Source organism: Xenorhabdus bovienii (assembly GCF_024721015.1).
Lineage (GTDB): Bacteria > Pseudomonadota > Gammaproteobacteria > Enterobacterales > Enterobacteriaceae > Xenorhabdus > Xenorhabdus bovienii.
Window position 1 is genome coordinate 1 of sequence record NZ_JANAIF010000037.1, and the last position, 40,725, is coordinate 40,725.

General features: G+C 41.6%; 35 protein-coding genes, 1 tRNA gene and 1 other RNA gene. 16 read left to right on the forward strand and 21 right to left on the reverse strand.

Features of this window, described 5'->3' with window-relative positions; all coding sequences use genetic code 11:
• Positions 1 to 571 precede the first annotated feature (571 nt).
• Positions 572 to 2,284: a SulP family inorganic anion transporter gene (locus tag NXS07_RS11315; RefSeq protein ID WP_038195227.1), complete on the reverse strand. Its 1,713-nt coding sequence runs from the start codon at positions 2,282 to 2,284 to the stop codon at positions 572 to 574.
• Between the two features lie 224 nt (positions 2,285 to 2,508).
• Between NXS07_RS11315 and NXS07_RS11320 the strand changes: the two genes are divergently transcribed.
• Positions 2,509 to 3,045, forward strand: coding sequence for a septation protein A (locus NXS07_RS11320; RefSeq protein WP_038218170.1), 537 nt, complete (start codon positions 2,509 to 2,511; stop codon positions 3,043 to 3,045).
• Positions 3,046 to 3,115: 70 nt separating this feature from the next.
• On the forward strand, positions 3,116 to 3,553 hold the full coding sequence (gene yciA, locus NXS07_RS11325) for an acyl-CoA thioester hydrolase YciA (protein ID WP_038195230.1): 438 nt from the start codon (positions 3,116 to 3,118) through the stop codon (positions 3,551 to 3,553).
• 218 nt (positions 3,554 to 3,771) lie between these two features.
• On the opposite strand, the gene tonB is transcribed toward yciA, so the two are convergent.
• Both tonB and NXS07_RS11335 read right to left on the reverse strand, forming a co-directional pair.
• A complete protein-coding gene (gene tonB / locus NXS07_RS11330; RefSeq protein ID WP_238099555.1) occupies positions 3,772 to 4,458 on the reverse strand; it encodes a TonB system transport protein TonB in 687 nt (228 codons plus the stop codon).
• 119 nt (positions 4,459 to 4,577) lie between these two features.
• Positions 4,578 to 4,757, reverse strand: a complete 180-nt coding sequence (locus NXS07_RS11335; RefSeq protein WP_071826315.1) for a YciY family protein — start codon at positions 4,755 to 4,757, stop codon at positions 4,578 to 4,580.
• Positions 4,758 to 5,076: 319 nt separating this feature from the next.
• On the opposite strand from NXS07_RS11335, the gene cls reads away from it, so the two are divergent.
• Entirely contained in the window at positions 5,077 to 6,537 is a 1,461-nt protein-coding gene (cls, locus tag NXS07_RS11340) for a cardiolipin synthase (RefSeq protein WP_038195233.1), read from the forward strand.
• Positions 6,538 to 6,689: 152 nt separating this feature from the next.
• On the forward strand, positions 6,690 to 7,043 hold the full coding sequence (locus NXS07_RS11345; protein ID WP_038195234.1) for an HI1450 family dsDNA-mimic protein: 354 nt from the start codon (positions 6,690 to 6,692) through the stop codon (positions 7,041 to 7,043).
• Positions 7,044 to 7,137: 94 nt separating this feature from the next.
• Here NXS07_RS11345 and oppF read toward each other — a convergent pair whose 3' ends face one another.
• From oppF to NXS07_RS11380, 7 genes are all read right to left on the reverse strand, one after another.
• Positions 7,138 to 8,139 carry a murein tripeptide/oligopeptide ABC transporter ATP binding protein OppF gene (gene oppF, locus NXS07_RS11350; protein ID WP_038195236.1) on the reverse strand — a complete coding sequence of 334 codons (1,002 nt, stop codon included), beginning with the start codon at positions 8,137 to 8,139 and terminating at the stop codon, positions 7,138 to 7,140.
• Positions 8,136 to 9,143, reverse strand: a complete 1,008-nt coding sequence (locus NXS07_RS11355) for an ABC transporter ATP-binding protein (RefSeq protein ID WP_038188880.1) — start codon at positions 9,141 to 9,143, stop codon at positions 8,136 to 8,138. Before NXS07_RS11355 ends, oppF begins: the two co-directional genes overlap by 4 nt.
• Positions 9,144 to 9,152: 9 nt before the next feature.
• The gene (oppC, locus tag NXS07_RS11360; RefSeq protein WP_258086767.1) at positions 9,153 to 10,061 is read right to left on the reverse strand and encodes an oligopeptide ABC transporter permease OppC; all 909 of its coding nucleotides are present in this window, start codon (positions 10,059 to 10,061) and stop codon (positions 9,153 to 9,155) included.
• A 14-nt stretch (positions 10,062 to 10,075) separates the two neighbouring features.
• On the reverse strand, positions 10,076 to 10,996 hold the full coding sequence (gene oppB / locus NXS07_RS11365; RefSeq protein ID WP_038188887.1) for an oligopeptide ABC transporter permease OppB: 921 nt from the start codon (positions 10,994 to 10,996) through the stop codon (positions 10,076 to 10,078).
• Positions 10,997 to 11,078: 82 nt separating this feature from the next.
• Positions 11,079 to 12,716 (reverse strand): oligopeptide ABC transporter substrate-binding protein OppA, encoded by a 1,638-nt coding sequence (gene oppA / locus NXS07_RS11370; RefSeq protein WP_038224726.1) that lies wholly within the window; start codon positions 12,714 to 12,716, stop codon positions 11,079 to 11,081.
• A gap of 124 nt (positions 12,717 to 12,840) precedes the next feature.
• Positions 12,841 to 14,484 carry an ABC transporter substrate-binding protein gene (locus NXS07_RS11375; protein ID WP_258086768.1) on the reverse strand — a complete coding sequence of 548 codons (1,644 nt, stop codon included), beginning with the start codon at positions 14,482 to 14,484 and terminating at the stop codon, positions 12,841 to 12,843.
• Positions 14,485 to 15,094: 610 nt separating this feature from the next.
• Entirely contained in the window at positions 15,095 to 15,739 is a 645-nt protein-coding gene (locus tag NXS07_RS11380) for a YchE family NAAT transporter (RefSeq protein WP_038195242.1), read from the reverse strand.
• A 496-nt stretch (positions 15,740 to 16,235) separates the two neighbouring features.
• Here NXS07_RS11380 and adhE point away from each other — a divergent pair, with 496 nt between their 5' ends.
• Entirely contained in the window at positions 16,236 to 18,899 is a 2,664-nt protein-coding gene (adhE, locus tag NXS07_RS11385) for a bifunctional acetaldehyde-CoA/alcohol dehydrogenase (protein WP_258086769.1), read from the forward strand.
• Between the two features lie 106 nt (positions 18,900 to 19,005).
• Here adhE and NXS07_RS11390 read toward each other — a convergent pair whose 3' ends face one another.
• Positions 19,006 to 19,605 carry a thymidine kinase gene (locus NXS07_RS11390; RefSeq protein WP_038208613.1) on the reverse strand — a complete coding sequence of 200 codons (600 nt, stop codon included), beginning with the start codon at positions 19,603 to 19,605 and terminating at the stop codon, positions 19,006 to 19,008.
• A 647-nt stretch (positions 19,606 to 20,252) separates the two neighbouring features.
• Here NXS07_RS11390 and NXS07_RS11395 point away from each other — a divergent pair.
• Positions 20,253 to 20,654 carry an H-NS family histone-like protein gene (locus NXS07_RS11395; RefSeq protein WP_038188905.1) on the forward strand — a complete coding sequence of 134 codons (402 nt, stop codon included), beginning with the start codon at positions 20,253 to 20,255 and terminating at the stop codon, positions 20,652 to 20,654.
• 233 nt (positions 20,655 to 20,887) lie between these two features.
• Here NXS07_RS11395 and NXS07_RS11400 read toward each other — a convergent pair whose 3' ends face one another.
• The 4 genes from NXS07_RS11400 to rssB all read right to left on the reverse strand — a co-directional run bounded on the left by NXS07_RS11400 (position 20,888) and on the right by rssB (position 25,464).
• The gene (locus tag NXS07_RS11400) at positions 20,888 to 21,904 is read right to left on the reverse strand and encodes an NAD-dependent epimerase (RefSeq protein ID WP_258086770.1); all 1,017 of its coding nucleotides are present in this window, start codon (positions 21,902 to 21,904) and stop codon (positions 20,888 to 20,890) included.
• Positions 21,905 to 21,912: 8 nt separating this feature from the next.
• Positions 21,913 to 23,256, reverse strand: a complete 1,344-nt coding sequence (locus NXS07_RS11405; RefSeq protein ID WP_258086771.1) for a UDP-glucose dehydrogenase family protein — start codon at positions 23,254 to 23,256, stop codon at positions 21,913 to 21,915.
• 24 nt (positions 23,257 to 23,280) lie between these two features.
• Positions 23,281 to 24,198, reverse strand: coding sequence for a UTP--glucose-1-phosphate uridylyltransferase GalU (galU, locus tag NXS07_RS11410; RefSeq protein WP_038208622.1), 918 nt, complete (start codon positions 24,196 to 24,198; stop codon positions 23,281 to 23,283).
• Positions 24,199 to 24,438: 240 nt separating this feature from the next.
• Positions 24,439 to 25,464: a two-component system response regulator RssB gene (gene rssB / locus NXS07_RS11415; RefSeq protein WP_038224738.1), complete on the reverse strand. Its 1,026-nt coding sequence runs from the start codon at positions 25,462 to 25,464 to the stop codon at positions 24,439 to 24,441.
• Between the two features lie 152 nt (positions 25,465 to 25,616).
• Here rssB and NXS07_RS11420 point away from each other — a divergent pair, with 152 nt between their 5' ends.
• From NXS07_RS11420 to NXS07_RS11435, 4 genes are all read left to right on the forward strand, one after another.
• Positions 25,617 to 26,078, forward strand: coding sequence for a YchJ family protein (locus tag NXS07_RS11420; RefSeq protein WP_038224740.1), 462 nt, complete (start codon positions 25,617 to 25,619; stop codon positions 26,076 to 26,078).
• Positions 26,079 to 26,145: 67 nt separating this feature from the next.
• Complete coding sequence (gene purU, locus NXS07_RS11425) at positions 26,146 to 26,994, forward strand: formyltetrahydrofolate deformylase (protein WP_038188923.1); 849 nt, start codon at positions 26,146 to 26,148, stop codon at positions 26,992 to 26,994.
• A gap of 191 nt (positions 26,995 to 27,185) precedes the next feature.
• Positions 27,186 to 27,270 (forward strand) — tRNA-Tyr (locus tag NXS07_RS11430).
• Between the two features lie 45 nt (positions 27,271 to 27,315).
• Positions 27,316 to 27,468: non-coding RNA, RtT sRNA (locus NXS07_RS11435), on the forward strand.
• Positions 27,469 to 27,639: 171 nt separating this feature from the next.
• On the opposite strand, the gene NXS07_RS11440 is transcribed toward NXS07_RS11435, so the two are convergent.
• A complete protein-coding gene (locus NXS07_RS11440; protein ID WP_038188925.1) occupies positions 27,640 to 28,503 on the reverse strand; it encodes a helix-turn-helix domain-containing protein in 864 nt (287 codons plus the stop codon).
• Positions 28,504 to 29,153: 650 nt separating this feature from the next.
• Here NXS07_RS11440 and xthA point away from each other — a divergent pair.
• A complete protein-coding gene (gene xthA / locus NXS07_RS11445; protein WP_258086772.1) occupies positions 29,154 to 29,960 on the forward strand; it encodes an exodeoxyribonuclease III in 807 nt (268 codons plus the stop codon).
• Between the two features lie 60 nt (positions 29,961 to 30,020).
• On the opposite strand, the gene NXS07_RS11450 is transcribed toward xthA, so the two are convergent.
• Genes NXS07_RS11450 through NXS07_RS11460 form a run of 3 tightly spaced genes read right to left on the reverse strand, consistent with a single transcriptional unit; the run spans position 30,021 to position 33,568 of the window.
• Positions 30,021 to 31,955, reverse strand: coding sequence for a DNA topoisomerase III (locus NXS07_RS11450; RefSeq protein ID WP_258086773.1), 1,935 nt, complete (start codon positions 31,953 to 31,955; stop codon positions 30,021 to 30,023).
• A 5-nt stretch (positions 31,956 to 31,960) separates the two neighbouring features.
• Positions 31,961 to 33,004, reverse strand: coding sequence for a selenide, water dikinase SelD (gene selD, locus NXS07_RS11455; RefSeq protein ID WP_258086774.1), 1,044 nt, complete (start codon positions 33,002 to 33,004; stop codon positions 31,961 to 31,963).
• 12 nt (positions 33,005 to 33,016) lie between these two features.
• Positions 33,017 to 33,568, reverse strand: coding sequence for an NAD(P)H nitroreductase (locus NXS07_RS11460; RefSeq protein WP_038208631.1), 552 nt, complete (start codon positions 33,566 to 33,568; stop codon positions 33,017 to 33,019).
• Between the two features lie 167 nt (positions 33,569 to 33,735).
• Between NXS07_RS11460 and sppA the strand changes: the two genes are divergently transcribed.
• From sppA to pncA, 3 genes are all read left to right on the forward strand, one after another.
• Positions 33,736 to 35,646, forward strand: a complete 1,911-nt coding sequence (gene sppA / locus NXS07_RS11465; protein WP_046336747.1) for a signal peptide peptidase SppA — start codon at positions 33,736 to 33,738, stop codon at positions 35,644 to 35,646.
• Between the two features lie 110 nt (positions 35,647 to 35,756).
• Positions 35,757 to 36,776, forward strand: a complete 1,020-nt coding sequence (gene ansA / locus NXS07_RS11470) for an asparaginase (RefSeq protein WP_038218193.1) — start codon at positions 35,757 to 35,759, stop codon at positions 36,774 to 36,776.
• 23 nt (positions 36,777 to 36,799) lie between these two features.
• Entirely contained in the window at positions 36,800 to 37,435 is a 636-nt protein-coding gene (pncA, locus tag NXS07_RS11475; RefSeq protein ID WP_038218195.1) for a bifunctional nicotinamidase/pyrazinamidase, read from the forward strand.
• Between the two features lie 78 nt (positions 37,436 to 37,513).
• Here pncA and NXS07_RS11480 read toward each other — a convergent pair whose 3' ends face one another.
• Positions 37,514 to 37,795: a YeaC family protein gene (locus tag NXS07_RS11480; RefSeq protein WP_038188948.1), complete on the reverse strand. Its 282-nt coding sequence runs from the start codon at positions 37,793 to 37,795 to the stop codon at positions 37,514 to 37,516.
• 86 nt (positions 37,796 to 37,881) lie between these two features.
• Complete coding sequence (gene msrB / locus NXS07_RS11485) at positions 37,882 to 38,295, reverse strand: peptide-methionine (R)-S-oxide reductase MsrB (protein WP_038218197.1); 414 nt, start codon at positions 38,293 to 38,295, stop codon at positions 37,882 to 37,884.
• A gap of 341 nt (positions 38,296 to 38,636) precedes the next feature.
• Here msrB and gapA point away from each other — a divergent pair, with 341 nt between their 5' ends.
• Together gapA and NXS07_RS11495 are read left to right on the forward strand one after the other, a co-directional pair.
• Complete coding sequence (gapA, locus tag NXS07_RS11490) at positions 38,637 to 39,632, forward strand: glyceraldehyde-3-phosphate dehydrogenase (protein WP_038192158.1); 996 nt, start codon at positions 38,637 to 38,639, stop codon at positions 39,630 to 39,632.
• A gap of 139 nt (positions 39,633 to 39,771) precedes the next feature.
• Positions 39,772 to 40,644 (forward strand): D-hexose-6-phosphate mutarotase, encoded by an 873-nt coding sequence (locus NXS07_RS11495; protein WP_258086775.1) that lies wholly within the window; start codon positions 39,772 to 39,774, stop codon positions 40,642 to 40,644.
• Positions 40,645 to 40,725 lie beyond the last annotated feature (81 nt).

The window sequence follows — 40,725 nt, forward strand, 5'->3', positions numbered from 1 at the left end:
AAATATAAATATAAATATAAATATAAATATAAATATAAATATAAATATTTTAGGAATTTTGAGATGAATTTAAAAACGAAAAATAAGACAATTTATTAGTAAATATATATGTCCAATCTCGAGTGTGATTACCCCTATTAGTAGTATTTTGATAGGAATTTCTTCATTATTTTTATTGCCTACTTTTATTTCTTAAATAATATTAGCTAATTTAATTTTATGTAAAAATATATTACCAATTGGTTGACAAAATAAATAATAACCTCATTCACCCTGATTATTAATAATAAGAAAATTAATGCAAATAACACTATAATGTAAAATAACGATAAATAAACAAAAAAAAGATAACCATATAATAAAACACTAAAAACAATTCATTTTATGATATTGTTTTATATATTCAAATAAGTTAAATAGAAAATAACTATATTAAACAGTAATCCTGTGCGAACGGAAGGTGTCAGTTTTCGTGTGAATAGCGCCATAAAAGCTCTGTGTTTGAAATGGGAACACAGAGCTTAGCTGATAATGGTGACCTTTTGCGACAACCTCTAAAGGGCGAGGTATCCTACGCACATTCTTCTTTTTTTTCTTCTACTTGCTGCTTACTTTGAATCAAACGAATGGCAAAATAGAGATCAGGTACGACAATCAAATCTTCATCACTACGACTAAGCCTGTTCTGCTTGATCCAGTAATTTAATTCTGTTCTGCGCCCCGCCAGTACTAAAGTCACATCCTTTTCTTTCAATTCCGTAATCAGCTCATCCAATACAGCGAAAACGCTTACATCATCATGAGTAAAACTAACCGCTGCATCTACCACCAGCCATGTAGGATATTTCGATGCTCTCTCTACATGCTGTAATACCCGTTTTTTGAAATACCCAACATTGAAGTAAGTTAAAGGCGAATTAAAGCGGTACATCATGATGCCATCCACTGACGCTATATCATTGCCTTGATTGATAGAGTGGATCATCCCTTGCTCATTCACCCCCAACAGTTGATCGGAGGGACGAAAAATGATGCGCAGAAATTGCAATAGACCAAGCAATACCGCAAAGCCAATACCATCAATCACACCAACCAGTAAAACGGCTACCAATGTGAAAATGGATAGCGTAAAAGCCCGGCGGTTACGTTTTCGATATGACCAGATATTTTTTAACCCCAACAATGACCATGTGGAGAAGATCAAAACAATACCCAGTGATGACAGAGGGATATACCCCAGAAATTCTGTCATAAACAGCAGTACCAATAATATAGTAATGGCAGCAATGACCGACACCATCTGTGTTTTACCACCAATAGCATCATTAACCGCAGTACGGCTACTGGCAGCACTAACAGCAAATCCCAGTGATAATGATGAGGCAATATTGGCAATGCCCAATGCCCGCAGTTCCAAATCCGCATCAACCTGGTAACCATTTTTACTGGCAAAGCTACGAGCCGTCATCATAAAGCTGACAAAGCTGATGACCGCAAGGTTAATGGAGGGAACAACCAAGTCACGCATAACACCAAGTTGAAATTCAGGCATTGGGACGATGGGCAAACCGCTCTCCATATTGCCAACGATCTGGATACCATATTGATTCAGCTCAAATTGCCAGCTCACATAGGTTGAAACGATCATCGCTATCAGTGGTGCTGGCCAACCTGGATGCAGAAAACGCACACCTAACAATATCAGTAAAGTCATCACTGACATGCCTACTGTTGGCCAGTGAGATTCTAATAATTTATGAGGAAGCGCAATTAACCGCTCAATTAATTCCGGAGGTAAACCCGAAAGTCCGAATACTTTAGCAAGCTGATCAGCCATGATGGTAATCGCCACGCCATTGATAAAGCCTTTTAAAATAGGGCGTGACAGAAAATCGGCAAATGCACCCAGTCGAAAATGGCTCGCTAAAATACACCAGAATCCGGTCATCAGTGTCATGATAATGGCAAGCTGCCAACGAACATGCTCATTTCCCAAGGCCAGTGGTGCAACTGCTGCGGCAATCACGGCGCATGTTGCGGCATCAGGCCCGACAATCAACTGACGGGACGTGCCAAATAAAGCGTAGGCAAACATCGGTAAGATACAGGCATACAGACCAATGATGGCGCTTATTCCCATTAACTCCGCATAAGCAATTGCAACGGGTAACGCAACCGCAGCAACTGAGAGGCCTGACCGTATATCATGACTAAAATACTCTTTGCGGTAATAACAAAAATTCTCCAACCCCGGCATCCAGCGATGTAATCTTTTCCACAACATGGTATTTAGTCCTTTCGTGAATGGAGCGCATTATAATGCGGTGTTAAATAAAAACTCACAACCCTGCTCGCGGCCTCTCAGTTCCTCTATTCGTTATGGTAAAATCAGATAAATAGGCTAAATATGTTTTTTCACCCGATAAATAAACCATTTCAGTCAGATCTGATACACTCTGGCACAAATTCAAGAACATGCCACCATCGGCACTACAGTGGATTCAATTTATGAAACAACTTTTAGACTTTTTGCCATTAGTCGTTTTTTTCATCGTCTACAAAATGTATGACATTTTTTATGCATCAGGAGCATTAATCGCAGCAACAGGATTGGCCGTTGTCATCACCTACCTGATTTACCGCAAAGTTGAGAAATCATCTTTGATCACTTTTATTGTGGTTGCTATCTTCGGCACACTGACACTGGTTTTTCACAGTGATTTATTCATTAAATGGAAAGTGACGGTAATTTATACTATTTTTGCCTTAGCACTGCTTATCAGCCAATGGTTTATGAAAAAAACATTGATTCAGAGGATGCTGGGTAAGGAACTGGAATTGCCGGACTTTATCTGGAAAAAATTGAACATAGCTTGGGCGATTTTCTTTATTGCCTGTGCACTGGCAAATATTTATGTCGCTTTCTGGCTACCTCAGGATGTTTGGGTAAATTTTAAAGTGTTCGGGTTAACGGCATTGACGCTGGTTTTTACTGTGTTGAGTGTGGTATATATCTACCGTCATCTACCTCGCGAACAAAAATAATGCTCCATATGGATACCTGCCGAAGCATTGGCAGGTATTGTTGTATTCACCAAATAAAGCAAGTTTTCTAATGACACAACAACAATGCTTACCAAACGGAGAATTGGTCCTCCGTACACTGGCCATGCCCGCTGATACCAATGCCAATGGGGATATTTTCGGTGGCTGGCTGATGTCTCAAATGGATATTGGCGGCGCAATTCTGGCAAAAGAGATTGCAGAGGGGCGCGTAGTGACTGTTAGCGTAGATGGCATCAGTTTTCTAAAACCAGTTGCGGTAGGTGATGTCGTCTGCTGTTATGCCCGTTGTCTAAAAACAGGAAATTCATCTATCACAATTCATATTGAAGTTTGGGTGAAAAAAGTGGCATCCGAACCGGTTGGGCAGCGTTATCGTGCAACAGATGCAGTTTTCACGTATGTAGCTGTTAATAAAGATAATACTTCACGACGTTTACCCGAAGGAAAAACTCAGTTCAAACTTGAAAGCAGTGATTCAAAACAATGATTCATTAGGAACGTGACCCCATAAACTAAAGGAGCGTATTTATTACGCTCCTTTTTATTTATAAAATAAATAATCCAGATAATAATACATTCTTACTTATTTCAACCCCCTCAGATAGGTATTAAGAAATAATTAAAATCTACTTGCTATAAAATATGATTTCTACATGTGCAGTCAGGGGACGCTTTGCGTCCCCTTGTTTTTGATGAAGATATTGATTAAGACTGTGAAATACCAGTAAGCTTAAATTCAATGGTTGTCACATACCCCGTTGCAGGCGCTTTTTCATAACGCCATTTTCTCATCGCTTGCTTCACTTCCCGCTCAAAGACGTTTTTAGGATCGGCAGCAATAATTTCAATATTTTTAACCCTACCATCTTCGTCAATATCATATTTTACCTTAACCATTCCCTCTGTACCCAATTGCCACGCTCGGGATGGATAAACAGGCACCGATCTGCTTAATGCTTTTGGCCCATTCTGCACTTTAGGTTTGTCATTAAGGGCAGGATGGGTTGGTTTTAACTGATTATTCCGGTTATTCACCATTTGAGAAGCGTCAGAAACTGGTTTGACAGGTTGTTCCGATGTTTTCTCTACTTTTCTTTCCATCGGCTTAGGCTCCTTTTTAACAACCTTTTTCTCTTCCGGTTTTTTCTCAGGTTTAGGCAGAGCAACCTTAGCGATAGGTTCGGGTTCAGGCTCTGGTTCAGGTGGTTCAGGAATTGATTCAGGCATGGCAGGCTCCGAGACAGGGGCTTCTTCCGCTGCCAGTTGGATCATAGCAACAGATATGGGAGTCGCTTCTAGCTGTTTTTCGGGTTCAATAGCATGAAAGAGCGCCGCAGCAATAGAAACATGTAAACAAACAGAAAGTAATACCGGCCAGTGTATCCAACGCATAAGAGAATTCTTGATTAGCAGCATGATAGTCAGTTTTCGGATAGCTACTAGTTTAAATGCAAATGACTATCATATTCAATCATGATTCAAAAACATCTGTATCATGCCACACATTATAGTTAGAGACACTCCCCGCTCTGCACAAACAGAATCGACCTGCGACGCCTGTCACCATTGGTCTTGCGCAACGAATAGATGTGTAAATTGCGACGTGATTGCCCCTCTAACCAGCGACGACGGCGACGGATGTTTTGGCGAATCATTCGCCATCGCCCTACTTCATTCCTGCTATGTTTCATAAAATGTCTCGATTTAACCCTCTCATTCAGCTGAGTGCAGTATTCTTAATCCCCACTGCCAGTAATGTCAACCAATGGAAGGTTTAACACAACGCTGTATTGAATCTAAGTCATTAGTTAATAGATATATAATTGATTCATGATTTAACTGAATCAAATTACATAATACCTGTGAGACTACATCAGGTATGATATTGGTAATGTTTTGATTATTCTCTGCTAAGTTGACTACATTTAGCTGATGGTTTGTTAGGGTTTCCATGAAATGGCGACAAAAAATAGTATGAAATACTTAAATAAACAGGATTGATTGCCACGTATGACAACCTTTTATTCAGTACTGAACTGGCTGGCTATTTTCTTATACTGGTTGATTATTGCCGGTATCACAATTCGTGTTTTAATGAAACGTCGGCCTGTAACATCAGCAATGACTTGGGTACTTATCATTTATATCCTTCCTTTGGTTGGAATTGTCGCTTATCTGTCATTTGGCGAATTGTATCTAGGCAAACGCAGAGTCGAACAAGCCAAACAAATGCGTTCATCTGTCGCTAAATGGCTCTCTGAATTAAGAAAATCCCCCCATATTTTTGCCCATGAAAATAGCAAAGTAGCTGAACCGCTATTCCAATTATGCGAGCGGCGCCAGAGGATCAAAGGAGTCAGGGGCAATAAAATGCAACTGATGACTTCTTATGATCATTCTCTGAAATCCATCGTTAATGATATTGAAAAAGCCAACCATAATATCGAAATGGTATTTTATATATGGCAGGCAGGCGGGTTAGTTGATCAGGTTACTGATGCCTTGATGCGTGCCGCTAAACGCGGTGTCAAATGTCGTATCATGGTAGATTCCGCCGGAAGCTGGCAATTTTTCCGCAGCCCATATCCTGACATCATGCGCAAGGCGGGTATTGAATTTGTCGAATCACTAAAGGTTAATATCTTCCGTCTGTTCTTACGCCGCATGGATTTACGTCAACATAGAAAAATTATTCTTATCGATAATCATATTTCATACACTGGCAGCATGAATATGGTTGACCCGCGCTTTTTCAAACAAGATGCAGGATTCGGCCAATGGGTCGATATCATGGTAAGAATGGAAGGCCCGGTCACAACGACCCTAGGGATTATCTATGCTTTCGACTGGGAAATGGAAACAGGTCAGCGCCATCTTCCGTCACCGCCTGACAGCACTATTATGCCTTTCGAGCAAGCCAGTGGACATACAGCTCAGGTTATTGCTTCTGGACCAGGGTTTCCTGATGAATTGATCCAGCAGTCCTTAATGACAGCTATCTTTTCAGCCAGAGAACAACTTATTCTTACCACGCCTTACTTTGTACCCAGTGATGATTTAATGCACGCAATTTGTACCGCTGCCATGCGCGGCGTTGATGTCAGCATTATTCTTCCAAGCCAGAACAATTCATTTCTCGTTCGCTGGGCAAGCCGGGCATTTTTTATGGAATTGCTAGAAGCTGGCGTAAAAATTTATCAGTTTGAAGATGGTTTGTTACATACTAAAAGCGTTTTGGTGGATGGACAACTCAGCATGGTAGGCTCTGTTAATCTGGATATGCGTAGCCTGTGGCTAAATTTTGAAATCACGGTTGTGATTGATGATAAGCACTTCGGCAATGATTTAACATTCGTCCAGCAGGGCTATATTGCTCGCTCGACTCTGCTTGATAATGAGGAATGGGCGAAACGCCCGCTCTGGCACCGTATTCTTGAACGTATCTGTTATTTTTTCAGCCCACTTTTGTAACATTTTGCCTAAAAGAATATTTCCATTATCATCAATCAATATTTTCCACAGCCCCATTAGCATCATTGGGGCTGTGATTAGTAGTAAGGGTATTCAATCACTACAGATCATGTTTTAATTTCTCTTTGTTATTAATTTCGGACAATACCATCATGGAAAATAAACCAACACATTCTCTCCAATTAGATTTCAATAATCGAATGACTGAGGATGAAACGCTTGAAAAAGCCTACGATATCTTTCTGGAACAAGCGATCACCAATCTCGATCCGGCAGATAGTCTATTGTTTAATTTACAATTTGAAGAACGAGGCGGCGCTGAATTATTAGAACCCTCAGCGATATGGCTTGAACATGTTGATTTTGATTTACATCCTGATTTTTTTGCAGAAGTTATTATTGGCTTGGCAGAATCTGACGATGCTGAAATTGATGATATCTTTGCACGAGTGTTAATCTGTCGGGAAAAATCTCACCCAATCTGCCAGATCTTATGGAAAAAATAAGTCACCTGAACCGTCCTTGCCTATAAATAAGCCCTCCACAACGAGGGCTTAGAAGATATACTCGTGACAGTGTCACACTAAACATACACTAAAGCTATAGCGGATCAACCTTAAGACAAGACACGGCATGTTTGAAGCTGCCTTCAAGCAATGGACGTGTTTTGGCACATTCTGCATCAGCCATTGGGCAACGGGTTCGAAATACACAACCAGATGGTGGATCAATAGGCGAAGGCAGCTCTCCCTCCAGCAATTCGATGCGTTTATTTCGCTCTTTGTCTGGATCAGGAATGGGAACGGCTGACATTAAGGCGCGGGTATAAGGATGTAACGGATTATGATAAACCTCATCATAAGTACCCAACTCCACTGCATTCCCCAAATACATCACTAATACGCGGTCTGAAATATGTTTCACTATCGACAGATCGTGAGCAATAAATATCAGGGAAAGCCCCATTTCCCGCTGTAATTCCTGCAATAGATTCACAACCTGTGCCTGAATGGAAACATCCAACGCAGAAACCGGCTCATCACAGATAACCAGTTTAGGCTCTAGAATCAGCGCACGGGCAATCCCAATACGCTGGCATTGCCCCCCTGAAAACTCATGGGGATAGCGGTTAATCAGGTTAGGCAACAACCCTACCCGCATCATCATATTTTTGACTTTTTCTTTTATTTCCCCAGATTTCATTTTGGGGTGATAGGTTCTGAGCGGTTCAGCAATAATGTCACCAATCGTCATACGCGGATTAAGGGATGCCAGAGGATCTTGGAAAATCATCTGAATATCGTTACGAATATTCCGCCACTGATTGCCACTCATATCCAGCAGGTTTTGTCCAAGCCACGTTACCGTACCGCCAGAGGCTTTAACCAGCCCGATAACCGCTCTGGCAAGCGTCGATTTACCGCAGCCTGATTCACCCACTACGCCCAGCGTTTCTCCTTCGTACAATCTCAGTGTAACGCCATCGACTGCCTTCAGAGTTTTTGCTGGTTGCCAGAACCATTGTTTCCCGTCTTTAATGTCAAAATAAACTTTTAGGTCATCGACTTCCAACAGGACTCGTTTTTCAGCTGCTGCGTTCATACCAATTCCTCCTGAGGTTTAAAGCAGGCACGCAAGCGCCCAAGATCAAAATGTTCCAACTGTGGCTCTTCGTTGGCACAACGCTCAGTTGCAAATTGACAACGTGGCTGGAATGGACATCCTTTTGGCAGTCTCAGTAAGTTAGGTGGGTTGCCCTGAATAGTCGTCAATGATTCCTCATCGTCATCCAGTCGAGGAACAGCATCAAGCAACCCAATCGAATATGGATGGGTCGGGTGATAAAATATGTCACGCGCAGAACCATATTCCATGGTTCTGCCCGCATACATAACCAGTACTTTGTCACAAATACCTGCAACGACACCCAGGTCATGGGTAATCAGGATGATGGCAGTATTAAACTCTCTTTTCAGCTCGTTGAGTAGTGTCATGATCTGTGCCTGAACAGTGACATCCAGTGCTGTTGTCGGTTCATCCGCAATCAACAGTTTGGGCTGGCATAATAATGCCATTGCAATCATGACACGTTGACGCATACCACCGGAGAATTCATGCGGGTACATTTTCATCCGCTTACGCGCTTCTGGCATTTTGACAGCATCCAACATACGAATGGATTCTTCGACAGCTTCACTTTTACTGATGCGCTTATGCAACATCAAGACTTCAGTTAGCTGTTCACCCACTCGCATATAAGGATTAAGGGAAGTCATTGGATCTTGAAATATCATTGAGATCTCTTCCGCCCGCATTCGGTTTAGATCTTTTTCTTTCAGGTTGAGTATTTCTCTTCCATTAAAAGCAGCAGAACCACTCACAACACCATTACTGGCTAATAATCCCATCAGGGCAAAAGCAGTCTGTGATTTACCGGAGCCGGATTCTCCCACTATGCCCAGAGTTTCTCCTGCTTTTAAATCAAAGTTCAGTTTATTTACGGCTATCACACTGCCATCGGGTGTGCTGAACGCGACATTCAGATCTTTCACCGTTAATAGTGGCTCAGCACTTTTAGCATTTTTTGAAGCTTCTACGCTATTCATAGGCTCTCCTTAACGGTCTTTCGGGTCGAGGGCATCTCGCAGGCCGTCACCAATAAAGTTAAAACAAAACAGGGTCAGTACCAGAAAACCAGCCGGAAACAACAACAACCACGGGGCGACTTCCATTGAATTGGCACCATCGCTTAATAAGGCTCCCCAGCTACTGAGCGGCTCCTGCGTTCCCAATCCAAGGAAGCTCAGGAAGGATTCAAACAGGATCATGCTTGGCACCAGCAATGAGGCATAAACCACCACAACTCCCAATACATTCGGTACGATATGACGCAAAACGATATGACGGGTGGATACACCGCCCACTAATGCGGCTTCAATAAATTCCTTACGCTTGAGGCTTAATGTTTGACCACGGACGATACGCGCCATGTCCAACCATGACACCATGCCTATTGCCACGAAAATCAACAGGATGTTTTGCCCGAAGAAAGTCACCAGCAGGATCACGAAGAACATGAATGGGAAGGAGTTTAATATTTCCAGCAGGCGCATCATGATCATATCGACTTTACCGCCAAGATAGCCTGATGTCGCCCCATACAGCGTGCCGAATATCACAGCAATCAAAGCGGCTGCAATACCGACCATCAATGAAATACGCCCACCGATAGCGACACGAACCAGCAGATCACGCCCTGATGAGTCGGTGCCAAAATAGTGGCTAGATTCGGAATCAGGTGGCATCGTCATCATATTCCAATCCGTATCGTCGTAGACAAATTGAGACAACACTGGCGCAAAAATTACAAATAATGTGATGAGAAGCAGCACACACAAACTCGTAATCGCTGCCTTATTGTGGATAAAACGGCGTCGTGCGTCCTGCCACAAACTGCGGCCTTCAACTTCTAGTTGCTCAGAAAAATTTTCCAGAGCTTCGCTATTTCGTTTATTTAGTAACATTGCGTGCTCCAGTCTCAGTAACGAATTTTCGGATCAATGACGGCATACAGCACGTCAACAATGGCATTGAACAGAATAGTCAATCCTCCTACCAAAATCGTCAGGCTCAATACCAGTGAATAATCACGGTTTAAGGCGCCATTAACGAACAACTGACCCAGTCCCGGTAAGCCAAAGATGGTTTCTATGACCATTGAACCCGTAATGATGCCCACAAATGCAGGCCCCATATAAGAAATGACCGGCAATAAGGCAGGTTTCAGAGCATGACGGAAGATAATCGCTCGCAATGGTAGCCCCTTGGCTCGTGCCGTACGAATAAAGTTTGAATGCAGTATTTCTATCATGGAACCACGGGTAATACGGGAGATGCTAGCAATATAGGCAAGAGACAAAGCCACCATCGGCAGGATCATGTACTTCGGCGCACCACCATTCCAGCCGCCCCCCGGTAGCCACTTCAATATAATGGCAAAAATCAGTACCAATAAGGGAGCGACCACGAAGCTGGGGATCACCACCCCTGTCATGGCAAACCCCATCACCGTGTAATCCCATTTAGTATTCTGATTCAGTGCTGCGATAGTGCCTGCACTGACGCCCAATACAACAGCCATAATAAAAGCAGCAAATCCCAGTTTGGCAGAAACCGGCAATGCTTCTGCCACCAAATCGTTAACACTGTAATCTTTATATTTGAATGATGGGCCAAAATCCCCTTTTGAAAGCTGGATTAAGTAATTGAAGTATTGTTTATAGATAGGATCATTCAGATGATATTTCGCTTCGATATTTGCCATCACTTCTGGCGGTAATTTTCGTTCACCCGTAAATGGACTGCCTGGTGCCAACCGCATCATGAAAAATGAAATAGTAATTAGAATTAAAAGTGTCGGGATCGCCTCTAAACAGCGGCGTAAAATAAATTTAAACATTGCCCGTTCCTATTGTTTGACCAAACCATGGCCTTTAATAATTTTACAGTCGGGTAGCCTGAATCAGGCCACCCGACTGTTCCTAGTGTTTTATAATGTAAAAATCCTTGGTATGGATGTTATCCAATGGGTCTTTACCGGTATAACCCCCCACATAAGGTTTCACTAAACGGGTACTTACATAGTAATAAAGCGGAACAACGGCAGAATCTTTATCTATCAGAGCATTCGCTTGTTTGTAGATTTCTACTCGCTCTGCATCGGTCTTCACTTTTAATGCTTCTTTCATCAAAGCATCAAATGCTTCACTCTTGTAGTGAGCTGTATTGTTGCTGCTATAAGATAATTTAACATTCAGGAAAGTCGTGGGTTCGTTATAATCAGCGCACCAGCCTGCACGAGCGATGTCATAATTGCCTTGGTGGCGGGTATCAAGGAAAGTTTTCCATTCCTGATTCTCTAAAGAAACCTCAACACCGATATTTTTCTTCCAGATGGCGGCGGCCGCAATCGCCATTTTTTTATGCAAATCAGAAGTGTTATACAATAAACTGATTTTCAGAGGATTATCTTTGCTAAATCCCGCCTCTGCCAAGAGTTTTCTGGCTTCTTCATTACGTTGCTGCTGGTTTAATTTGGTGTACCAATCTGGTTTTTCATCTTTAAAATCGGCAATGTAAGGCGGGACCCAACCGTAAGCAGGCGTATCACCCTGATTTTTAACTTTGTTAGTAATCAGATCGCGATCCATACCCAATTTCAATGCAGTACGGACGCGAGGATCATTGAAGGGTGGTTTCTGGTTGTTAATTTCATAAAAGTAAGTGCACAAATAAGGATTAACACGTAACTGATCGGGAATTTCTTTTTTTAGTTTTTGGAATAGCTCGATCGGTAGATTGCTATAAGTCATGTCAATTTCACCGCTGCGATAGCGGTTGACATCAGTCACTTCAGACGAAATAGGCAGGAAGGTAACTTGGTTAATGATAGTATTTTTGTTATCCCAATATGTCGGGCTACGCTCGAAAACAAGGCGTTCATTGATGCTCCAGCTTTTCAGTTTATAAGCGCCATTACCTACGAAATTTTGCGGCTGAGTCCATCTGTCTCCATATTTTTCAACTGTTGCACGGTGCACTGGTGACATTGTCGAATGAATCAGTAGTCTGACCAGATAGGGAACAGGTTCGCTGAGTGTTACCTGAAAGGTATGGTCATCCAACGCCTTAACACCCAGTGACTCCGGCTTCTGTTTTCCCTTGATGACATCATCAACATTAATAATATGAGCATATTGGAGATAACTTGCGTAAGGCGATGCTGTATTTGGATCAGCCAGTCGGCGCCAGCTGTAAACAAAATCCTGCGCAGTAACCGGGTCACCATTCGACCACTTCGCATCTTTACGCAGATGGAATGTCCAAACCTTGAAATCCTGATTTTCCCAATGAGTCGCTACGCCGGGTAAAATTTCGCCATTAGGACCATTAATCACAATCCCTTCAAACAAATCACGAGCTATATTGGATTCTGGCACCCCTTCAATTTTATGAGGATCTAAAGATTGCGGCTCAGAGCCATTATTACGCACCAAAACTTGTTTTTCAGCCAACTGCACTCCCGCAGGAACCTGTGCAGCAAATGCCTGCCAACCCGTCATCATACCTAACGCTACCGTAATGCCAGCAGCTAACCTTTTCTTTGTTGTGTTTACCATATTATTATTACTCCAATTGATATCATCCGATTTTTAAAAGCCATATTCACTTTTTGGAATGGTTGTTTTCCGTATCCAAAAGGAACTATTTTGTTTGCAATAAGGCAATCCTTTGCAATAACGATCAGTCATTCGCTTTTTTAATATAGAGATTCTTAAAATCGATATAATCAAGGGGATCTTTCCCTGTCAGCCCCACCACCGTCGGGCGAATCAGACGCACACTGACACGGTAATAAACCGGTATCAGCCCTGAGTCCTTATCAAGCTGAGCTTCGGCCTGCTGATAAAATGCTTTACGTGCTGCTTCATCTTTCGCGGCCAGAGCCTGACTAAGATAGTTATCAAAGGCAGCGCTTTGATAGAAGCCTGTATTGTTACTGCTATCGGACAACAAAGTATTTAGGAAGGAAGAAGGTTCGTTATAATCACCGCACCATGTTGCCCTTGCCACATCATAATTTCCTTGATGGCGGCTCTCCAGTGAGGTTTTCCATTCTTGATTCTGCAACGTCACTTGTGCACCAATGTTCTTCTGCCACATTGATGCTGCGGCAATGGCTTGTTGTTTGTTTTGATCTGACGTGTTGTACAATAAAGTGAATTTGAGAGGATTACGGGCATCAAAACCCGCTTCTTTCAATAGATCCTTTGCCCGTTGGTTACGTTGTTCCTGCGTCCAGTTTGCCCATTCTGGGTTGGTAGTAAAGCCACCATCACCAATGTAAGTAGGGGTGAAGCCATAAGCCGGAATCTGCCCCTGCCCCATAATCCTTTCAGCGATAATATTTCTATCAAGGCTCAATTTAATCGCTTCACGCACCCGTTTATCTTTAAACAGTGGATTTTTGTTATTAATTTCATAGTAAAACGTGCACAGGAAAGGTGAAACGTGTAGTTGGTCTGGAATATCCCGCTTCATTTTCTGGTACAGATAAGGCGTAATAGCACCATTGGTAATGTCTATTTCACCACTGCGGTAACGGTTAATATCACTGACTTCTGAGACGATAGGCAGGAAAGTGCCTTTTTCAATGATGGTTTCTTTATTATTCCAATATTGCGAGTTACGTGTTAAGACAATGTGTTCGTTGACAACCCAATCTTTCAGTACATAAGCCCCATTGCCAATATAATTTTCTGGTAACGTCCATTTTTTATCGAATGCCTCAACCACATCTTGCCTGACGGGTTTCATTGCTGTGTGGCTCAACATATCGACCAGATAGGGAACCGGATGGCTGAGAGTCACTTGAAGACGGTGATCATCCAGCGCTTTGACGCCCAATTGATCAGGCGATTTTTTCCCTTTTAAGATATCCTCAGCATTCTGGACATAAGTATATTGCAGATAACTGGTATAAGGTGACCCCACTTTAGGATCAGCAAGGCGACGCCAGCTATAGACAAAATCATGGGCTGTGACTGGCTTGCCATCACTCCATTTGGCATTGTCACGTAAATAAAACGTCCAGACCTTATAATCTTGATTTTCCCACTTTTCTGCTACCCCGGGTACAGTCTCACCATCAGGCCCTGTCGTAACCAATCCTTCCAGTATATTGCGAATAATTGCCGTCTCAGGTGCACCCTCGACCTTATGAGGATCAAGTGAAGCGACTTCAACGCCATTATTAACGGTCACTTCCTGCTTTTCAGCCAATGCCACTCCTGCAGGAACAGTTGCAGCCATCCCCTGTGCTACAGGAAACGATAATAAAGCAATAGTCGATATTAACTGACCCAACTTTGATGGTGTTTTCCTCATTTTTCGCTCCAAGTTATCAACAGCAAATTAATTGTTTTTTAATTGAGCAACCCTATCATCTTACTCATTTTGTTAATAAATAGTAATTCGTCTATTAAAAATCTATATTCGCATAATAATTGTTATAATATTTTTATAAATGGTTTATTAAATAGTTAAAGTAACTCGCCATTTTTGTGCAAAATACATTCACGAGACAAATACAACCACTTGATAATCATTGATTTTATTTTTACTTTTATCATCTTGGATTCACACAATTCCACCAAAAAGAAAATAAACATTATTTTAACAAAATGCAATCATCACAGAGTAAAAACCCACATCCATCACAAAACAGTGAATCAATAAAGCTGTTAATGGAATAATGGAAAGAAAATAGTGTGGAAAATTACAGGATAACTTTGCAGTAGTAGCAGATAAGAAAGGAATAAAATATAAATAATTGTTTTTAAAAAATGATACAGGAACGACGTTATTGATTAATCATATTTCTCATTGGTTGTTTATTAGCTCATTTTTAGTTAATTCATTCCCTATTTCAGTAAAAATTTCTCTTTTTTATATTAACTTTCTAAATCAATACAAACGTTACCATTACCTGTGCATATCACAGTAATCCAGGAAACACGGCTTTTGTTCCTGTCACAATAAACTCAATTCCCAGCGACATTAACAATAGTCCCATAATTCGGGTAATAACATTAATACCTGTTTGCCCCAAAAATTTGACCAATAAAGTCGCTGAACGAAATAATAACCAGCAACAAAAAGTGAATAGCAGGCAGGTTAATGCAAGCCCCAAATAATTTTGCCATCCTTGATAACGTGCACTCCATACAATACAAGAGCTGATAGCTCCCGGCCCTGCCATAAGAGGCAATGCCAATGGAACAACCGCAATACTGACCCTAACCGCTGTTTCTGATTTTTCCTGCTTATTTTGTTTATCCTCTCCCAGTTTGCCACTAATCATTGACATCGCAATTGTCACTATCAACACCCCACCTGCGATACGAAATGAATCGATAGAAATGCCAAACATGTGCAGGATAGAGTCACCTATCAGTAATGAGATACACAAAATAATGGCAACAGACAAATTTGCGATAAGGTTTGTTTTATTGCGCCCCGCTGGTGTCTGATAATTCGTCATACTAATGAAGACAGGTAAAATTCCGATGGGGTTCACCAAGGCAAACAACCCCATAAAAAATTTAATATACCCAGAAAACCCCAGCAATGATTCGCTCACACATAACCTCTCTGTATATAAATAAACAAAACTTTTAACAACACTTAAGAAAATACCGTAAAAAAAATATTTTTTCGTTACGTTAAATCAATAAACCCAGCGTTCTGATTCAATCAAAGCAACGTTCTCCATAAGACATACTATAAAGATTTAGTTAATCAATTGTGCCATTAAAGTTAAATAGATATTTAAATTCACACTTATACATCAATTGATAATTATTCTCATAAAGGTATAAAGCCGAATGGAATCAGCTAATGTTTTAGTGATCTAAATCACTAAAAAAAAGCCAGCAAGTGATAAGCTGTGCTCAACATTAAATATCAGGCAAGGTGCATAATTAATATATCAACTCATTAATTTAGATAATTTTTTAAGGTAATTAGCGGTGTTCATGATTGAATTTCGAACGATGAATCTCGCTATATTGTTTAATAAATGAATAATCTCACAGCTAATTTCCTTAAAAAATTTAACGTTTATCAGGAGTAATTTTATGGCTATAACTCAGATTGCCGAACTCAATGAATTAGTTGCTCGTGTAAAAAAAGCCCAGAGAGAATTTGCCCATTTTTCCCAAGAACAAATTGACCGAATTTTCCGTGCAGCTGCTCTCGCGGCAGCAGATGCCCGTATTCCATTGGCAAAATTAGCCGTAGCTGAATCTGGTATGGGTATTGTGGAAGATAAAGTGATCAAAAATCACTTCGCTTCTGAATATATTTATAACGCCTATAAAGATGATAAAACCTGTGGGATTTTATCTGAAGATAATACTTTCGGTACGATAACCATCGCTGAACCTATTGGCTTGATTTGCGGTATTGTTCCAACCACAAATCCAACATCAACCGCGATTTTCAAAGCACTTATCAGCCTGAAAACCCGTAATGGTATTATTTTTTCGCCCCATCCACGCGCCAAAAAAGCAACCAATAGGGCAGCAGAAATCGTTCTTCAAGCGGCTGTTGCAGCCGGTGCACCAAAAAATATCATCGGTTGGATAAATGAACCTTCTGTTGAGCTATCCCATGCTTTAATGCATCACCCTGATATTAATCTTATTTTGGCAACGGGTGGGCCCGGCATGGTAAAAGCAGCCTATAGCTCAGGCAAGCCCGCAATTGGTGTTGGTGCGGGTAATACGCCAGTCGTGATCGATGAATCTGCGGATATCAAACGTGCCGTAGCATCGATCCTGATGTCCAAAACTTTCGATAACGGCGTCATTTGTGCTTCTGAGCAATCTGTGATTGTCGTCGATAGCGTTTATGATCAAGTCCGTAAACGTTTCTCGACCCACGGTGGTTATCTCCTGCAAGGAGAGGAGCTTAAAGCCGTTCAAGATATCATTTTGAAAAATGGCAGTTTGAATGCCGCCATTGTCGGCCAACCTGCAACCAAGATTGCTGAAATGGCAGGTGTCTGCGTTCCGGAAGAAACTAAAATTCTTATCGGTGAAGTCACTCTAGTGGACGAAACAGAACCTTTTGCCCATGAAAAACTTTCGCCACTGCTTGCTATGTACCGTGGTAAAAACTTTGAAGATGCCGTTGAAAAAGCAGAAAAACTGGTTGAAATGGGTGGCATTGGTCACACCTCCTCTCTCTATACTGATCAGGATAATCAATCCGAACGTATCAAATATTTCGGCGACAAGATGAAGACTGCCCGCATTCTGATAAATACACCGGCATCTCAGGGTGGAATCGGCGATCTTTACAATTTCAAACTCTCCCCTTCTCTAACACTGGGTTGTGGCTCTTGGGGAGGAAACTCTATTTCCGAAAACGTGGGGCCAAAACACCTGATCAATACGAAAACTGTCGCCAAAAGAGCCGAGAATATGTTGTGGCATAAACTTCCCAAATCAATCTATTTTCGCCGTGGCTCCCTGCCCGTAGCACTGGAAGAAGTTGCTACAGATGGCGCAAAACGTGCCTTCATCGTGACAGACCGTTTCTTATTTAATAACGGCTACACCGATCAGGTTATCAATGTATTTAAATCTCACGGAATAGAAACCGAAGTTTTCTTCGAGGTTGAAGCCGATCCTACTTTAAGCATCGTCCGCAAGGGCGCCGAACAAATGCATCTGTTTAAACCTGATGTCATCATTGCCCTCGGAGGGGGTTCACCTATGGATGCAGCCAAAATTATGTGGGTTATGTATGAGCATCCAGAAACTCACTTTGAAGAATTGGCACTGCGTTTTATGGATATCCGCAAACGCATCTATAAATTCCCCAAAATGGGCGTGAAAGCAAAAATGGTAGCTATTACAACCACCTCTGGAACAGGTTCAGAAGTAACACCTTTTGCGGTTGTTACCGATGATATCACTGGACAGAAATATCCATTGGCAGACTATGCATTAACACCTGATATGGCGATTGTCGATGCAAACCTTGTCATGAATATGCCAAAGTCACTGTGTGCCTTTGGTGGATTGGATGCCGTTACCCATGCACTCGAAGCTTATGTTTCTGTCTTGGCTAATGAATATTCTGATGGTCAAGCATTGCAAGCGCTGAAGCTACTGAAGGATTTTCTGCCTGCCAGTTACCATGAAGGCGCTAAAAATCCAGTTGCCCGCGAACGCGTCCATAATGCGGCAACCATTGCCGGAATTGCCTTTGCCAATGCTTTTCTGGGGGTCTGCCATTCCATGGCTCATAAACTGGGTTCTGAGTTCCATATCCCACATGGATTGGCGAATGCGTTGTTGATCTGTAACGTTATTCGCTACAACGCTAACGACAACCCAACAAAACAAACTGCATTCAGCCAATATGACCGTCCACAGGCACGACGCCGCTATGCTGAAATTGCAGAGCATCTGGGGTTGACGGCATCAGAGGATCGCACTGCCGCCAAGATTGAAAAATTACTGGCTTGGCTGGAAGAGCTAAAATCTCAGTTAGGTATTCCAGTGTCAATTCATGAAACAGGTATTCAGGAAGCCGATTTCCTGGCGAAAATCGATAAACTTGCGGAAGACGCTTTTGATGATCAATGCACAGGCGCCAATCCGCGTTATCCATTAATTTCTGAGTTGAAGCAATTGATGCTAGACTCTTTCTATGGCCGTAAATTCACAGAATATGCCATATCTCAGCAGGCAGAAAAATCAAAAAGAAAAAATAATAAGAAACAGTAATAAATAATGATGTGATGTAATTTAAAAGGTTCAGAGACCATCCCCTGCACCTTTTTATTATTTCATTTTCTGGCTTCATGATAATGCAAACATAAAGACGCCAGGTTCATGGAACTTTTTTTGTCTGAGCTTCACGAATAACGTCCATATAGTGCCTACGACACACGGAGACGTATTTTTCATTGCCTCCAATATCAACCTGTGCACCATCATAAACAACGTTTCCGTCGCTGCCAAAACGCAGTACACGACTGGCTTTTCTTCCACAATGGCAAATGGTTTTCAATTCAACCAATTTATCTGACCAAGCGAGAAGATATTGGCTTCCACTGAATAATTCACCTTGGAAATCTGTTCGTAACCCGTAACAAAGGACGGGGATATCGTCATAATCAACGATTTCACATAGTTGTTCGACGTGTTTTTTCGTTAAAAACTGACATTCATCAATCAAGACACAATGGACTTTTTCCACCTCGTTTTCACGTCTGATAAGTTCAGCGATATTTGTCTCCGATGAAAATAATAAGGCATCAGCAGATAGACCAATACGGGAGCTGACCCGTCCTTTACCAAATCGTGTATCGATTTCTGCTGTAAAAATCAGCGTTCTCATTCCTCTTTCGTTATAGTTATAGGAAGATTGCAATAAAGAAGTTGATTTTCCTGCATTCATGGCAGAATGATAAAAATAAAGTTGAGCCATTGGCCCGTCCATCCTCTTGTCAAATTTAATCAGGTGATAAATCTTTGCAAGTTTACCACAAATTCCGCCTGAAATTATCCCCTGTTATTGACGAATTCAACGTAGCAGAAAGAAATTAGAACAAATAAGAAAAGATTATTTTCATGATAATCATCACATTTGTGTATATAAAATCAACTCCATAAGCGCATTCGGCATGATAAACGAACGAAATTAACATCAAAAAGAAATAGTTATTTTTCTTTCCATTCTTTGCATATTAATAATCAAAGTGGTTTACTTTTGTTCAATTCAATCACTATAATCATAACTAATGGATTACCCATAAAAAAACTTTCATCTCATCCTTGTTTTTTACCTTATTTTGAGAAGAACAGTTAACATTCCTTACGGATTGACTATAAATTAGTTTTATACGTAGAAATTTATCTCCCTCTCAGCTTTGTAGTAATCTACCTCAAACGGTTATTGAGAAATGATAAACCCAATAGCAGGATTAAAACGCAATATATCGATTGCTAAAAGAATTGCGTTTTAAAATGATATGTTTTAGCCTGAGAAAGTAAATTCACTATTGCAGAAAATAAAATAGCATTCTATTATTATCCGTACATCAGCCATCATCATTATAATTTGAGACCAGGACAATGAGCGAAAATTTAAAATCCTTAAATAACATCCGTACCTTGCGCGCACAAGCAAGAGAATGTGAACTTACTACCTTAGAAGAAATGTTGGAAAAACTAACGATTGTTGTTGAAGAACGTCGTGACGAAGACAGCCAAGCTCGCGCACAAATAGAAGAGCGCAGCCGTAAGCTTCAAGAATACCGTGAAATGCTGGAGAAAGACGGCATTGAATTAAGCGATTTAGTAGATGCTTTAAGCGGTAAAGCCACTAGCAAATCTAAGCGTGCTACACGTCCAGCCAAATTTTCATACATTGACGAAGGTGAAACTAAAACTTGGACTGGCCAAGGCCGTACACCAGCTGTAATCAAAAAAGCAATTGATGAAGAAGGCAAAAAGCTGGAAGATTTCTTGATTTAATCAGTTGTTTTGTAAACTTAATAACAAAAATACCCTATCAAGGGTATTTTTGTTTTATGATTAATATATCTAACTAAGTTATTTATTGGCTGATGTAAGGGTACAGAGGGTTATATTAACGGCCAAATCGCCTGCATATTCACGATGTGCTAAAAACAAATTTAACACTAACTTAGTTTTTTATTAACATAGAATTATAAAAAAGGAGCGAACCGCTCCTTTTTACTGCCTTGTCATTGTTCCGATTTCTGGTAAAAATCCAAATACCAATCGACAAACCGTTTCACCCCTTCCTTCACTGGGGTATCAGGTGAAAAGCCAATCTTATCATAAAGTGTGCTGGAGTCCGCACAAGTTGATAACACATCGCCATCCTGAATTTCCATAAAGTTCTTCTTGGCGTTAATCCCTAATGACGCTTCAATAGCTTCAATAAAATCACCCAATTTTGTCGGCTGACCGTTACCAATATTGTAAATACGATACGGAGCAGAACTGGAAGATATCGCCCCATCTTCAACTGACCAGTCTTTATTAGGAGTAGGAATGATATCTTGCAATCTGATTATAGATTCGACAATATCATCAATATATGTGAAATCCCTCACCATATTACCATGATTATAAACATCAATTGACCGGCCCTCTAACATGGCTTTAGTGAACTTAAATAAAGCCATATCAGGGCGTCCCCACGGCCCGTATACGGTAAAAAACCGCAATCCCGTTGTTGGTAGTTGATAGAGATGCGAATAGCTGTGAGACATTAACTCATCAGCTTTTTTCGTCGCCGCATATAAAGAAACAGGATGATCAACCGAATCATTGGTGGAAAACGGTTGCTTTTTATTTAATCCATACACTGAACTTGAAGATGCATATAATAAGTGTTCAACACGATTATGACGACATCCTTCAAGAATATTGATATGACCAATGATATTGGCGTCAATATATGCCATTGGGTTTTGTATTGAATAACGAACACCCGGCTGAGCGCCCAAATGGATGACTCGCTGAAATTGGTGTTTAGCAAACAATTCCGGGATTGCAATTCTGTCGGCCAGATCCAATTTTTCAAATTGAAAACTCGGATGAGGGAGTAATAAATTTAATCTCGCCTGCTTCAAATTAACATCATAATAATCATTGATGTTATCGATACCGACAACTTCATGCCCCATACCCAATAATCGCTGGCTAACATGAAAACCAATAAAACCAGCAGAACCTGTCACTAAAAATTTCATATCATAACTCAAACAACTGGATTGATAGAGGCGCCACGACCAATGCCATAGTAAGTGAATCCACGCGATTGCAGGCGTTCTGGATCATAAAGATTGCGCCCATCAAAAATTATTGGCGACTTCATTGAGTCCTTCATTATATCGAAATCAGGCGCTCTGAAGTTCTGCCATTCTGTACAGATAATCAAAGCATCCGCACCTTTTAATGCCGCTTCTTTTGTTCCCATCAGAGAAAGATCATCACGCTGGCCATAAATACGCTGAGCTTCCTGCATAGCTTCTGGATCATATGCCTGCACTTTAGCGCCGCTTTCCCACAATGCTTCCATTAATACGCGACTTGATGCCTCACGCATATCATCCGTATTAGGTTTAAATGATAATCCCCAAATTGCGAATGTTTTACCTGATAAATCATCACCAAAATGGCGTTTAACAAAAGTAGGCAGCTTACTCTTTTGTTTTTCGTTAACCAGTTCCACCGCCTGAAGTATTTTAGGTGTATATCCAATTTGCTCGGAAGTCCGGATTAATGCCTGAACATCTTTCGAGAAACATGAACCACCATATCCGCATCCTGGATAAATGAAATGATAGCCAATACGCGGATCAGAACCTATTCCCTGACGTACATGCTCAATATCAGCCCCTAACATTTCTGCCAAGTTTGCAATTTCATTCATAAAACTGATCTTAGTTGCCAACATGCAGTTAGCTGCATATTTAGTCAACTCTGCACTGCGGATGTCCATGACAATCATACGATCATGATTACGATTAAATGGCTCATACAGTTCGCGCATCACATCAATCACATTGTCATTATCACAGCCAATTATAATACGCTCAGGCCGCATACAGTCAGAAATCGCTGCCCCTTCCTTCAAAAATTCAGGGTTGGAAACAACATCAAATGGAAAATCTGCGCTGCGTTGAGTTAATACCGTTTGCATAACTGCTCTGACTTTATCAGCCGTACCTACAGGTACCGTTGATTTATCAACAACGACTTTGTAGCCATCCATGTTTTCCGCAATAGTACGGGCTACGGCAGTGACATATTGAAGATCTGCTGATCCATCTTCATCAGGAGGCGTTCCTACTGCAATAAACTGTAATTTGCCATGTGCAACACCGGCTTTAGCATCCGTTGTAAAATTCAGGCGCCCTTCCGTATAATTTTTCTTCACAAGCGGCACTAAACCTGGCTCAAAAATAGGGATCTGGCCATTTTTCAGGTTTTCGACTTTTTTTGCATCAACATCGACACAAAGCACATCATGCCCGACTTCGGCAAATACAGTTGCTTGAACCAAGCCCACGTAGCCAATACCAAATACAGTAACTTTCATATCACACCTTAAATTACCAATAGATTATTTTTCGATCTGATTCTGCAATGTCATGATCCAATCCTTGAATGCTGCACCTAAGTCCTTATGCTTCATACCATATTCGACGAATGCCTGCATATAACCCAATTTATTACCACAATCATGACTGCGGCCTTGCAAGTGATAAGCTTCAACGGGTTCTTTTTCCATTAGCATAGCAATGGCATCTGTCAGCTGAATTTCATCTCCTGCACCAGGTGCAGTTTTCGCCAATAATGGCCAGATTTTTTCAGACAACACATAGCGACCAACGATGGAAAGATTCGATGGGGCTTCTTCCGGTTTGGGTTTTTCAACAACACGAACAATAGGTTTGCTGTCACCAGGTTGCAGGTTTTCACCAAGGCAATCAACAACCCCATAATCGGCGACGCTTTCCAAAGGAACGGGTTCAACCAAAATCTGGCTCGCTCCACTGCTATTAAAGCGTGACAACATTTCACTCAAATTATATTTCGACAAATCTGTACTGTATTCATCCAAAATGACATCTGGCAGAATGACAGCAAATGGTTCATCACCAATCAGTGGCTTAGCACATAACACCGCATGGCCCAATCCTTTTGCGATCCCCTGACGGGTTTGCATAATTGTCACATGATTTGGGCAAATTGACTGTACTTCATCTAGCAACTGGCGCTTGACCCTCCTTTCAAGGATCGCTTCCAGCTCAAAACTGGTATCAAAATGGTTTTCTATAGAGTTTTTGGATGAATGTGTAACCAGAATAATTTCATTAATACCCGCCTTAATACATTCATTAACGACATACTGAATAAGTGGTTTATCAACCAGCGGGAGCATTTCTTTAGGAATGGCTTTGGTAGCCGGTAACATCCTTGTTCCCAAACCAGCAACAGGAATAACAGCTTTTTTTACCTTTTTGTTTATAACTGACATTACATTGTCTCCTACGGATTTGTTGTCGCTGAAAAAACGCCTTTCGCAGCTTAAACAATAACACTAACTTTCTGAAAAAACGTATGTGTGAAGAAAATCGCCCGCGTAAACAGGCGTAAAAAATAATGCGCCCGAGTATACCAGCTAAATCAACTAGATTTACAGTGCGCTGGCGTTTAATTACATTCCCATAATTCAATGTGTAATATCGCCTGAGAATGATGCATAAATGCTATAGAATCACTGATAAAATGGTGGGGAAAACATCAGTTTTATTTGATTTTTGTTATTCCATATGCGGCACTGCCAAAGAGAACTATGTTCACATACCTGATGTGAATGAATCATCTTCAACGTACCAAGAGGAATCCCTCTATCCAGCTGCTGCTGATGATTACCAGACTGAATACGCGCACTTAATCCTGCTGATGACATTAAGATGGTTTTATTATGCGTATTGTAATAACCCAATAATAATGGAAGTGGTTCCAAAATCTCCGTATCATTTAATATCCGGTTCACCCAGTTCATGATCTCTTGCATATCTGGCAGACCACTTTTTTTATGAAACTTTCGTTTTTTCAATAAATTATTGAAAACCACTCTCAATAGCAGTGCAGATACAGCACCATTATCTTTCGAATGGCTAATATCCAGACAATAGAAAATCATTTCATGATCAGAAAGTGCTGTGATGTCAAAAACCAAACCCATTTTACCTACTGTATTTAATAAGCGGTAATTTACCCTACAGTTAGCAATAATTTGGGAGACAGGTGGCTGTAGTTGTTGTAATAAACACCAGACTGATTCCGTATTTTGTTTTAGTTTCGACAGTTCCTGAATCAGGCGGTTTTGCTCTATCGTATCAGACATAAATACCTTCGGATGTAAATAATCCAAAGCCATTTTCTTTACCTCATTGAGATTGGCTATCGGCTTTAGCAGAATGTCTTTAGCTCCAAGGCGCAGCACATCATCTATCTCCGTCATCTTATTTGTAGAGGAAACAATAATGATAGGAATAGTCAACCCCTTAATCGCCATATGGCCCATAAATTCAATGCCATCCATAATAGGCATGCTTAAATCGCAGAAAATGAGTTCAGGTTTTATCTCTCTATCAACCGTCTGTAATGCCATTTCTCCATTTGATGCACACATCGTTATCGCACCCAGAGAGTTTAGGTAATCTGTTAATAAGGAGCAAAAAACGGGTTCATCCTCTACAACTAATATCCTCTTACCCTGCAATACCTTTTCCACAACAGTAGCCCCTTACCAAGCATTGCGGCTATTACCCATATTCGGGTATCATCAGCCAATCATAGTCCAATAGGTCATTACTATTTGTACTCTTACATATCTTTGCAGTATCGGTCATATTAACAGCAACTACTTAAACAACCGGAGTTATTTTGACAAAAATATGCCCTTGTGGCAGCGACTCACTTTTCGTACATTGCTGCGGCCCCTATCTTGAAAATCACCACTCCGCTCCAGATGCCGAATCTTTGATGCGTTCCAGATATAGTGCTTATGCAACAAAAAATGCAGATTATCTCATCGCGACCTGGCACCCAGATTGTCAAGCTGAAAGCTGGCGTTCTGAAATAGAACAGAGTTTTGCGGGTGTACAGTGGCTAGGGCTAAATGTGATTGAGACAGTTGAAGGGCAACATAATAACGAATCCTATGTCGAATTTTCAGCCTGCTTTATTGAGCAAGGAAAACAAGATAGGCAATTGGTTCATGAGCGCTCCCGTTTTTTGCGCATTGACCAGCATTGGTTTTATTTAGATGGCATACGTCCCCAAACAGGCCGTAATAGTCCTTGTCCATGTGGTTCAGGCAAAAAATACAAAAAGTGCTGTGGCTAGATCAATATCCAAATATCAAACACAACAACTCACACACAGTGAAGAACATTTAAGGATCATGTAATCCATGCAAAACGCAAACATACAAAAAAAAATCTTGCGTACAATCTGTCCTGATGCCAAAGGATTAATCGCAAAGATCACGAACATTTGCTACAAGCATCAATTGAATATTGTTCAAAATAATGAATTTGTAGATCATCGTACTGGCCGTTTTTTTATGCGCACAGAGCTGGAAGGTATTTTCAATGATGAAACATTTCTAGCCGATCTGGATGATGCCTTGCCTGCGGGTTCAAACCGTGAATTAAATACAGCGGGTCGTCGCCGTATTGTTATCATGGTGACAAAAGAAGCTCATTGTATTGGTGACATCTTGGTGAAAAGCGCTTACGGTGGATTGGATGTCGAAATTGCTGCCGTTATCGGCAACCATACTATCCTGCAACACTTGGTGGAACAATTTGATATTCCGTTCCACTACATTAGTCATGATGGTTTAACCCGAGAACAACATGACGAAGCATTGATGGTTCAAATCGATCAATATAAACCCGATTATGTTGTACTCGCTAAGTATATGCGTGTCTTGACGCCAGCATTTGTTCAGCATTATCCGAACCAAATCATCAACATTCACCATTCATTCTTGCCTGCTTTTATTGGTGCTCGCCCCTATCACCAGGCTTATGAGCGTGGCGTCAAAATAATAGGTGCTACTGCACATTATGTGAATGATAACTTGGATGAAGGCCCAATCATCACACAGGATGTGATAAATGTGGATCATACCTATACTGCCGAGGAAATGAAGCGCGCAGGATTGGATGTTGAAAAAAATGTGCTGAGTCAGGCATTGCACTGGGTCTTTTCTCAGCGGGTTTTTGTGTATGGTAATCGTACTGTCATTCTTTGATAAAAAATAAAGTATTTTTTGTCTGTCAGGGGCTTATTGCTGTTGATGATCTGACCTGATGGAATGGGATTTGAGCATCAAGTTTAAAAAAACAGCATTTGATACTTTATTTTCAATTATCTACTTTACAGCGGCGGCTTATCTGATATTATGCCGTCCGCTGTCAACGATAGCATACAATTAAAAAATTTGGTGGGGTTCCCGAGCGGCCAAAGGGAGCAGACTGTAAATCTGCCGTCACAGACTTCGAAGGTTCGAATCCTTCCCCCACCACCATCCATCAAAGAAATACTCTTAATCTCCAATAAATCCAAAATTCAATAAATTCCCACTTTGAGTAAGACAAAAACCTCCGATCAAGGTTCGAATTGAGCACAGCGAAATAACAATATGTGAAGTAAGATAACAATGTGCGAAACGCGTTGATCCGTAGGAAGGGGAAAGAAGTGATGAATTATCCTTCCCCCACACCATCAAATAGATGTTCTGTTACTTTCATCAACTGCCACAATCAACAGGTGTCAGCATGGGGAAAGAACAAGTAATTCGCTCAAAGAGCAGATGAATATTACAAAATTAGCGTGTTTGAATAAGCACCAAGAGCGGAGCTTGGGTATGGCATTTCGCTCCGCTTATGCAATCTGATTACTCCATATCGCTGACAGAGTCTATAAAGCGATTTAACACGCTTGAATGAGATTTTGATTTGTAGACATAACACTGATTAACTGCATCAGTTCGTGATATTGGAATGAAGCCTAAGCTTTCTCCCTCTTCCAATGCACCAGAGTGGGAATCTGTAATAAAGATATAATCTGTTGACTGAATAAAATTAAGACAGCACTCGATACTATCCATTTGCCGTATATTGACTTTCTCTCCATTCCTTATCATCTCTTCTTCTAAATTCTTTATCAAATTACCTTTATAGAGTACTGGATCACATAACCATGTTCTCTTTTTCAGCAATTGAGTAAAGTCGCCATGAACCTCATCCAATAATTCTTTACGGCAGCAGATCCCTAAATTTGGCCCTTCAATTTTTCGGACAAGGCTGAATCGATCACTGAGTACTTTTTCTGAACTTAAAATTATCGTATTGCCCTCATAGTCAACTATTTCATCGATGTTATCATAACTGAAGCGTAATATATTAACCTGAGCATTATTTCTGTCTGCTGCTTTATAAAGCGAAATTAGATGCTTTTTCTTACCCCAATCATGGTATATATTTACAACATTACAAATACTCCCGCTGATGTGTTTCTTTGTAATTTCTTTCTCTTTCAAATAGAGTTCTTTTAGGTCATTATATAGCTCCACTCCGTCTTTGGTCAGAATCATCCCAAACTTCTCCCTTTTAAATAAGCGCTTTCCTAACGTCGCTTCGAAGTCTTTAATTGATTTAGCGACTGGGGGAGTCGTACGGTTCATCACTCTTGCCGCTTTGCTTAAAGAACCCATTTCCACCACCGCCATGAATGCTTCTAATTTACGAGAAAAAAACATAATTCACCGTTCCTATGTAACTTGTGGCTAAAATAATTTCCTTGAAATGGCCTTCTCATCAGGTAACCGCTAAATCAAACTTGATATTATGAAGGTATAATTTTGTACAATAAAAACAAATGTTTTTCAAATGGCATTTATATAAAAATACCAGTCCCTGATGCAATAATGCGGTTTAGATGAACTATATTATTCATCTATATCATGATGAATATTCCACCGTGATTGTAAGCCATTAATAAATATAAGCATGACCTACACGTTTAATTTTCTATCAGAGATTGATTAACTCTTCTACTTTTTCATTAATTATTTTTTGTAATGCGTGACACAAAATAAATTTATAAAATAAAAATACTTGCAAAAATTATAATATCGAATGTTTAATATAACCCATTATAACTAACATACCGTTATTTATTCATTAATTTACCACTTATTAATTCTATGGTTTTCATTATTTAAAAACGATTACTCACTCAAAATTTCAGGTAATGAGAGTATTATATTCAGTATAGTATGACATATAGGAGTAAAATAGCTAAATATCCAAGTAATCAGCTAAAAATTATTATTTAATAAGTAGTTACATTCTTATTTATATCTGTTAACATTGAAAAACAGCTTATTCTAAAGGTGATTATAACGATATGAAATTTGTCTCATTCAATATTAATGGCCTGCGGGCGCGTCCTCACCAACTTGCTGCCATCGTTGAACAGCACCAACCAGATGTTATCGGATTGCAGGAAACAAAAGTTCATGATGAAATGTTTCCTTTAGAAGAAGTTAGCAAGCTTGGTTACCACATCTTCTATCACGGCCAGAAATCCCACTACGGTGTTGCCCTGCTCACCCGTCAGCAACCCGTTGCTGTTCGTAAAGGCTTTCCTACTGATGATGATGAAGCACAGAGGCGCATCATTATGGCTGATATCGAAACGCCGCAAGGCTTATTGACCATAATCAACGGGTATTTTCCTCAAGGCGAAAGCCGTGAACATCCGGTTAAATTTCCGGCAAAAGAGAGATTTTATCAGGATCTGAATCGCTATCTGGAAAAAAACCAATCTCCAGATTCACATATTCTCATTATGGGTGATATGAATATCAGCCCAACTGATCTCGATATTGGGATCGGAGAAAATAATCAGAAACGCTGGTTAAAAACAGGGAAGTGTTCTTTTTTACCGGAAGAAAGAGAATGGATGGGCCGTCTTAAAGACTGGGGCTTAATCGACACATTCCGGGCACAGCATCCAGAAGCCAGCAACCAGTTCTCTTGGTTTGACTATCGCTCAAAAGGGTTTGATGATAATCGAGGGCTGCGCATTGATTTACTGCTTGCCAGCCGCCCATTGGCAGAACGGTGCCTCTCTTCTGGCATAGATTACGCTATCCGCAGCATGGAAAAATCCTCTGACCATGCACCGGTCTGGGCAGAGTTTAGAATATAATTTTCAAACATGAAACACAGCACCTTCAATGACGGTGCTGTGTTATCATTTCGGTTACTCTTATTCCGTTTTATTCACTTTTTCTTTGCCCTTTTTTACCTGTTTTGTTTTTCCTTTTTTGCCTTTTGCGGGAACAGGAGGCAAGTCCCTAAAAGCTTTCAAGTTTCGATACTGTTTCGCCTGCCCGATTAACTGCTGTAACGTTTCCTGAAGGGGCAGCATAAAATCCTGATAACGAAACTGTTTTTCACTGATTTGCGTTAATCTGGATTCCCAATGTGCAGTCATATCCGGTAATACAGCCATATCCGGCAATACATGAATAAGTGCTCGTCCAGCAGGCGTAGCATGAATATTACGCCCTTTTTTGTACAAGAATTCTCGCTTGAACAGCAGTTCAATAATACCGGCCCTTGTTGCCTCTGTACCTAATCCATCCGTCGCACGTAGCACCTTCTTCAGTGATTTATCCTGTACAAATCGTGCAATACCTGTCATAGCGGATAGTAAAGTCGCATCGCTAAAAGGGCGCGGCGGTTGAGTCTGCCTTTCCACCACTTCCCCTTTTTCACACAAAAGCTCATCCCCCTTGGCAACAACAGGCAATGGAGTGCCTTCATTCTCCTCATCCCGCTCCTTGTTGCCAAGAAGAGTTCTCCAACCTGCTTCGGCCAGAAAACGCGCTTTAGCAAGGAATTTGCCACCCGCAATATCAAGTTCAATCGTGCATTTACGGAATACCGCATCTGGTAAAAACTGCATCAGATACTGTCTGGCAATCAAACCATAAATTTGCCTTTCATTCTCTGTCAAATTGACTTGTCTGCTTCGAGCAGTAGGAACAATCGCGTGGTGCGCATCAACTTTCTTATCATCCCAGCAACGGTTCTTCTTATCACTCTCCAGTGCATCCTGCGGAAGTAAATCAGAAGAATGAATCGAGATGGCATTCAAGACAGCATGACGCCCGACGAAATGTTCTTCAGGCAAATAACGGCAATCAGAACGCGGATAGGTGATCAGTTTATGGGTTTCATAAAGTCGCTGGCAGATATCCAGTACATTCTGAGCACTTAAACCAAAACGCTTGGCCGCTTCAATCTGCAAGGAAGAAAGAGAAAATGGCAACGGTGCCGTTTCTGATTCCCGCTTATCCTGATAGGCAGTAACATAAGCAGGCTGTCCCGTAATACGAGCCACTACATGCTCTGCCAATGGCTGGTGTATGAGCCGCCCTTCTTCATCTTGAAAATCAATGCAGGATTCACTAGGCTGCCATAAGGTCGTAAATCGTTCCTCGTTTGGCGTAACAATGTGCGCCTTAACTTCAAAGAAATCTTTCGGCACAAAGTGCTCTATTTCCTCGTCACGACGAACAACCAACCCCAAAACCGGTGTCTGGACACGTCCGACAGATAACACTCCCTGATAGCCAGCATTCTGTCCCAATAATGTATAAGCACGAGTCATGTTAATGCCATAGAGCCAGTCGGCTCTGGCTCTGGCGAGTGCAGAAACACACAGAGGGATGAATTCCCGGTTACTCCTCAGACGTTCAATCGCCTTGATTACCGCCTGGGGGTTCAGGTCATTAATCAGACAGCGCTGGACGTTCTGTTTTTTATCATCCCTAAGGCTCAGAAAATCCAGCACTTCGTCCACCAGTAACTGCCCTTCGCGATCAGGGTCACCTGCGTGGATAACTTCGTCCGCTTTTTCCAGAAGGGATTTAATCGTGTTAAGTTGTTTAGCCACAGCAACCCGTGGCTTCAACTGCCATTTTTCAGGAATGATTGGTAAATCAGACAAGACCCAACGCGCATAACGGCTATCGTAGGCATCTGGCTCGGCCTGCTCCAATAGATGGCCTACGCACCAAGTCACGAATTGGTTGTTACCGCATTCGATAAACCCATCCCCCCGACGATGGGGTTTAGGCAAAACATCTGCAATAGCTCGCGCGAGGCTAGGTTTTTCTGCAATAAAAAGACGCATGGAATTTATTCAATAACTTCAATCAATGCCCTGTCTGAGCGTGGTTCAGTCAGTTCACCAATGGCAATCAAATCAATGTTGTGGCTTCGTGCAATGGCCTTCGCCTCTTCCACGGCATCTGGCAGTACTGCCAGCAATAAACCACCCGAAGTTTGTGGATCACACAAGAGATGGCGCTGACGTGCTGTCAGTTCCCCAATCAAGTGTCCATAACTGTCAAAGTTGCGCCCTGTTCCTCCGGGTACGCAGCCTTTTTCAATATAGTCATCAACATCTGGCAATCTTGGGACTTGTGAAAAGTTGACCGTTGCCTGAACGCCGGAACCCTCACAGATTTCCCCCAGATGCCCAAGTAAGCCAAAACCCGTGACATCTGTCATTGCTGTAACGCCATCGATACCAGCGAAATCTGCACCTGCCTTATTTAGCTGGCACATCGTTTCTTTTGCAATACCTTGATGCCCGGGTTGAAGTAGTCCTTTCTTCTCAGCAGTAGTCAATACCCCAATACCTAAAGGTTTAGTCAGGAACAAAATGCTTCCCGCTTTTGCCTGACTATTGCGTTTCACACGATCGATATTAATGATACCCGTCACGGCCAAGCCAAAAATAGGTTCAGGCGCATCAATCGAGTGCCCACCAGCAAGAGAAATGCCAGCCTCTTTACATACGGCCCGGCCTCCTTCAATAACTTTTTGCGCGATTTCTGGGGATAATTTAGCAATTGGCCAGCCCAAAATTGCAATCGCCATGATGGGCTTTCCCCCCATCGCATAGATATCACTGATGGCATTAGTGGCCGCAATGCGACCAAAATCAAATGGATCATCAACAATCGGCATGAAAAAATCCGTAGTACTGATGATGCCGGTACCATTGCCGATATCGTATACGGCAGCATCGTCACGTGTTTCGTTTCCAACCAATAGATTTGGGTCAAAAAATTTTGCCTGCTCACCGTGCAGAATAGCTTCCAACACTTTTGGCGAAATTTTACAGCCACATCCAGCACCATGGCTATACTGAGTCAGACGGATTTCAGTTGACATAGCTGGCTCCACTTAGAAATAACTAACAAAGTTAGTTAAATCTGGTAATGCTACTTTTTCTGGTGCTTTGAGTACCGGTGTTCCCAAGTAGAGGAACCCGACGATTTTATCATTCTCTCCACATCCCAGACCTGCTTTGACAACTGGATCTTCTGTCCATGATCCTGAACGCCATATTCCACCAAACCCCTGAGCCACAGCCGCCATTTGCATGGCATGAACCGCACAGCCAGCCGCTACGATTTGTTCCCATGCAGGTATTTTCGTATTCTCAACAACTTTGGCAATAACAGTGATAATCATGGGTGCACGATAAGGTGCATTTCTCGCTTTTTCCTCAATTTCTTGGCCCAAAGCATTCTCAATCGCCGATTTTTCCAACAATTTACTGAATTTATCAATACCCTCGCCCTGCATGACGACAAAATGCCAAGGACGCAATGCCCCATGATCTGGCGCTCTCATCCCTGCCGCCAGAATATACTCCAGCTCATTTCCTTCGGGGGCGGGCGTGGTTAAACGTGAAGCTGAACGACGATTCAACAAAAGTTCCAAAGCATTCATAATTTCCTCCTGAATAAGATAATTTGTCACGGCTCAACATTCTCTGTTTAATCGTTACTAAATGAAAGTACAGAAACTACTTTTTCAGTCATTCCTGTGATTTCCGGCTGACATTTACGGATTAGCTGATTAGGATAACCCTATTTGCTCTCATACTTGGAGACGACATGCGTACTTTATGGAAGTTTATAGCAGCATTATTTAAATGGAGTTGGAAACTGCTAAATTTCGCTCGCCAACTTATTTCAAATCTGATTTTTATCCTACTAGTGATTGTAGTAGCTACTGGCATTCTGGTTTATCAGCAACAATCCAAATCTGGCGATGATTATCGTGGAGCCTTATATGTCGATCTGTCTGGCATTGTTGTGGATCAAGTCTCCGCCCGTAGTCCATTAGATCAATTTGGGCGGGATCTTATCGGTGCATCCAGTAGTAGCTCGCAGGAAACGTCTCTGTTCGACATTGTTGACAGTATTCGACGGGCAAAACATGACGCTAAAATTACTGGTATGGTATTAAAACTAGATAATTTTCTCGGCGCCGATCAGCCTTCCATGCAATATATTGGCAAGGCCATCAACGAGTTTAAGGCAGCGGGTAAAACCGTTATCGCCATCAGTGATAATTATAGCCAACCACAATATTATTTAGCCAGCTATGCCAATAAAGTATACCTTTCTCCACAGGGAGCCGTGTCCCTTCATGGTTTCTCAACTAATCATCTGTATTACAAGTCATTATTGGACAGTCTGAAAGTTTCCACCCATATTTTCCGTGTCGGCACATATAAATCAGCGGTAGAGCCAATGACACGGGACAATATGTCCGAAGAAGCACGTCAAGCAGATAGCCTCTGGCTTAATGAACTTTGGAACAATTACCGCAATACGATTGCAGTTAACAGAAAAATCCCTGCCGATAAAGTGCTGCCGGAACCTATCCAGTTTATTGAAAAACTCCGTCAAACTGGTGGAGATAGTGCACTGTATGCTGCAAAAAATAAGTTAGTTGACGAAATTAAACCTCGGAATGTCATTGAAACAGAATTAAGCAACAAATTTGGTTGGGATGAAAAAAACAAACATTTCAATTATATCAGCCTCTATGATTATATCGCACAGCAGCCAATCAAAAATTCTGATCAAAGCAATAGCAACATTGCCGTAATTATTGCCGAAGGTGCAATCATGGATGGCAGACAATCAGAAGGCATAGCGGGCGGTGATACCATAGCGGAACAACTTCGTGAAGCACGCCTGAATCCAAATATAAAAGCCATTGTGTTACGCGTGAACAGCCCCGGGGGTAGTATCAGTGCATCTGAACTTATCCGCAGTGAACTCGTCGCTATCCGTGAAGGCACAACAGTAAAAGATAAAGAAGGTCGTACTGTTAAAGAAAATCAAAAACCGATTGTTGTGTCCATGGGAGGACTTGCTGCCTCAGGGGGCTATTGGATTTCAACCCCAGCTAACTACATCATCGCTGACAAAAATACGCTGACAGGCTCTATCGGTGTTTTTGGTGTTCTCAATACTTATGAAAAAGGCTTAAATTATCTTGGTGTGAATACAGACGGTATTTCAACGCATCCGTTGGCAGATATTTCAGTAACCAAAGGAATAAACCCTATGTTTTCTGATGTCATGCAACTGTCTATTGAAAGTGGCTATCATAAATTTATCGAACTGGTCGCACAATCTCGCCAGAAGACACCGAATGAAATTAAAGAAATCGCTCAGGGTCGAGTCTGGAGTGGCAGTGATGCCAAGAAGAATGGTCTGGTCGATCAGTTAGGTGACTTTGATGATGCAGTCAATAAAGCTGCTCAATTAGCTGGTATCAAAACAGTATCATTGAATTGGATGCAACCAGAACTCTCATTCTCTGAAAAACTCATGCTGGAGTTTTCCTCATCAGCACAAACACTGCTGCCAAATGCCCTGCAATCAATGTTGCCGGCTCCGATTGCCCAAATTGCGCAAGATATGAAACAACAAGCTGTATTTTATAACCGCATGAATGATCCTCAGAATATCTATACGTTCTGCCTGAACTGTGCGGATATCCGCTAAAAATAACGTTAGACAATATCATCGAATTTAAAGCCTGATCCTTACATCAGGCTTTTTTTATTCCATATACTCCCTATAATCCGGCTGAGTATTTTTATTGAGGCGTTAACATGCAGAAGAAATCTATTTACGTTGTTTACACTGGTGGCACAATTGGGATGCAGCGCTCCCCTAATGGCTACATCCCTGTCTCTGGTCATTTACAACGACAACTCGCGCAGATGCCAGAGTTTCATCGTCCAGAAATGCCAACCTTTACCATCCGTGAACACCAGCCTCTGATTGATTCTTCTGATATGAGTCCAAACGACTGGGGAATTATCGCCAACGATATCTACCAGAATTACCACTACTACGATGGCTTTGTGATCCTGCATGGTACGGATACTATGGCTTTTACCGCGTCAGCACTCTCTTTCATGTTTGAAAATCTTAAAAAACCTGTGATCGTGACAGGGTCACAAATTCCACTGGAAGCTCTACGTTCTGATGGTCAGACAAATTTGCTTAATGCACTGTATCTAGCTGCTAACTATCCCATCAACGAAGTCGGCTTATTTTTCAGCAATAAACTGTTTCGCGGGAATCGAACAATTAAAGCCCATGCCGATGGCTTTGAGGCCTTCACATCCCCCAACTGTCAGCCACTGATCGAAGCAGGGATCAACATCCGTACGTTCAATACAAGCCCGATACCTGCCAGTCATGATGAGTTTACCGTACACCAGATTACATCACAGCCTATTGGTGTTGTGACTATCTATCCGGGATTATCCAGCCAAGTTGTTGAAAATATCCTGATGCAACCCGTCAAGGCACTGATATTGCGCTCCTATGGTGTTGGTAATGCCCCACAGCACGCTGATTTATTGAAGATCTTAAGGGAAGCGACTGAACGGGGTATTATCGTGGTCAATTTAACACAATGTATTTCTGGGCGAGTCAACATGGAAGGTTATGCAACCGGCCACGCTCTGGCTACATCAGGTGTAATCAGTGGCTATGACATGACTTTTGAAGCCACCCTGACCAAATTGCACTATTTATTGAGCCAGTCCTATGAATCCGAAGAGATCCGCCACCTTATGCAACAGAATCTACGTGGCGAATTGAGCTATTCAGATGAATAATAGAAAAAGAAATCGGAGGTATAATGAAAACAGCACTATTACTTATCGACCTGCAAAATGATTTCTGTTCGGGAGGAGCACTGGCAGTCAAAGAGAGTGAAGAGATCATCGCAATAGCGAATAAGGCCATCAGCCTCTGCCAGAAAAACAATATCACTGTTATCGCAAGTCAGGACTGGCATCCCGCCAATCATATGAGTTTTGCAGTTAATGCCAGTCAGCCTGTTGGAGAATCTGGGCTGCTCAATGGCATTCCTCAAATATGGTGGCCCGTTCATTGTGTACAAGGGCAATTCGGCGCAGATTTTCATCCTGCGTTGAATCAATCCGCTATCCAAGAAATTTTCCGTAAGGGTGAAAATCCGCAGATAGACAGCTACAGTGCCTTCTTTGATAATGACCATAAGAACGCAACCCGACTGCATGGGTGGCTAGCGGATCAAAATATTCAACGACTGATTGTGTTGGGTATTGCTACGGATTACTGCGTAAAATTTACAGTACTGGATGCACTGGAACAAGGCTATGAAACCTACGTGATTACTGATGGTTGTCGTGGGGTCAATCTTCAGGATGATGACAGCCTGAAGGCATTTAAGGAAATGGCAACTAAAGGCGCTAAACTAATCCCACTGCATGAAATAACAACACTTTCTTAAACCGACAGCCAATACTTCTGGACATAATATTCCAGAACATAACCTCGTCGAATCACTGCACAAGACGAGGTTATTTCCTCATTCTTCTGGCTGTGGTTTTAGTTTCACGACCATTTCTGACTGGAACATGGCCTTCAACTCTTGTTTGCTTTTTATGGTAATTTGGCCATCCGTACCAATCGTCATGTGTTCAGGATCGTGATTATGCTTGGCTTGCCAAAGCATCACCATCTGTAAACTGTGCTCTTTCTGTTCCGGCGTTAGCGGTACACCATCCTGCCACTTGCCTAATTCAACAGCCTGAACCAATCTCTGATAAATTTCAGGTGTCATGGCGGAGAGTAAATCATCCAACTTCATCGATATTTCCTTACGGCTACGTACATTATGCTGAATCGTTTTTTCTCTAATTACTGTTTTGTCAAAAAACAGGCCCAGTAACGAAACTAACCTTCTGTTTCATCCCCAGTTTCCTCGTCAATGAAGCGCAGTGCCGCAGAATTGATGCAAAAGCGCTCTCCTGTCGGTTTGGGGCCATCGGGAAAAACATGTCCTAAGTGTGCCTGGCAGTGACTGCAACGCACTTCTATTCGATGCATGTTGTGAGAATAATCATCAAGACAATTGATGGATTTATCATTGAACGGCTGGTAAAAGCTTGGCCATCCACAGCCAGAATCAAATTTAGTGTCAGAAACAAATAATGGCTGACGGCAGCACAGGCAGTGGTAAATGCCACTTTTTTTGTTATGCAGCAGTTTTCCTGAAAATGGCGGTTCGGTTCCTGCTTTTTGCGTAACATAGCGCTGAACTTCACTAAGCTGTTCTATAGAAAGGGAAATATTTTTAGTTTTAGCCATAGCGACCACCTTTTAAGGCCAATATTTTCAATAAAAAAGCATCGAAAACAACAAAAAATCAACATCAAAATGTTGAGAAGCATTCTAACCCATTCAACATCGCAATTTGCTCTACTAATTGTGATAAGTCTCACATATCTAACCGATGGTAACTTTAAATATCTACTTATGCCCCGATAATGGAAGGCGTAGAGTTGTCTTGGCTGTCTAACAAGCGTTCAGATAGTAATTTCTAAATTGATTTTTTTCAATTGTTGACACGATTCCGCTTGACGGTTGACAAGATTTTGGTAACTTTAGAAACAACTTTTAATTCACTAAAAAATAGCTGGTGGAATACTATGACTATCAAAGTAGGTATTAACGGTTTTGGTCGTATCGGCCGTATTGTTTTCCGTGCCGCACAAGAGCGTTCAGACATCGAAATCGTTGCTATCAATGATCTGCTGGATGCAGAGTACATGGCTTACATGCTGAAATACGATTCAACCCATGGCCGCTTCAACGGTACTGTTGAAGTTAAAGATGGTCAGCTGGTTGTTAACGGCAAAACTATCCGCGTTACATCTGAAAGAGACCCAGCTAACCTGAAATGGAACGAAGTGGGTGTTGATGTTGTTGCGGAAGCAACCGGTATTTTCCTGACCGACGAAACTGCACGTAAGCACATCGCTGCCGGCGCGAAAAAAGTTGTTCTGACTGGCCCATCCAAAGACGACACGCCAATGTTCGTTATGGGTGTCAACCACAATGCCTATGCAGGTCAAGAGATCGTTTCCAACGCATCTTGCACAACCAACTGCCTTGCTCCACTGGCTAAAGTTATCAATGACAAATTCGGTATCGTTGAAGGTCTGATGACCACTGTTCACGCAACAACTGCAACTCAGAAAACTGTTGATGGCCCATCAGCAAAAGACTGGCGTGGTGGCCGTGGTGCAGCACAGAACATCATCCCATCTTCTACTGGTGCCGCGAAAGCTGTAGGTAAAGTTATCCCAGAACTGAACGGCAAACTGACGGGTATGTCTTTCCGTGTTCCTACTCCTAACGTTTCTGTTGTTGACCTGACTGCTCGTTTGGCTAAGCCAGCAACTTACAAAGAAATCTGTGATGCAATTAAAGAAGCCTCAGAAGGCGAACTGAAAGGCATTCTGGGTTACACCGAAGATGATGTTGTTTCCACTGATTTCAACGGCGAAAAACTGACTTCTGTATTTGATGCAAAAGCAGGTATTGCGCTGAACGATAACTTTGTGAAACTAGTTTCTTGGTATGATAACGAAACGGGTTACTCTAATAAAGTTCTGGATCTGGTTGCTCATATCTCTAAATAATTGAATAGCATCTGCGTTCATAAAGCCACCTTAAGCAGGTGGCTTTATTTTTTATCTATTCCGATTTATCTCTTAAAAACATTGAGCTATTCTTGCTCCTAGTCAACCGCCAACTCAGGTTTACATAAGGTCATGACAGATGCTTGATAAAATTTTCTCATTACCGGTTGTAGAACAAATATCTCCTTATATCAGTCAGCGAAATATTGAAGGATTTCCGCTGATTGTTGTTTCACACCCTAAAGTGCGCGGCGCAATCAGTATTCAGGGTGCACATCTTATTACATGGCAGCCCAGTGGCGAAAAACCTGTATTATGGTTAAGCGATAACACTGAATTTAATACAGGTACAGCCATTCGTGGTGGCATTCCCATTTGCTGGCCTTGGTTTGGCTCGACAAGCGCTCCCAGTCACGGTTTTGCACGGATCTTACCTTGGGAATTCAGGGCACACCATGAAAATGAAAACGGCGTGATCTTGACATTTACGCTACAAGATAACGCCGATACACATAAGTTATGGTCACACGAGTTCACACTCATTGCCCGTTTTAAGTTAGGGGAAACCTGCGAAATAGAGCTGGAGTCTCACGGAGAATATCAAGCAACATGTGCGCTCCACTCTTACTTCAATATCAGTGATGTCAATCAAATCTGTGTCAGCGGGCTTGGTGCTCATTTTATCGATACCGTTGCCGATAAAAAACAGTACGTTCACGAAGATCTGACTTTTAAAGGACGAATTGACCGTATTTATACTGAACCAGAAGATTTCAGCCTACTCAGTGATACACCGTGGAAACGAACTATTGAAATTCACCATTATCACCATAGTGATGTAGTTTGCTGGAATCCCGGTGCCGAACTTTCCAGCAGTATGAAAGATATGAGTAAAGAAGGTTATAAGAATATGGTTTGCATCGAAACTGCACGTATCAATTCCCCACAGCTATCCAGAAATAACAACCCTGCCAGACTTTCTGTGGTTATCCGTTGCCGCAAAAATCCTTGATGGAACTTAACTACCACCTACTGAAGTAGGTGGGTTAGCGCACTTCGGTGCCGACGACTGAAAGTCGTCGAACCACGCACC

What these genes read in the sequence shown, in the direction of transcription:
- NXS07_RS11440 (WP_038188925.1), bottom strand. Translation starts at nt 28,503, where the DNA reads ATGTTTTTTTCTCGTAAATTAGAAGCATTCATGGCGGTGGTGGAAATG.
- oppC (WP_258086767.1), bottom strand. Translation starts at nt 10,061, where the DNA reads ATGTTACTAAATAAACGAAATAGCGAAGCTCTGGAAAATTTTTCTGAG.
- NXS07_RS11450 (WP_258086773.1), bottom strand. Translation starts at nt 31,955, where the DNA reads ATGCGTCTTTTTATTGCAGAAAAACCTAGCCTCGCGCGAGCTATTGCA.
- NXS07_RS11405 (WP_258086771.1), bottom strand. Translation starts at nt 23,256, where the DNA reads ATGAAAGTTACTGTATTTGGTATTGGCTACGTGGGCTTGGTTCAAGCA.
- NXS07_RS11390 (WP_038208613.1), bottom strand. Translation starts at nt 19,605, where the DNA reads ATGGCTCAACTTTATTTTTATCATTCTGCCATGAATGCAGGAAAATCA.
- yciA (WP_038195230.1), top strand. Translation starts at nt 3,116, where the DNA reads ATGACACAACAACAATGCTTACCAAACGGAGAATTGGTCCTCCGTACA.
- NXS07_RS11375 (WP_258086768.1), bottom strand. Translation starts at nt 14,484, where the DNA reads ATGAGGAAAACACCATCAAAGTTGGGTCAGTTAATATCGACTATTGCT.
- NXS07_RS11355 (WP_038188880.1), bottom strand. Translation starts at nt 9,143, where the DNA reads ATGAATAGCGTAGAAGCTTCAAAAAATGCTAAAAGTGCTGAGCCACTA.
- ansA (WP_038218193.1), top strand. Translation starts at nt 35,757, where the DNA reads ATGCAGAAGAAATCTATTTACGTTGTTTACACTGGTGGCACAATTGGG.
- oppB (WP_038188887.1), bottom strand. Translation starts at nt 10,996, where the DNA reads ATGTTTAAATTTATTTTACGCCGCTGTTTAGAGGCGATCCCGACACTT.
- gapA (WP_038192158.1), top strand. Translation starts at nt 38,637, where the DNA reads ATGACTATCAAAGTAGGTATTAACGGTTTTGGTCGTATCGGCCGTATT.
- NXS07_RS11480 (WP_038188948.1), bottom strand. Translation starts at nt 37,795, where the DNA reads ATGAAGTTGGATGATTTACTCTCCGCCATGACACCTGAAATTTATCAG.
- adhE (WP_258086769.1), top strand. Translation starts at nt 16,236, where the DNA reads ATGGCTATAACTCAGATTGCCGAACTCAATGAATTAGTTGCTCGTGTA.
- xthA (WP_258086772.1), top strand. Translation starts at nt 29,154, where the DNA reads ATGAAATTTGTCTCATTCAATATTAATGGCCTGCGGGCGCGTCCTCAC.
- galU (WP_038208622.1), bottom strand. Translation starts at nt 24,198, where the DNA reads ATGTCAGTTATAAACAAAAAGGTAAAAAAAGCTGTTATTCCTGTTGCT.
- NXS07_RS11400 (WP_258086770.1), bottom strand. Translation starts at nt 21,904, where the DNA reads ATGAAATTTTTAGTGACAGGTTCTGCTGGTTTTATTGGTTTTCATGTT.
- oppF (WP_038195236.1), bottom strand. Translation starts at nt 8,139, where the DNA reads ATGAACGCAGCAGCTGAAAAACGAGTCCTGTTGGAAGTCGATGACCTA.
- pncA (WP_038218195.1), top strand. Translation starts at nt 36,800, where the DNA reads ATGAAAACAGCACTATTACTTATCGACCTGCAAAATGATTTCTGTTCG.
- NXS07_RS11395 (WP_038188905.1), top strand. Translation starts at nt 20,253, where the DNA reads ATGAGCGAAAATTTAAAATCCTTAAATAACATCCGTACCTTGCGCGCA.
- NXS07_RS11460 (WP_038208631.1), bottom strand. Translation starts at nt 33,568, where the DNA reads ATGAATGCTTTGGAACTTTTGTTGAATCGTCGTTCAGCTTCACGTTTA.
- NXS07_RS11335 (WP_071826315.1), bottom strand. Translation starts at nt 4,757, where the DNA reads ATGAAACATAGCAGGAATGAAGTAGGGCGATGGCGAATGATTCGCCAA.
- purU (WP_038188923.1), top strand. Translation starts at nt 26,146, where the DNA reads ATGCAAAACGCAAACATACAAAAAAAAATCTTGCGTACAATCTGTCCT.
- msrB (WP_038218197.1), bottom strand. Translation starts at nt 38,295, where the DNA reads ATGGCTAAAACTAAAAATATTTCCCTTTCTATAGAACAGCTTAGTGAA.
- NXS07_RS11320 (WP_038218170.1), top strand. Translation starts at nt 2,509, where the DNA reads ATGAAACAACTTTTAGACTTTTTGCCATTAGTCGTTTTTTTCATCGTC.
- cls (WP_038195233.1), top strand. Translation starts at nt 5,077, where the DNA reads ATGACAACCTTTTATTCAGTACTGAACTGGCTGGCTATTTTCTTATAC.
- NXS07_RS11315 (WP_038195227.1), bottom strand. Translation starts at nt 2,284, where the DNA reads ATGTTGTGGAAAAGATTACATCGCTGGATGCCGGGGTTGGAGAATTTT.
- NXS07_RS11495 (WP_258086775.1), top strand. Translation starts at nt 39,772, where the DNA reads ATGCTTGATAAAATTTTCTCATTACCGGTTGTAGAACAAATATCTCCT.
- NXS07_RS11345 (WP_038195234.1), top strand. Translation starts at nt 6,690, where the DNA reads ATGGAAAATAAACCAACACATTCTCTCCAATTAGATTTCAATAATCGA.
- sppA (WP_046336747.1), top strand. Translation starts at nt 33,736, where the DNA reads ATGCGTACTTTATGGAAGTTTATAGCAGCATTATTTAAATGGAGTTGG.
- tonB (WP_238099555.1), bottom strand. Translation starts at nt 4,458, where the DNA reads ATGCGTTGGATACACTGGCCGGTATTACTTTCTGTTTGTTTACATGTT.
- selD (WP_258086774.1), bottom strand. Translation starts at nt 33,004, where the DNA reads ATGTCAACTGAAATCCGTCTGACTCAGTATAGCCATGGTGCTGGATGT.
- oppA (WP_038224726.1), bottom strand. Translation starts at nt 12,716, where the DNA reads ATGGTAAACACAACAAAGAAAAGGTTAGCTGCTGGCATTACGGTAGCG.